This is a genomic window from Stenotrophomonas sp. PA-6-5C (assembly GCF_021605635.1).
GTDB classification, from domain to species: Bacteria; Pseudomonadota; Gammaproteobacteria; order Xanthomonadales; family Xanthomonadaceae; genus Stenotrophomonas; species Stenotrophomonas lactitubi.
This window is the reverse complement of the sequence record NZ_WKEE01000044.1, coordinates 1-46863: the sequence shown is the minus strand read 5'-3', so window position 1 is coordinate 46863 and position 46863 is coordinate 1. Positions and strand designations below refer to the sequence as shown.

At 65.5% G+C, this 46863-nt stretch carries 43 protein-coding genes; 14 read left to right on the top strand and 29 right to left on the bottom strand.

Going from position 1 to position 46863, the window contains the following annotated elements:
• Positions 1-44 precede the first annotated feature (44 nt).
• From flgL to GIW57_RS17450, 12 genes are all read right to left on the bottom strand, one after another.
• Positions 45-1247 carry a flagellar hook-associated protein FlgL gene (gene flgL, locus GIW57_RS17505; protein ID WP_236512145.1) on the bottom strand — a complete coding sequence of 401 codons (1203 nt, stop codon included), beginning with the start codon at positions 1245-1247 and terminating at the stop codon, positions 45-47.
• A complete protein-coding gene (gene flgK, locus GIW57_RS17500; protein WP_236512144.1) occupies positions 1244-3124 on the bottom strand; it encodes a flagellar hook-associated protein FlgK in 1881 nt (626 codons plus the stop codon). The genes flgL and flgK overlap by 4 nt, the downstream gene beginning before the upstream one ends.
• An 8-nt stretch (positions 3125-3132) precedes the next feature.
• Positions 3133-4326 (bottom strand): flagellar assembly peptidoglycan hydrolase FlgJ, encoded by a 1194-nt coding sequence (gene flgJ / locus GIW57_RS17495; RefSeq protein WP_236512142.1) that lies wholly within the window; start codon positions 4324-4326, stop codon positions 3133-3135.
• Between the two features lies 1 nt (position 4327).
• Positions 4328-5470, bottom strand: coding sequence for a flagellar basal body P-ring protein FlgI (locus GIW57_RS17490; protein ID WP_329605774.1), 1143 nt, complete (start codon positions 5468-5470; stop codon positions 4328-4330).
• A 2-nt stretch (positions 5471-5472) separates the two neighbouring features.
• A complete protein-coding gene (gene flgH / locus GIW57_RS17485; RefSeq protein WP_025879104.1) occupies positions 5473-6165 on the bottom strand; it encodes a flagellar basal body L-ring protein FlgH in 693 nt (230 codons plus the stop codon).
• Positions 6166-6187: 22 nt separating this feature from the next.
• Positions 6188-6973 carry a flagellar basal-body rod protein FlgG gene (gene flgG / locus GIW57_RS17480; RefSeq protein WP_025879105.1) on the bottom strand — a complete coding sequence of 262 codons (786 nt, stop codon included), beginning with the start codon at positions 6971-6973 and terminating at the stop codon, positions 6188-6190.
• 103 nt (positions 6974-7076) lie between these two features.
• Positions 7077-7826: a flagellar basal body rod protein FlgF gene (locus tag GIW57_RS17475; protein WP_099818408.1), complete on the bottom strand. Its 750-nt coding sequence runs from the start codon at positions 7824-7826 to the stop codon at positions 7077-7079.
• Positions 7827-7858: 32 nt separating this feature from the next.
• Positions 7859-9082 (bottom strand): flagellar hook protein FlgE, encoded by a 1224-nt coding sequence (gene flgE / locus GIW57_RS17470; RefSeq protein WP_100465309.1) that lies wholly within the window; start codon positions 9080-9082, stop codon positions 7859-7861.
• Positions 9083-9114: 32 nt separating this feature from the next.
• Positions 9115-9798, bottom strand: a complete 684-nt coding sequence (locus tag GIW57_RS17465; protein ID WP_100552488.1) for a flagellar hook capping FlgD N-terminal domain-containing protein — start codon at positions 9796-9798, stop codon at positions 9115-9117.
• A 23-nt stretch (positions 9799-9821) separates the two neighbouring features.
• A complete protein-coding gene (gene flgC / locus GIW57_RS17460) occupies positions 9822-10229 on the bottom strand; it encodes a flagellar basal body rod protein FlgC (RefSeq protein WP_025879109.1) in 408 nt (135 codons plus the stop codon).
• 3 nt (positions 10230-10232) lie between these two features.
• Entirely contained in the window at positions 10233-10628 is a 396-nt protein-coding gene (flgB, locus tag GIW57_RS17455) for a flagellar basal body rod protein FlgB (protein WP_089241053.1), read from the bottom strand.
• 141 nt (positions 10629-10769) lie between these two features.
• Positions 10770-11714: a chemotaxis protein gene (locus tag GIW57_RS17450; RefSeq protein WP_089241055.1), complete on the bottom strand. Its 945-nt coding sequence runs from the start codon at positions 11712-11714 to the stop codon at positions 10770-10772.
• A gap of 134 nt (positions 11715-11848) precedes the next feature.
• On the opposite strand from GIW57_RS17450, the gene flgA reads away from it, so the two are divergent.
• The 4 genes from flgA to GIW57_RS17430 all read left to right on the top strand — a co-directional run bounded on the left by flgA (position 11849) and on the right by GIW57_RS17430 (position 14530).
• Positions 11849-12505 (top strand): flagellar basal body P-ring formation chaperone FlgA, encoded by a 657-nt coding sequence (gene flgA, locus GIW57_RS17445; protein ID WP_236512138.1) that lies wholly within the window; start codon positions 11849-11851, stop codon positions 12503-12505.
• Positions 12506-12580: 75 nt separating this feature from the next.
• Positions 12581-12886, top strand: coding sequence for a flagellar biosynthesis anti-sigma factor FlgM (flgM, locus tag GIW57_RS17440; protein WP_025879113.1), 306 nt, complete (start codon positions 12581-12583; stop codon positions 12884-12886).
• Positions 12883-13221, top strand: a complete 339-nt coding sequence (locus tag GIW57_RS17435; protein ID WP_208081380.1) for a flagellar protein FlgN — start codon at positions 12883-12885, stop codon at positions 13219-13221. The genes flgM and GIW57_RS17435 overlap by 4 nt, the downstream gene beginning before the upstream one ends.
• A gap of 91 nt (positions 13222-13312) precedes the next feature.
• Complete coding sequence (locus GIW57_RS17430) at positions 13313-14530, top strand: ATP-binding protein (RefSeq protein ID WP_236512136.1); 1218 nt, start codon at positions 13313-13315, stop codon at positions 14528-14530.
• Between the two features lie 95 nt (positions 14531-14625).
• Here the strand turns inward: GIW57_RS17430 and GIW57_RS17425 are convergent, their stop codons facing one another.
• The gene (locus GIW57_RS17425; RefSeq protein WP_236512134.1) at positions 14626-16401 is read right to left on the bottom strand and encodes an EAL domain-containing protein; all 1776 of its coding nucleotides are present in this window, start codon (positions 16399-16401) and stop codon (positions 14626-14628) included.
• A gap of 4 nt (positions 16402-16405) precedes the next feature.
• Positions 16406-18508, bottom strand: a complete 2103-nt coding sequence (locus GIW57_RS17420) for a PAS domain-containing sensor histidine kinase (RefSeq protein WP_100465313.1) — start codon at positions 18506-18508, stop codon at positions 16406-16408.
• Positions 18509-18651: 143 nt separating this feature from the next.
• Between GIW57_RS17420 and GIW57_RS17415 the strand changes: the two genes are divergently transcribed.
• On the top strand, positions 18652-21411 hold the full coding sequence (locus GIW57_RS17415; protein WP_236512132.1) for an EAL domain-containing protein: 2760 nt from the start codon (positions 18652-18654) through the stop codon (positions 21409-21411).
• A gap of 163 nt (positions 21412-21574) precedes the next feature.
• On the opposite strand, the gene GIW57_RS17410 is transcribed toward GIW57_RS17415, so the two are convergent.
• The 8 genes from GIW57_RS17410 to GIW57_RS17375 all read right to left on the bottom strand — a co-directional run bounded on the left by GIW57_RS17410 (position 21575) and on the right by GIW57_RS17375 (position 26990).
• Positions 21575-22099, bottom strand: coding sequence for a hypothetical protein (locus GIW57_RS17410; protein WP_100465315.1), 525 nt, complete (start codon positions 22097-22099; stop codon positions 21575-21577).
• Positions 22100-22171: 72 nt separating this feature from the next.
• Entirely contained in the window at positions 22172-22519 is a 348-nt protein-coding gene (locus GIW57_RS17405) for a hypothetical protein (RefSeq protein ID WP_100465316.1), read from the bottom strand.
• 97 nt (positions 22520-22616) lie between these two features.
• The gene (locus tag GIW57_RS17400) at positions 22617-22832 is read right to left on the bottom strand and encodes a hypothetical protein (protein WP_236512131.1); all 216 of its coding nucleotides are present in this window, start codon (positions 22830-22832) and stop codon (positions 22617-22619) included.
• Positions 22833-22930: 98 nt separating this feature from the next.
• Positions 22931-24121, bottom strand: coding sequence for a methyl-accepting chemotaxis protein (locus GIW57_RS17395; RefSeq protein WP_108267587.1), 1191 nt, complete (start codon positions 24119-24121; stop codon positions 22931-22933).
• 158 nt (positions 24122-24279) lie between these two features.
• Positions 24280-24894 (bottom strand): high frequency lysogenization protein HflD, encoded by a 615-nt coding sequence (gene hflD / locus GIW57_RS17390; protein ID WP_089241076.1) that lies wholly within the window; start codon positions 24892-24894, stop codon positions 24280-24282.
• Entirely contained in the window at positions 24891-26033 is a 1143-nt protein-coding gene (gene mnmA, locus GIW57_RS17385; RefSeq protein WP_089241078.1) for a tRNA 2-thiouridine(34) synthase MnmA, read from the bottom strand. The genes hflD and mnmA overlap by 4 nt, the downstream gene beginning before the upstream one ends.
• Positions 26030-26491 (bottom strand): NUDIX hydrolase, encoded by a 462-nt coding sequence (locus tag GIW57_RS17380; protein WP_236512129.1) that lies wholly within the window; start codon positions 26489-26491, stop codon positions 26030-26032. The genes mnmA and GIW57_RS17380 overlap by 4 nt, the downstream gene beginning before the upstream one ends.
• Before the next feature lies 1 nt (position 26492).
• On the bottom strand, positions 26493-26990 hold the full coding sequence (locus GIW57_RS17375) for a hypothetical protein (protein WP_100465320.1): 498 nt from the start codon (positions 26988-26990) through the stop codon (positions 26493-26495).
• A 113-nt stretch (positions 26991-27103) separates the two neighbouring features.
• Here GIW57_RS17375 and clpS point away from each other — a divergent pair, with 113 nt between their 5' ends.
• Complete coding sequence (gene clpS / locus GIW57_RS17370) at positions 27104-27430, top strand: ATP-dependent Clp protease adapter ClpS (protein WP_025879127.1); 327 nt, start codon at positions 27104-27106, stop codon at positions 27428-27430.
• Between the two features lie 113 nt (positions 27431-27543).
• On the opposite strand, the gene GIW57_RS17365 is transcribed toward clpS, so the two are convergent.
• Positions 27544-28356: an APH(6) family putative aminoglycoside O-phosphotransferase gene (locus GIW57_RS17365; RefSeq protein WP_236512127.1), complete on the bottom strand. Its 813-nt coding sequence runs from the start codon at positions 28354-28356 to the stop codon at positions 27544-27546.
• A gap of 138 nt (positions 28357-28494) precedes the next feature.
• On the opposite strand from GIW57_RS17365, the gene clpA reads away from it, so the two are divergent.
• Positions 28495-30777 (top strand): ATP-dependent Clp protease ATP-binding subunit ClpA, encoded by a 2283-nt coding sequence (gene clpA, locus GIW57_RS17360; protein ID WP_049467362.1) that lies wholly within the window; start codon positions 28495-28497, stop codon positions 30775-30777.
• Positions 30778-30849: 72 nt separating this feature from the next.
• On the opposite strand, the gene GIW57_RS17355 is transcribed toward clpA, so the two are convergent.
• The 3 genes from GIW57_RS17355 to aat form a co-directional block, all read right to left on the bottom strand.
• The gene (locus GIW57_RS17355; RefSeq protein ID WP_236512125.1) at positions 30850-31239 is read right to left on the bottom strand and encodes a hypothetical protein; all 390 of its coding nucleotides are present in this window, start codon (positions 31237-31239) and stop codon (positions 30850-30852) included.
• A gap of 209 nt (positions 31240-31448) precedes the next feature.
• Entirely contained in the window at positions 31449-31667 is a 219-nt protein-coding gene (gene infA, locus GIW57_RS17350; RefSeq protein ID WP_005409596.1) for a translation initiation factor IF-1, read from the bottom strand.
• 86 nt (positions 31668-31753) lie between these two features.
• The gene (aat, locus tag GIW57_RS17345) at positions 31754-32494 is read right to left on the bottom strand and encodes a leucyl/phenylalanyl-tRNA--protein transferase (protein ID WP_236512124.1); all 741 of its coding nucleotides are present in this window, start codon (positions 32492-32494) and stop codon (positions 31754-31756) included.
• 319 nt (positions 32495-32813) lie between these two features.
• Here aat and GIW57_RS17340 point away from each other — a divergent pair, with 319 nt between their 5' ends.
• From GIW57_RS17340 to GIW57_RS17330, 3 genes are all read left to right on the top strand, one after another.
• Positions 32814-33557, top strand: a complete 744-nt coding sequence (locus tag GIW57_RS17340) for a hypothetical protein (protein ID WP_157804890.1) — start codon at positions 32814-32816, stop codon at positions 33555-33557.
• Positions 33554-34822 (top strand): hypothetical protein, encoded by a 1269-nt coding sequence (locus GIW57_RS17335; RefSeq protein WP_236512122.1) that lies wholly within the window; start codon positions 33554-33556, stop codon positions 34820-34822. Before GIW57_RS17340 ends, GIW57_RS17335 begins: the two co-directional genes overlap by 4 nt.
• A 102-nt stretch (positions 34823-34924) precedes the next feature.
• On the top strand, positions 34925-36163 hold the full coding sequence (locus tag GIW57_RS17330) for a hypothetical protein (RefSeq protein WP_236512120.1): 1239 nt from the start codon (positions 34925-34927) through the stop codon (positions 36161-36163).
• A gap of 61 nt (positions 36164-36224) precedes the next feature.
• Here the strand turns inward: GIW57_RS17330 and GIW57_RS17325 are convergent, their stop codons facing one another.
• Complete coding sequence (locus tag GIW57_RS17325) at positions 36225-37349, bottom strand: GNAT family N-acetyltransferase (RefSeq protein ID WP_236512118.1); 1125 nt, start codon at positions 37347-37349, stop codon at positions 36225-36227.
• Between the two features lie 397 nt (positions 37350-37746).
• Here GIW57_RS17325 and GIW57_RS17320 point away from each other — a divergent pair, with 397 nt between their 5' ends.
• A complete protein-coding gene (locus GIW57_RS17320; protein ID WP_236512116.1) occupies positions 37747-39285 on the top strand; it encodes an N-acetylmuramoyl-L-alanine amidase in 1539 nt (512 codons plus the stop codon).
• A gap of 69 nt (positions 39286-39354) precedes the next feature.
• On the opposite strand, the gene trxB is transcribed toward GIW57_RS17320, so the two are convergent.
• Positions 39355-40326: a thioredoxin-disulfide reductase gene (gene trxB, locus GIW57_RS17315; RefSeq protein WP_025877237.1), complete on the bottom strand. Its 972-nt coding sequence runs from the start codon at positions 40324-40326 to the stop codon at positions 39355-39357.
• 232 nt (positions 40327-40558) lie between these two features.
• On the opposite strand from trxB, the gene GIW57_RS17310 reads away from it, so the two are divergent.
• From GIW57_RS17310 to lolA, 3 genes are all read left to right on the top strand, one after another.
• The gene (locus GIW57_RS17310) at positions 40559-42922 is read left to right on the top strand and encodes a DNA translocase FtsK (protein ID WP_100465328.1); all 2364 of its coding nucleotides are present in this window, start codon (positions 40559-40561) and stop codon (positions 42920-42922) included.
• 36 nt (positions 42923-42958) lie between these two features.
• Positions 42959-44899 (top strand): DUF3857 domain-containing protein, encoded by a 1941-nt coding sequence (locus GIW57_RS17305; RefSeq protein ID WP_236512114.1) that lies wholly within the window; start codon positions 42959-42961, stop codon positions 44897-44899.
• A gap of 110 nt (positions 44900-45009) precedes the next feature.
• The gene (gene lolA / locus GIW57_RS17300; protein ID WP_089241098.1) at positions 45010-45648 is read left to right on the top strand and encodes an outer membrane lipoprotein chaperone LolA; all 639 of its coding nucleotides are present in this window, start codon (positions 45010-45012) and stop codon (positions 45646-45648) included.
• A 207-nt stretch (positions 45649-45855) separates the two neighbouring features.
• Here the strand turns inward: lolA and GIW57_RS17295 are convergent.
• A partial coding sequence (locus GIW57_RS17295; protein ID WP_229979724.1) for a hypothetical protein occupies positions 45856-46863 on the bottom strand: 1008 nt, incomplete at its 5' end.

Here is a 46863-nt window from a genome sequence, read left to right as displayed (position 1 = left end):
ATGCAGGGCATCGCGGCCTTGGGCTCCAACGCTGGCGCGTGGAATCAGCGGATCTTGTTGAACAGCGACATCGACTGCATCTGCGAGAACAGTGTCTGTGCCGCCTGCAGCGCAGTGCTTTCCAATTGGTACTGGCTCAATGCATCGGCGTAGTCCAGGTCGCGCATCTGCGACAGCGTGGTCTTCAGCGTCACGCCATTGGCCTCACGCATCTCCGCCGCATTGTCCAGTGCTTTCAACTGCGAACCGCCGGCGGCACGCGAATCGATCATCCGTTCCGCAGCGCGGCCGACATCACGCAATGCGCTCTGCAGTTCATTCTGCTGCGCAGCCAACTTGGCCGGCGTACCGGTATCGGCGTCAAGGGCGGCGATCAGCTTGTCCATGGTGCCGAAGATGTCGCGGCTGCTGGCGGCCTGCACGTTGAAGCTGTCACCTGCCGCTGGCGCGCCCGCGATCTGCAGGCGAACGCCGTTGATCTCCAGTTCGCTGCCAGCCTTGTAGGTGCCGGTGCTGGTCACGTTGCCGGCACCGTCGAGCACTTCGTACTGGTTGGCCGCCGTGAAGCGCACACTGAATGATTGCCCGTTCCAGCTGTCGCTGCCGTCGCGGGTGATGTTGGTCAGCACGCCGTTGCCGGTGTTGCCTGCCGCTGCGCTGCCATCGACGAAGCCATCGCCGGTGGGAATGCGCAGGAAGATCTCGCTGCCGGGCAGGGCATCACGCACGTAGGTATCCGGGCCGACTTCCACCTGGCGCTGGGTCTGGTCGCCGCGATAGACCACCTTGCCGTCGATCTTGGCGAACGGCGGATCGCTGTCGTTGGTGCCACCGAACACGTAGCGACCGGTGCCGTCGCTGCTGTTGGCCAGCGACAGCAGGCCGTCGCGGATCTGGTTCAACTCGGTGATCAGGGTCTTCTTGTCAGGCGCACTCAATGCGGGATTGCTGGCCTGGATGGTCAGATCGTTGACGCGCGCCATCAGGTCGTTGACCTGGGCGAGGGTGTTTTCCTGCACGCCCAGGCGGTTCTGTACGTTGTTGCCGTTGAGCTTCATGCGTTCCAGTGCGGCCAGGCTGCGGTCCAGGCCAACCGCAGCACCTGCGGCGACCGGATCGTCCTTGGCACTGACGATCTTGCTGCCGGTGGCGATCTGCTGTTCCAGGTGGCTGAGCTTGGCCTGCTTGGCCATCATCAGCGCCACCGACTGGCTGTACATCATTCCGGTGGAGATGCGGTTGCTCATCGGCGCACGGCTCCCAGGATGGTCTGGAACATCGAGTCGGCGGTGGAGATCAGCTGCGAGGCGGCCTGGTAGGCCTGCTGCAGGCGCAGCATGTCAGCCGCTTCCTCATCGAGGTTGACGCCCGAGACTTCGTCACGCGCTGCCTGCGCCTGGTCGGCGATCACCTGCTGCGCCCCCAGCGAATATTCCGCCGAACGCGCTGCGGCACCGACCTGGGTGGTCAGCCCGCCCAATGCGCCGCCCAGTGTCACCGTGCCGGCGTTGAACGCCTTGGCCGATTCCACCTTGGACAGCTTGGTGGCGTTGCTGTTGTCCGACGAGCCGGCCGGGGTCGGGGTGATGTTGAAGGTGTCGCCATTCTTCGGCACGCCATCGAGCACGAAGCTCCAACCGTTGGCGCTGATGGTCTGGCCGGGCGTGTAGGTCTGCGGTGGGCCACCATCGATGGTGTAGGTGGTGGCCGAGGTGAACACGATCGCAGCAGGATTGCGCAGGTTGGCGTTGGCCGAGTCGGTCACGGTCACGCCGCTCAGCTTGCCGGTACCGGTGTTGGCCAGTGCCGCCGCACCCTTGATCGCGGCCGCCGCGGCAATGCGCGAGGGATCGGTGATCGCCATCTCCAGGCTGCCGGCCACGCCGGCTGTCGGCTGCAGCAGGAAGCGGTCGTTGGCTGCCGGGGTACCGCCGACCACCAGCTTCACGCCGTTGATGACCAACGGGTCAGCGGCAGTACCGGTGCCGGTCAGCGGCACGCTGGCGCCGGTGTCGGCGCGGCTGGCAGCCCAGTTGCTGCCATCGAACTTCAGCACGATGTTCTGCGCTTCCAGTTTGCCGAGGTCGCCATAGCTGGCGCTGATCGAACCGGTGCCGGTGTTGCTGGCATTGCCGGTGACACGCGGCGTGCCGATATTGAAGAAGTCGCCGCCCATCTTGCCGTACAGGTCGACGCCCTGGCGATGGGTGCTGTTGAAGGTCTCGGCCAGACCGACCGCCAGCTTGCCCAGTTCGGCCTGGGCCGGGGTCAGCACGGTGTCGCGGAACTCGAGCAGGCCACCGATCTGGCCGCCCACCGCCTTCGGGTCCAGGGTGATGGTGCCGCCCTGGGTCTGCAGCGCCAGCTGCAGGCGCTCGGGCTGGTACGGGTCGGCCACCGTGGTGACCTTCGATGCGGTGGTGCCCACCACCAGCGCCTGGCCGCCGGCGGTGTAGACGTTCATGATGCCGCCGTCCTGGATCACCGCCGTGCCGCCGGTGTAGCCAACCAGCTGCGAGATCAGCTGATCGCGGCGGTCCAGCAGGTCGGGCGCGGCGTTGGCGATGTTGGTGCCGATGGCACCATTGATCTGCGCGATCTCCGACGCCAGCCGGTTGACCTCGGTGGCACCGGCCATCAACCCGTTGTTGACCTCGCCATTGAGGTTGTTCAGGTGGGTGTTGAGCTGGCTGAAGCGGTTGGCCAGCGCCTTGCCACCATCGAGCATGTTCTGCCGGTCGGCAGTGCCGGCCGCGTTGGAGGACAGGCCGCTGACGGTGTCGAAGAAGTTCGACCAGACCCCGGCCACGTTGGTGGCCGCGTCGGAGAACAGCGCATTGACCCGGTCGGCCATGCCCGAAAGCTGCTTCAGGCGCGCCAGCTCACCGCTGCTGTCGAGCAGGCGCGAGATCGCCAGCTGGTCGGCGGCGCGACGGATGTCGACGATGCGGGTGCCGTTGCCAACGTCGCCGTAGCCGTAGTTCTGCGGGGTGGCGGTGGCGAAGTCGACCTTCTGCCGGCTGTAGCCGGGCGTGTTGAGGTTGGCCACGTTGTGGCTGGTGGTGGCCAACGCACGCTGGAAGGCGAGCAGGGCACTGGTACCGGTGGAAAGTACGCTGGACATGGGGTTCCTCAACGACGAGTGATACCCAGCGCCGCGGTTGCGGTGCTGGCGAAGGTCTGACCGATGCGTGAGCCGGCGTCGGCCACGGCGGCCACGGCGCGCTCGATGGTCGGGCCGCCGGCGATCGCGGCGATCTTGGCCGCGTAACGCGGGTCGGTGGCATAGCCGGCGCGTTGCAGGCCGCGCGCGAAGCCCTGCACATCGGTGCCGGCCTGCAGTGCCTGCTGGTAGCGCGGGCTGGTCTTCAGCAGGCGCACGTAGTCTGCAAAGCTCTCCGCGGGCGAGGTGTAGGCGCGGAAGCTGGCGGTCTCGTTGCGGCGCACGCCATCGACGTACTCATGGGTGCCGGCGGTGGCGCTCTGGCCCTTCCAGCCGGTGGCCTTGATGCCGAACAGGTTGTGCGAGGTGCTGCCGTCGGCATGCTTGATCTGGCGCTTGCCCCAGCCGGTTTCCAGCGCGGCCTGCGCAACCAGGGCGCGGGCGTCCACGCCCAGTTCCTTGGCCGCGCTCTGCGCGTGCTGCCAGATGCTGGCAACGAAGCCTTCCGGGGTGTGTGCGCCCAACTGGGCGACGGCGGTGCGGGTAGCCAGCGCATCGGCCGGGGTGCCGCTGCTGCCGCGGTTGCTGGCGGTCGGTGCCCACTGGTCGCTGGCAGCGGCCCAATCGGCACCACCGATGGTGCCGGCATAGGGGTCGTCGGTGCCCAGCGAACGGTGCATGCCGCTGCTTTCCCGGCCCGCAATCAGATCCAGCGCCTGCTCCATAGGTGCGACCGAGGATTGCGCGCCCTCCTGCACACCGGCCGCCATCTGCTGCAGCATGCGCACAGCCTGGCCAGCATCCTGCAGCGGCAGCGACGGCGCCGCCGGCGCATTGAGCTGGTAGGCGCGGCTGGCCTTGGCCGGGTCCACCCGGGTATCCAGTGCCGGGCCATCGGCCTGCGCGCCGGACAACTGGCGGGTGATCATGCTCGACAGGCCCAGACCCTTGCCGCGGGTCATCGCCTCGGCGATCTTCTGGTCGTACATCTCCCGGAACATCTTGTTTTCGCCCGGGAACAGCGAATCGCCGAAGCTGGCATCACGCATGCTCTTGACCAGCATCTGCGCGAACTGGCCTTCAAGCTGGCGCGCGACCTTGTCGATCTTGGCCGGGTCGTTCTGCTGTGCGGGGCTCAGTTCGAATGCGGGAGTGATGCGCATGTCAGATCACCTCGAGCTCGGCGCTCAGGGCACCGGCCTGCTTCAGTGCTTCCAGGATCGCGATCAGGTCACCCGGTGCCGCGCCAACCGCATTCACCGCATGCACGATCTCGTCCAGGGTGGTACCGCCGTTGAACTTGAACATGCGGCTGCCATCGTTGGTGGCGGTGATGGTCGACTGCGGCGTGGCCACGGTCTGGCCACCGGCAAAGGCGTTGGGCTGGCTGACGTTGGTGTTCTCCTGGATGGTCACCGTCAGCGAACCATGCGAGATCGCGGCCGGGCCGACCCGCACCTGCTGGCCGATGACCACGGTGCCGGTACGCGAGTTGACCACCACCTTGGCCGGTGCAGCGCCCGGGGTCAGTTCCAGGTTTTCGATACGGGCCAGCAGGCCGATGCGTGCACCGGCATCGGTCGGTGCACGCACGGCAACCGTGCCACCGTCCACGGCGCGGGCCGAGCCCTCGCCAAAGGCATTGTTGAGTGCACCCACCATCCGCGAGATGGTGGTGAAGTCGCTGTTGTGCAGGTTCAGGGTGATCTCGCCGCTGGCACCGAACACATCGGGCAGGGCGCGTTCAACGGTCGCACCGTTGGGAATGCGGCCGACGCTGGGCACGTTCACCGAGACGCGCGAACCATCCTTGCCCTGCGCACCGAAGCCACCAACGATCAGGTTGCCCTGGGCAATCGCATAGATCTGTCCATCGGCACCGCGCAACGGCGCCATCAGCAGCGAGCCACCGCGCAGCGACACGGCGTTGCCGATCGAGGACACGGTGATGTCGATCGGCTGGCCGGGCTTGGCGAACGGCGGCAGCTCGGCATGGATCGCCACGGCCGCAACGTTCTTCAGCTGCGGGTTGACGTTGGCCGGCACGTTGACGCCCAGCTCGCCCAGCAGGTTCTTCAGGCTCTGCACGGTAAAAGGCGCCTGGCTGGTGCGGTCACCGCTGCCATCCAGGCCGACCACCAGGCCATAACCCACCAACGCATTGCCACGCACGCCACCCACCTGGGCGAGGTCCTTGATGCGCTCGGCGCTGGCCGGGGCCGCCACGGCCAGCAGGAGGAAGAATGATCCGTAGAGCGACGCCATGCGTCGCTGCCACGTAGAAGAGAAGGGAGCTTTCATGGCCATACTCAGAACGGCGTCAGGCCGGAGTTGAAGAAACGGCTCAGCCAACCCATCGCGTTGGACTGCGCAACAGGGCCGCGGCCGCCATAGACGATGCGCGCTTCAGCCACGCGGCTGGAGGGCACGGTGTTGTCCGCGCTGATGTCGCCGGGGCGCACGATGCCCTGTACCTGCACCAGTTCGTCGCCCTGGTTCAGGCGCAGGTTCTTCTGCCCCTGCACCACCAGGTTGCCGTTGGGCAGGCGCTGCACCACCGTCACGGTCACGTTGCCCTGTAGGCGGTTGCTCTGCGCGCTGTTGCCCTTGCCGGTGAAATCGCGCGCGCCCTTGGCGGTTGCACTCAGGATGTCCTTGCCGCCCAGGGTGACCGGTGCACCGAGAATCGACGGCGTGCCGAGGCTCAGGTTCGATTCCTTGTTGGTGGCGGTGTTGGCGCTGGTCTGCGCGGTGGTGTTTTCCAGCAGGGTGATGGTCAACAGATCGCCGACATCGCGCGCACGGCGATCCGAATACAGCTGCAGGGTCGGGCCTGCGGCGTAGATCGCGCCCGCGGTTGGCTCGGCCTGCGGCGGCATGATCGGCTGCAACGGCGCCATCGTCGGATAGGGGCGCACGTCGCCAGCGATCACGCAGCCACCGAGCAGGGCAGCCACGGCGCAGGCGAGGGCAGTACGGGCGAAGGAAGAGAGGGGCGACATGGCAGTTTCCCGGTGAGGGCGGTCAGAGCTTGTTGCTGAGGTAGCCCAGCATCGAGTCGGTGGTCGAGATCGCCTTGGCGTTCATTTCGTAGGCGCGCTGGGTTTCGATCATCGACACCAGCTCTTCCACCACATTGACGTTGCTGCCTTCCAGCGCACCCTGCACCACGGTGCCAAGTCCATTAAGGCCGGGGTTGCCGTTCTGTGCCGGGCCGGAGGCCGTGGTTTCCAGGAACAGGTTTTCACCGCGTGCCTGCAGGCCCGCCGGATTGACGAAGTCGGTCAGGGTCAGCGCACCCACTTCCACCGATGCCGCACCGTCGGCCATCTTCACGCTGATGGTGCCGTCGGTACCGATGGTCACCGACTGCGCGCCTTCGGGAATCTGGATGCCCGGCTGCACCGGGTAGCCGCTGTTGGTGACCAGCTCGCTGTCCTGGTTGATCTTGAACGAGCCGTCGCGCGTGTAGGCCGAGCTGCCGTCGGGCATCTGCACTTCGAAGAAGCCGCGGCCGTTGACCATCACGTCAAGCGCGCGACCGGTCTGCTGCTGGCTGCCCTGCTCGAAATTCTTGGCGGTGGCTACCACGCGCACGCCGGTGCCGATCTGCAGGCCGGTAGGCAGCTGGGTCTGTGCCGAAGACGAACCACCGGGCTGGCGCACCTGCTGGTACAACAGGTCCTCGAAGCTGGCGCGGTCCTGCTTGAAGCCGGTGGTGTTGGTGTTGGCGAGGTTGTTGGAAACCACCGACATGCGCATCTGCTGCGCATCCAGTCCGGTTTTAGCGATCCACAATGCCTGGTTCATCTTCGGAGTCCTGTCTGGGTGAAGCCGGCCGCGCGATGCGGCCCATGGGGTAGGGAGTGCAAGCGGCGTGCCAGCACCGGCGCAGGCCGGTGCCGGAATTCCGTCAGCTGCCCAGGCGCAACAGGCTGTTGGCGCTGCGCGCGTTGTCATCGCCGTGCTTGATCACCTGCACCTGCATTTCGTACTGGCGCTGCAGCTGGATCATCTGCACCAGCGCACCGGCGGCATCGACGTTGCTGCCTTCCAGCTGGCCGCTGTGCACCGCCGTGCCCTGTGCCTGGGCGAACGGCTGCAGCGGATCGGTATTGCGGAACAGGCCATCCAGGCCGCGTTCGAGGCGTTCATCCGGCGCCTGCACCACCTTGATCCGGCCGATCATCGCCATCGTCTGCGGGCCTTCGCCCTGCGGGATGATCGAGATCGTGCCGTCGTTGCCGATCTCCATCGCCTGGTAGGGCGGGATCGCGATCGGGTTGTTGTTGTCGTCCAGTACCGGACGGCCGCTGGAGGTCACCAGCTGGCCGTTTGGAGTCACCGACAGCGCGGCGCCACGGGTGTATGCCTCGCTGCCATCGGTGGACTGCACGGCCAGCCAGGTGCCGGTCTGCAATGACAGGTCCAGCGGCTTGCCGGTGATGTGCTGCGCGCCGGCGGTGCGGTTGAAGCCCGCATCGACGTGCAGTGCATCCACCCGCGAGGCAAAGCCCGGGCCACGGATCGGGAAGGCTTCGGTATTGGCCAGCGCTTCCTTGAAGCCGGGGGTGTCCGAGTTGGCGAGGTTGTGGCTGAGCGTTCCCTGCGCCTGCAGGGAGGCGCGGGCACCGGTCATCGCCACGTAAAGGGCTTTATCCATGCGGGGAGTTCCGTGACAGGGTCAGCAGGTCATCAACGGATGTTGATGACGGTCTGGGTGATCTGGTCCTGGGTCGTGATCATCTGCGCGTTGGCCTGGAAGTTGCGCTGCGCGGTGATCATGTTGACCAGCTGTTCGGTCAGGTCGACGGTGGAGGACTCCAGCGAACCGGCCTGGATCTTGCCGAGGTTGGAGGTGTCGGCGGGGCCGGTGCGCGGCGTGCCCGAATCGAAGGTCTCCACCCACAGGTTGTTGCCCTTCTGTTCCAGACCCTGCGGATTGTTGAAGCTGGTCAGCGCAACCTGGCCCAAAGGCTTGTCGTCGCCGTTGGAATAGCGCGCGTACACCACGCCGGTTTCCGAAACAGTGATCTCGTTGAGTTTGCCGGCCGCGTAACCATCCTGCTGGGTGTTGCGCAGGGCGAACTTCTCGCCGTACTGGGTCGAGCCGCCCACATCCAGCGTCATGTTCAGCACGCCAGCACCGGTGGTCGGGGTGAAGGTGCCCAGGCTGATCTTGCCGTTGGCCGGCGCGGTCAGCTTGCCAGCGTTGTCGAAGGTCAGCGGAGTCGGCGTACCGGCCGGCTGGCCATCGACGTAGTTGTGCACCGTCCACGCGTTGGTGGCCGCTTCCTTGACGAAGTAGGACACCTGGGTATGGCTGACGCCCAGCGAGTCATACACGGTGATGCCGCCGCTGGAGTGGCTGTAGCTGTTGGAGTTGGTGGGGTCGAAGGTGGCCACCGTCGGCTGCTTGGCATTGCCCGGCAGGGTGAAGCCGACCTTGACTTCACTGGTCTGCTTGGGTGGGCTGTCGGTGGTCAGCAGCTGCAGATCGACCAGGCGGCCGGCGTCGAAGTTGGTACCGTCGGCGTTCGGTGCCAACACCTGCAGGCGTGCGCCCTGCGGGTTGACCACGTAGCCGTCGGCGTCGGTCTGGAAGTTGCCGGCGCGCGAGTAAACGCGTGCACCGTTCATGTTCATGGTGAAGAATCCCTCACCGGAAATGGCCATGTCCAGGCTGCGGCCGGTCTGCTCGTTGTTGCCCTGGATGAACTGCTGGGCCACGTTGGAGACGCGCACGCCCGAACCGATCGCGTTCCTGGACAGGCCGTAGCTGGTGGCGGCGAACAGGTCGGCGAATTCCGCACGCGACTGCTTGAAGCCGGTGGTGTTGACGTTGGCCACGTTGTTGGCGGTGACGCTCAGGTCCGAGTTGGCAGCGTTGATGCCGGACAGGGAAATGTTGAAGCCCATGGGATGCTCCTGTTGGATGCGGTGGGTGCGGCTCAGCTGACGCGGAGCACGTAGTCGAGAGGGGCCGTGCCCAGGCCCTTGAGATTCAGGTAGAGGCCGTCGGAACCGACGGTCACGCTTTCCACCGGTGCCTGCACGAAGGTTGAAAGCTTGGTGCTCTTGCCGGTGGTGTCGACGTGGTTGGCGACGATGTTGTACTTGCCCGGCTCCATGCGCTTGCCGTTGGCGTCCTTGCCGTCCCAGGTGAACGCGGTCTCGCCGGCAGCCTTGGCTTCCACGCTGATCGAGGTGACCTTGGCGCCGTTGGCGTCGGTGACGTCCACGGTGACGATGCCGGCGGCCGGTGCGGCAACCGTGCCTTCCACCGAACCTTCCTTCTCCAGCACCAGCTTTTCCGACGGCACCAGCACCTGGTGGCCGACCAGCGCCGCGCCACGCAGCACCTGGTCGCTGGCCATCGACTCCTGGAAGCCCTTGACCGACTTGTTCAGATCAGTGATGCCCTGCACGGTCGACATCTGCGCCATCTGCGAGACCATCTGCGTGTTGTCCATCGGCTTCAGCGGATCCTGGTGCTGCAGCTGTTCGGTCATCAGGCGCAGGAAATCGGCCTGGTCCAGCGTGTTCTTCTTCTTGGTGGCGTTGCTGTTGGGGGCGTTCAGGCCCAGGGCGGTGTAGACGTCCTGGTTGCTCTGGTTGTTGACGGCAGTGGTCATGGCGGCGTCCGGTGCAGCGGGCCTCAGCGGCCCATGGTCAGGGTGGCCAGGGCCAGTTCCTTGGCGGTGGTCAACATCTCAACGCCGGCCTGGTAATTGCGCGAGGTGGAGATCAGATTGACCATCTGCGCAACCGGATCGACGTCGGGCTGGTAGATGTAGCCATCGCCATCGGCCAGCGGATGGCCCGGCTCGTAGCGCTTGATCGGCGCCGCGTTGCTCTGGGTGATCTCCTTGACCTGCACCGAGGTGATGTTCGGATCGGTCTTGCTGGTGACCGCCTGGAAGATCGGTTCCAGCGGCTTGTACACCGCGTCGGCAGAGCCGGCGATGCTGTCAGCGTTGGACAGGTTGGAGGCGATGGTGCTCATGCGCACCGACTGCGCCTGCAGCGCGGAGCCGGCGATATCGAAGATCGGCAGGTTGCTCATGGCTTATTGCCCCGTGATCGCGGTGAGCATGGAACGCACCTTGCTTTCGACGAAGCTCAGCGAAGCGCGGTATTCCAGGGCGGCGCGGCCATAGGCGGCGCGTTCGGCATCGGGGTCGACGGTGTTGCCGTCGATGCTGGGCTGCACGCCCTCGCGGGCCACCTGGAACGGGTTGAGGCCACTACTGATTTCGTAGTGCTGCTCGTTGGTGGTGGTCATCAGGCCGTTGGCATCCAGGCCCTGGGCATGGCGCAGGGCCGAGTCGAAGTCCAGGTCCTGGGCCTTGTAGCCGGGGGTGTCGGCATTGCCGAGGTTGCTGGCGATCAGCTTCATGCGCTGTTCGCGCAACGGCATTGCCTGGGCATGGACGCCCAGGTAGTCGGTAATCAGGTTGCGCACGGTGCACTCCCACGGGAACATTGCCCGGGAAGCTGCAAGGGGTGTGCCAAACCGTGGTGGTAGTGCCGGCCGCTGGCCGGCTCCCCGTTGTGTCAGCGGTTGCCGGCCAGCGGCCGGCGCTACCGTATCGGGGCGGCGACCTTACGCCGCCATCGCCACCTTGCGCAGGCGGTCCAGCACGAAGTCGGCCAGCTCGTGCGGCGAATACTTGGCGACGAAGGCGTTGGCCCCCACGCGCTCGACCATCGCATTGTTGAATACGCCCGACAGGGAGGTATGCAGCAGCACGTACAGCCCGGACAGGCCGGCATGGCGCCGGATTTCCGTCGTCAGCGTGTAGCCGTCCATCGCCGGCATCTCGATGTCCGAGATCACCATGGCGTAGCGATCGGCGGGGTTTTCGCCCGAAGCGTGGATCTGCAGCAGGTGGTCCAGCGCCTGCTTGCCGTCCGAGAGTAGAGTGGCGCCCACGCCCAGCTGGTCCAGCACGCTGCGGATCTGCTGGCGGGCCACCCGTGAATCATCCACCACCAGCACCTGCAGCTGCGGGGCATCGGCAGGCATCGCCATGGCCGGGTCGAGCACCGCTTCACCGCGGACCTGGGCGATGTCGGCCAGCACGCTTTCCACGTCGATCACCTGGATCAGCTCGCCCTGGAAGCGGGTCACCGCTGTCAGGTAGCTGGATTCAGCACCCAGTTCCGGTGGCGGGTGGATGTCTTCCACCGCGATGTTGACGATGCGCTCCACGCCGCTGACCAGGAAGCCCTGGATCGAGCGGTTGAACTCGGTCACCACCAGGTAACCCGGCGCAGTGTCCGCATCCGGCTCACGCTCGGGGTGGCCGATGGCCAAGCCCAGGTCCAGCACCGGCACCGAGCGGCCGCGCACATCGGCCACGCCGGCAAACTGGCCGGGCAGGCCGGGCACCTGGAACAGTTCCGGGCGGCGCAGCACTTCCTGCACCTTGAAGACGTTGACGCCAAAAAGCTGACGTCCGCCGAGGCGGAACAGCAGCAGCGCCAGGCGATTGTGGCCGGCCAGTCGGGTTCGCTGGTCGATCCGGTTGAGCAGGTCATGGGACATGGCTGCTGTATCGGCGCGGGCAGGGCGGAACTTGAGGGCCTGTGTACAGGGCCCGGCCCGGGAAGATTTCCGCCCCCTCCCTGTGGCACGCGCCTTGCACGCGTCTGGGCCAGGTCTTACCGACAGGAGGCGCCATGCGCCGCATTGCTTCTTTCCTTGCCATTGCACTGGCCGTGGCCGCGCCGTGGGCGACTGCGGCCGACTGGCAGCCGGTGGCCAGCATCCGCGCTGCAGCGTTGTCGACCCTTGCGACCGGCACCGAAGGTGAGGCCGTCGTCGCCGATGCGCTGCGTCTTCCAAAATGTGGTGGAGCATTGCAGGTGCAGCCCACGGCCAATACCACCGTGGAGGTGAGTTGCCCGGATGCCGGTGGCTGGCGCCTGTTCGTGCCGGTGAAGGTGCGCCGCAACCAGACCGTGCTGGTACTGACCCGTGGCATTGGCACTGGAGAATCCATCGCCGCCGCCGATATCACTACTGCCCAGCGTGACGCGGCACGGATTGCCGGCGCAGTGCTGGCCGATCCTTCTGCAGCGATCGGCCGCATCGCCCGTCGGCCGTTGCCGGCGGGAACCCTGTTGTCGAGCAACGATCTGGTCGCGCAGCGTCTCATCAAGCGAGGAGACAGTGTGGCACTGGTATCGCGGCGTGGTTCGGTCGAGGTCCGCATCGCCGGGCGCGCACTGGGCGATGCCGGCCAGAACGAGCGCGTCTCAGTGGAAAACCTGTCCTCGCGCCGTATCGTGCAGGGCACGGTGGACGCGGCCGGTGACGTAATCGTGGCGCGTTGAAATAATGCAGAATTCCCCTAAAGATCACGGCCCTGCGGTCGTTATCCCTTGTGTACGGCAACTCCAGGACACCCCATGAGCCAGAAAATCGACGGCAACCTGCAGGTCCCCCAGGCACTGCGCAGCGTGACCACCCCGGCCGCCAAGCCCGGCGTGAGCACCGATTCGGCGGCACGTCCGGTCGAGGCGGCCGACAGCCTGCGCCTGACCGGCGAAGCCACCAACCTGCAGGCCATCGAGCGTGAGCTGAGCACCGCCCCGGCGATCGACGCCCAGCGTGTTGCAGCAGTGCGCGAATCGCTGCAGAACGGCACCTACAAGATCAATCCGGACGCGATTGCTTCGCGCATGCTTGAACTGGACCAGCAGCTGCAAGGATGACCGCGGCGATGAGCGAGCCGCTGCAGCGCCTTGCCCAGGCCCTGGACGTTGAACGCCAGGCCTTGGTCGAGCACGACGTGCATGCCCTGATCCGTGCCACCGGTGCGAAGCTGGAAGCGCTGCGTGCGTTGGAAGGCACGCCGCCGGTGGGCGAGGGCGAGCAGCTGCAGGAACTGGCCGAGCGCAACCGCGCCAACGGCGTGCTGCTGTCGCGGCGCCGGCGCGAGGTCAACTGGGCACTGCGCCAGATGGGCCGCACCGAAGAGTCCTCGGCATACGATGCCAAGGGCCAGTCGCACACCGTCACCGCGCGGCGGCCACTCGCCGTCGCCTGACAGGCCGGCGGTCGGCTGAGCGTCCGATGGCGGCTGTCGGCCGCCGCATGAACGCGTATATTGGGCGCCTGTTTGATCGCCCCGAGCCGCCGTGTCTGCTGCCAACGTTCTGGTTACCGCCCCCCTTCCGCCGCAACCGGTGCTGCAGGCCCTGCTTGAGCGCCTGCGCGAAGGTCTGTTGCTGTTCACCGAAGATGGACAGGTGGCCCTGGCCAACCCGGCCGCACAGAGCCTGCTGGGCAGCGACGAAAGCGCCTTGCCGCCGCCGCAGCGCCTGCGCGAGCTGCTGCCGCCGGATGCCCTCGAACATGCGCGCCAGCACGGTCATTGGAATGGCAGCCTGCCGCTGGGCGAGGGCGTGGTCATCGCCCATCTGTACTTCCATGGCGAGCCCGGTTCGGGGCACTACCTGGCGTTGTTCCGCCATATCGAAGGCCAGGAAGACTACGAGCGCGAACTGCAGCAGCGCCATGCCGAACTGCGCCAGGCGTACCTGCGCTTGAACGGTACCCAGGAAAAGCTGCTGCAGTCGGAGAAGATGGCCTCCATCGGCCAGCTTGCTGCCGGCGTGGCGCATGAGATCAACAACCCGATCGGCTACGTGCATTCCAACCTGGGCAGCCTGCAGGAATATCTGCGTAGCCTGTTCACGGTGATCGAAGCCTACGAACGTGCTCTGCGCGCGCCGGACCCGAAGGCGTTGATTCCGGAAATCGACGATATCCGTGACCGCCTGGACATCGATTTCATCAGCCGCGACCTGCCGCAGCTGATGGCCGAATCACGCGAAGGCATCGAGCGGGTCACCCGCATCGTGCGCGACCTGAAGGACTTCTCCTATTCCGGCCGCGATGAGTCGTGGAAGCTGGTCGACCTGCATTCCGGCCTTGAATCGACCATCAACATCATCTGGAACGAGCTCAAGTACAAGGTGCACCTGGTACGCGAGTTCGGCCAGCTGCCGCTGGTGGAATGCCTGCCGTCGGAGTTGAACCAGGTCTACATGAACCTGCTGCTCAACGCCGGCCATGCCATTGCCGAGCGCGGCACGATCACCGTGCGTACCGGCGTGGACGGCGACACGGTGTGGGTGGAATTTGAAGACACCGGCGGTGGCATCTCGCCGGAACTGCGCCAGCGCATCTTCGATCCGTTCTTCACCACCAAGCCGGTGGGCAGCGGTACCGGCCTGGGTCTGTCGATCTCCTACAGCATCATCAACAAGCACCACGGCCGCATCGACCTGGACAGCACGCCAGGCGTCGGCTCGCGCTTCCGCCTGGTGCTGCCGATCAAGCAGCCACGGTAAAGGCCTCTGGTAGTGCCGGCCGCTGGCCGGCAACCCGATGAAACCGGCTACCCCGCAGCTGCCGGCCAGCGGCCGGCACTACCCCGTGTGCAGGTTCAGCGCAGCGGTGACCGATCCTCGCCACCATCAGCCGGCTCGGCGGCAACCTGCCCGCCATTGCTGCGCCGCTGTTCCTCGTACGTACGGAATGCCTGGTGGATGTGCTTGCGCAGCTCGTCGTCATTCCACGGCTTGGTCAGGAACCGGTAGATCGCACCGCGGTTGATCGCGTCGGTCACCGTGTTCAGATCGGTATAGCCGGACAACACCAGGCGGATCGTGTCCGGGTACAGCATCTTCACCCGGCCCAGGAACTCGGTGCCGCTCATGTCACTCATGCGCTGGTCGGACAGGATCACCTGCACGTCGTTGATCGCCAGCAGATCGAACGCGTCGCGCACGTTGCCTGCCGCCAGGATGCGGTAGCCGTCGCGGCGGAACAGGCGCACCAGCGAGCGCAGCACGTTCTCCTCGTCGTCCAGCAGCAGCAGGGTGCGGTCCGGCCGGGTTTCGGCGAACGCTTCCGGGCGCAGGTAGCGGCGACGCAGGGTCATGCCCGCGGCATCGGCCGACATCGGCTCGCCGAACAGATAGCCCTGGAACACGTCGCAGTCGTTGCGGCGCAGGAAGCCCAGCTGCGCCTGCGACTCCACGCCGTTGGCGATCACCGTCATGCCCAGCTGGTGGCCCATCGCGATGATCGCGCGGGCGATCGCCGCTTCACGATTGCCGGCCGGCGCGCTCTTGATGAAGCTGCGGTCGATCTTCAGCTTGTCCACCGGGTAGCGCACCAGCGCACTCAGGCTCGAATCACCGGTGCCGAAGTTGTCCAGGCTCAGGCTGATGCCTTCGTTGCGCAGGTTGGCCAGCGTTTCGTGGACGAAGTTGACGTTGTTGGTCAGCGCGCTTTCGTTGATCTCCAGCGTCAGCATCTGCGCCGGCACGCCAGAGGCCTGGATCACGCCCATCACTTCGGCAAAGAAGTTCGGTCGCAGCAGCTGCAGGGTGGATACGTTCACCGCGATGGTGAAGTCATCGAAGCCTTGGTCGCGCCACAGCCGGGCCTGCTTCAACGCGCCTTCCAGCACCCACGTGCCGATCTGCACGATGATGCCCAGGCGCTCGGCGGTGCGCATGAACCGCTCCGGCACCAGCATGCCCAGGGTCGGCGACTGCCAGCGCAGCAGCGCCTCCATGCCCACCACGTGGCCATCGCGGGCGCTGACCAGCGGCTGGTAGCGCAGCTTCAGTTCGCCGTTGGGAATGGCATCGACGATCTGTCGCGCGATGATGCTCTCGCTATGTGCGCTCGGCGGCGTGTCCACCGCATGGATGCGCACCGCATTGCCACCTTCGCGGGCGGCCTGGTACAGCGCGTCCTCTGCATGGTCGAGCAGGCGCGAGGCATTGCTGGCGTGCTCCGGGCACAGGCTCACGCCCAGCTTGCCGGTCATGAACAGCGTATAGGGCAGTACCGAAAGGGGCAGCTCCATCTGCTGGCGGATCTCTTCGGCGAAATCCTCGGCCAGCGGCAGATCGGCGGTGCGCGGCACGGCGATCAGGAACTCGTCGCTGCCATGCCGCCACAACTTGCCGCGTCCGCGCAGGTAGGACTGCAGGCGCTGGGCGACCAGCACCAGCGCCTGGTCACCGACCTCCGCGCTCATGTTTTCATTGACCGAGGCGAAGTGATCGATGTCCACATGCATCAGCATCAGCGCGGTGCCTCCGGAAGCGGCTTCGGCGACCATCGCCTGCAGCTCGGGGTTGCCGGCGCCAAGGCGATCAGGCGCATCATCGATGCTGACCGGGGGCAGGTTGGGGTTCCACATGGGCTCAGTATTCCGCTGACTCGACGGCCGCGGTAACAGCGGCCTGGTAAGGAAGGTGGACATCGACGAGGGTACCGGCGCCATGCGCCGACTCGATCCGGACATGGCCACCCACGCTCTGCGCACGCTCGCGCATCACGATCAGGCCCAGGCCGCGCGGGCCATCCGGATCGAACCCTTCGCCATCGTCACGGATCATCAGGTGCAGCCCGCGCTGGTCGACGTCGCGCAGCTGCAGCACCACCTGGCTGGCGCGCGCGTGGCGCAGCGCGTTGGTCAGGCTTTCCTGGGCGATGCGGAAGCAGGCCTGTTCGATGCTGTTGTCCGGGCGCGTGGGCAGCGATTCGATTTCGGCCTGCAGCTCGACGCTGGACGAGCGGAACAGCACGCGTGCCTGCCAGCTCAACGCCGCTTCCAGGCCCAGCGCATCCAGCTGCGGCGGCCGCAGCAGGGTGGAGATGTCGCGCAGCTTGGCGACGGTGGTATCGGCCAGGCTGACGATCTGCGCCAGGTCCTCGCCGCGCCGTTGCGCATCGTCCTCGTCCTGCGCCGCATAGGCCGAAAGTTTGATCGCGGTGATCGCCTGGCCGATGTCATCGTGCAGGTCGCGCGAGATTGCCCGGCGCTCGTCTTCCTGCAGCGAGAACAGACGACCGGCCATCGCCTGCAGCTCGCGGTTGCTGGTCTCCAGCGCGCTGCGGATCTGCTCCGATTCGCTCAGGTCGCGCACGATCAGCAGCTTGCAGTCGCGCCCGCCATAGCGCACGTCACCCACCGCTAGACCTGCCTGGAAGCTGCGGCCATCGGCACGCTGCATCGCCACCACACTGCTGTGGCCCGGGCTGTGCTGGGGCTGCCCAGCGCGCATCTGCGCGCGCGTCCGGGCCAGATCGGCGCCTGCCACCAAGGCCGACAGTGGTTCGCCCAGCAGCGTGTGGCTGCCGTAGCCGAACAGGCTGGCCGCCCAGGCGTTGGCATACAGCACATGTTCGTCGGACAGAATCACCACGCCATCGGGCAACACCCGCACCAGCTCGCGGAACTGCTCCTCGCGTTCGCGCAGCAGGCGCCGTGACTGCTCACGTTCGGTCACGTCCTGCAGGGTGCCCAGGATCCGGTCACGGCCGGCCTCATCCACACCGCTGGCAGCGCGCAGGTGCACCATCAGCGCGCGGCCATCCATTGCCAGTACCGGCAGCAGCACATCCACCTGCACCTGCTCACCGGAGCACAGCCCGGCCAGCACCTGCTCGGTCTGTGCGGCGGTGGCCGGGTCGGCCGCCACCAGCAGTTCATCGAAACGATGCCAGCGTCGCGCTTCGGGCGGGCGTCGGCCCAGCAGGCGATAGACCTGGTTGGAGTAACGGCCCTGGCCGGTGGACGGGTCCAGTTCCCATGCGCCGATCCGCGCAAGTTCGTGGGCTTCTTCCACCCGGGCCAATGCCTGGTCGCGTCGCAGCTGGGCCAGGTCTTCGGCGGTGCGGTCGATGGCGATCAGCAGGCGCGCCGTGTGCCCGTCGTAGTCGATCGCGTTCGAGCGCAGTTCCATCTGCCGCAGGCTGCCATCGCGCAGCTGCAACTGCGCGCGCAGGATGCACAGCTGCTCGGGTGCCTCGCGGATCTCTTCCAGCTTGGTCTGCAACGCCTGGTCCTGGCCCGGTGGCCAGAGCACGTCGATGGTCTGTGCCAGAAGCGCGTCGCGGTCCCAGCCGAAGGTGCTGCAGGCGGCCGGATTGGCGTCGAGGATGGCCAGCGTGTCCAGGTCATAGACTAGGATCGGGCCGGGGTTGCCTTCGAACATCTGCCGCAGGCGCAGCTCGGAAGCCTGCAGGCGGGCATGGGTGTGCAGCACGTGCTCGGCCAGCGGCCGCAGCAGCAGGTACAGCAGGCCCGCGCTGGCCAGGGCGAAGAACGCTCCCTTCATGCTCTGCCACAGTGCCGCCTGCTGCGGGTCGGGCACCAGCGCTGTCACCGCGCCGTCTGTGGCGATCATCCAGGCCAGCGCCATCGCCAGGTAGCTCAGCACCACGCGCCGACGGTCGCGCCCCAGCGCCTGCGCCATCCGCGGGTCGGGAACAGGGGCAGTGCCGGTCGGTTCTACGGGCATGGACAGGGCAGGGAGGAGGGCAGGGAAGAGGGGTGCCGGTCATCTTACCGCGCGGGTGTGCCCTGGCCACTCAATTATCCGCCGCAGGCGCCGTTAACCACTGCGTGCCCCGCTGTCGGGCGTTTCATCCGGAGCAAGATCGCGTGGACCAAGGGATCATCGCCAGCCTGCTGCAGCATCCGCTCGCCTCGGCGCTGGTCATCGTCGACCGCAGCGGGCGCCCGCTCGCGGCCAATCCGGCTGCGCGCGAGCATGGCCTGCCGGCCACGGTGGCCGCCTACGCGCCGATGCTGGAAGACCTGCGCCTGCTGGCTGCCGACGGTGGCATCGTCGCCTGCACGCTGCCGGGCGGCCCACGTGGCCACTACGATGGCCACCTGCGCGCCGTGCATGACAGCAGCGGCAACCTGCTCGCCTTCACCCTCAGCGTGCCCGAGCCGGTGCCGGTTGATGGTGGCGGTCGCTGGGAACTTGCATTGGACAGCGCCGGCCACAGCCTGTGGGACTGGGACATCCCCAGCGACAGGGTGGCCCGCACGCCCGCGCTGGGTGAGGAAACTGCCACACAGATACTGGCGCGCGTGCACGCCGACGACATCACCCAGGTGCGCGCCGCGCTGGATGAACACCTGCACGGTGACAGTGAGCAGTACAGCGCCCAGTTCCGCTTCCGCCAGGCCGATGGCCAGTGGCGATGGGTGCTGGACCGTGGCCGGGTGGTGGCCCGTACCGCCGATGGCCAGCCGCTGCGCATGGTCGGCACCCATACCGACATCGAACAGCAGAAGCAGCTGGAAGCCATGCTGCAGGAGCAACAGCTGCATCTGCGCGAAGCCCAGCGCATCGCCAGCATGGGTAGCTGGTCGTTCGATCCGCACAGCCGCCATTTCTGGTGGTCGCCGGAGCTGCGCTCGCTGCTGGCGCTGCAGCAGGGCAGCATCCCCGGGCAGCGACGCTGGCTGAAGCAGCTGCACCCCCGCTCACGCGGCGCACTGCGTGCAGCCTGGCGGCGCTTGTGGCGTGATGGCCGGGCCGCCAACATCGAACTGGAACTGACCCGCGGCAACGAGCCCTCCCAGCACCTGCGGTTGTGGATGCAACCGCTGCTGGACATGGACGGCCAACCCAGGCGCTTGCTGGGGCAGGTGCAGAACATCACCGAACAGCACCAGACCGACGCCCTCATCCGCTGGCGCACCGAACTGCTCAACCGCGTATCCGCGCTCGGACGCATTGGCGGCTGCGAGATTGAAGTTGCCACGCGCAACATGCAATGGACCGAGGAGTGCTATCGCATCCACGGCCTGCGCAAGGAGCCGATCACCCTCGACCAGGCCCTCGCACTGTATGCCGAGGATTCGCGTGCGGCGTTTGAAGCGGCGCTGGGGCGGATCGCCGGCGGTGGACTGCCCGAGCAGCTGGATCTGTGCTTCTACCGCCAATCCGGCCTGCGCGTGTGGGTACAGGTGCTGATCGAACTGGATCGTCGCGATGGCCTGCCGCCACGCTTCGTGGTCCTGTTCCGTGACATCACCCGCGAGCGTGAAGCCAACGAACGCATCGAGCTGCTGGCGCACTACGATCTGCTGACCGGATTGCCCAACCGCGTTCTACTGGGTGAACAGACATCGGAGGCCATCGAGGAAGCGCGCGATCGCGGCACCTCGCTGGCCATGCTGTTCATCGACCTGGACGGCTTCAAGAACATCAACGACAGCTTCGGCCATGCCACCGGCGATGCGCTGCTGAAGGCTGCTGCGACCCGGCTGCACCAGAACCTGCGCAACAACGACTTGTTTGGCCGCTTCAGTGGCGACGAGTTCATCGTGGTGCTGCGCGACCTGGCCGAGCCGGAAGATGCTGGCCATGTAGCGCGCAAGTTGATCAATTCGCTGGCCGAGCCGCTGCGTCGGGGCGATACGACCCTGAAGGTGGGCGCCAGCGTGGGCATCGCCATGCTGGGCGAGAGCCAGACCGACTTCGATTCACTGCTGCGCGCTGCCGACGCGGCGATGTACGCGGCCAAGGAAGCCGGTCGCAACACCTACCAGTATTACAGCCAGGACGCGCTGGCACGGATCCAGCGCCGGCTGGAGATCGAGCACGGCCTGCATGGCGCCATCGAGCGCGATGAGTTCAGCCTGGCCTACCAGCCGCTGCTGCACGCGCATCACGGCGAGCCGCCAGCCATCGAGGCGCTGCTGCGCTGGCATCGTCCGGGGATCGGCTACTGCAGCCCTGCGGAGTTCATTCCGATTGCCGAAAAATGCGGCGAGATCGTCCGCATCGGCGACTGGGTGCTGTCCGAAGCCTGTCGCCAGGCGGCAGCATGGGACCGTGCCGGCCTGCATTTCGAGCGCATTGCCGTCAACGTGTCGGCGGTGCAGTTGCGTGACCGTGGCTTTGCCGAACGCGTGATCGAGATCTGCCACGCGCACGGCTGGCCGCCGCAGCGGCTGGAGCTGGAACTGACCGAGTCTGCCCTGATCCGCGACACCGACATCCTGCGCCATTGCTTTGATGTGCTTGAACGGCATGGCGTGCCGCTGGCGGTCGATGACTTCGGTACCGGCTTCTCCAACCTCAACTACCTCAATCGCTTCCCGGTTGGTCGCCTGAAGATCGATCGCAGCTTCGTGCAGGGCATGCTGCATGATTCCGGTACCGCCGAGGTCACCCAGGCCATCGTTCATCTTGGCCACGCGCTGGGCATGAAAGTGGTGGCCGAGGGCGTGGAAACGCACCAGGAAGAGGACATGCTGCGCCGCCAGGGCTGCGACGAGATCCAGGGCTACCTGTACTCGCGCCCGCTCAGCCCGCGCGACTTGGCCCAGTGGCTGCGCCAGCAGCACCTCGCGCCAGGCCGCACCGACGCCGCCAGCGAAGTGCTGCTGGCGCGCTGAGGCGCCGCGGCCTTGCTTTGGTGGGTGCCGACCGTTGGTCGGCACTGATGCCTGCACGCGGGATCATCCACGCATGGCGTGGATCTACACTGCTCTGGTAGATGCCGACCTTGGTCGGCACTGATGCCTGCACGCGCGATCATCCACGCATGGCGTGGATCTACTATCGCGCGGCAACCAGGCGCTGTGGGAATTCGGACCGCAGCCGTGCGCGTACCGCTTCGACCACGCCTGCATAGCGCCGTCGCTGGATGTAGTAGCCCATATAGAACAGCAACAGGGCCACCAGCATCGGCGACGCCGCCGGGCGGACCAGGATCATCGGTACCAGCATCAGCGTCAGGCCCAGCGCGAACCAGCTGCACAGCCCGACCACCCGCACCTCCCGGCGCCGCGCGTCGATCATCACCCGACCGCGCATCAGCGGAAAGTAGCGACCGCCGAAGCTGGGCGCGAAGCTCTCGCGGAAGGCGATGCTGCCGTCAGGCAGCGCATGGAACACCAGACGCAACCAGGTGTCGGTGGGCAGGTCATGCTCCAGGCCGGCCAACGAAAGCTGGGCCAGCTCGGCCGGCGTAGCGGCGACGCGTTGGTTGAACAGGACGATGCCGGCGCGGAAGAAGAACGGTGCCCACATCACCAGCAGCAGGACTTCGATCAGCAGCAATGCGATCAGGGCGATGGCCATCGGTCTTCCATGAGCGGGACCGGCGCATCATGCCATGCCATGCGGTGAGGCGGATCGACGCGCGGCGTGGATTCAACGGTCCATCAGCGCGATGCTTGCGATGGAATAGCTGGCGGACATGAGCCCCAGTGAGTACTCCACGACCACGATTGCCCAATAGGCAATCGGCTCGATGTCCCGCATCGCGTCCAGGGTCCCGTACCGGTGATGGCTTAGATGAACCTGCCCGGTGTCTATGGCAGTGGCGGCCATCCACGCAGCTGCAAAGGCGAGCACGATGAAAAACAGGCCGCCAAACAGGAAGGCGACTGGCCTATGCCGGGGCGGTCGCAACGTGGCGTACGCGGGGCGCCACGTAAATGACAGCGCGATGATCACCATCGCAGCAAATCCCAACCAGGTCATGAACGTCATGCTCATGCGACGACACTCCGTGTCCAGCCGTAGGTGGCATGGACGGATCATGCCATGAGTTCGGAACGGGTAGTGGTGAAAGCTATCCACGCATGGCGTGGATCTACTTCAACGCACTGCCATCCAAGCCCAGGTCCCACGCCAACCCCAGCAGGTCGTCACCAGCCACAACCGGGGAGGGGCGCGCATCGGCCAGCTGCTGCAGCTCCTGTATTTCTTCGCGGGCCACATTTTCCAGCTGCCGCAGCTGCTCACGTACGCTCGCATTGCGCGGGCGTTCGTTCTCGTTGATCGGGGGCAGGGCGCGGATCAGGGTCATGGTGCGCTTGCAGGATGCATCCAAAGGCGGGTCACACGCAAAGGCCCCGGCAGAACCGGGGCCTCGCACGCTGCCGGAAGAGGCAGCGGACATCAGGATCAGAACAGCTCGACCGTACCGGCGCCCATGCTCTGCTGGGCAACCGGCTTGTGCGGCGGGCGTTCCCATTCGCTGCGCAGTTCGCGCAGGCGGCTGCCGGTGCGCTGCAGGGCGGTGGCGATCTCTTCGTCGAACACGCCGCCGTTGCGGTGCAGCAGTTCCTGCAGGGCCACCGCTTCGCGGTTGATCGCGGTCAGGCGGTCCAGGTGGGTATGTACGCCACCCAGCGCCTGGGTGGCGATGTCCTCGAACTGCAGGGCGCGCACGGCTTCGGCCACGCTGCCATCAATCGAGCGCGCGCAGTCGGACACTTCGCGCATGCCGTCACCCAGCGACGCATTGATCTGCGCCACGTTGTCCAGCATCGCCGCAGCTTCCTGGCGCGCTTCACGGGAACGGTCCATATCGCGCGAGGCCATGTGCGAAACCGTCTCGCGGACCTTGGCGATGGCATCCTTGGAGCTGTGCGCCAGCTTGCGGATCTGTTCGTTGAACGTGGTCGAACGCTCGGACAGGTTGCGGACCTCGTCGGCGACCACGGCGAAGCCACGACCGGCTTCACCGGCACGTGCAGCTTCGATGGCGGCGTTCAGGGCCAGCAGGTTGGTCTGGTCGGCAATCGACTTGACGTCTTCCAGCAGCGCGAAGATGCCATCCAAGTGCTGCGCCATCTGGTCGATGTGCTGCACGGTGGTGCTGCTCTGGCCGCTCACCTGTTCCAGCGCTTCCACCAGCTGTTCCATGCGGTGGCTGGCGTGCTGGGCGAAGCGGGCAACGTCGAGGCCGGCGCCGCCTTCGTCACCCGCACGGTCGACGATGCGCGACAGTGCCTGGCTCTGCTGGCGCGACTTGCGGTTCATCGCATCGAAGCTGCCGCCGAGGCTGGAGACGGCCTGGCGGATCAGGTCACGGGCGCGTTCCACTTCGCCACGCGAACCGTCGATCTCGTTGCCGACGAAGTTGCGCAGTTCGGTCAGCAGCTGGTCCTGCTCGCGCAGGACGCGGGCATGTTCCGGGGAACGGTGCGCCTGGGCGCGGGCGGTCCACCACGCAAAGCCGAGCCAGCTCAGCGTCATCGTGGTCAGGATCGCCCAGCGCAGGGCGACCGGCCATTCGAAACCGATGGCGAAGGGGAGCAGCAGGGTCAGAGCCAGGGGGGCGGCCAGACGGATGAAAATGCGTGAGTACATGGACGTTCTCGGGAGGTGCACGGAGGATGTATCGGCCGTACCCCCCTTCTCTTTAACGTCGATGTGCTTCGAAATGCATTCTGAATGCGCCGGTTTTCCGGCGCTTGGTGTGCTGTCGCGCGGCGCGCTCGCCGGGCCATGCCCGGCGGCTGTGAATGTCAGGCCAGCTGCCGGTCCACGGCCTCGACCATCGCCTTGCGGCTGAGCAGGAAGTCCCAGTAGCTGCCACCCAGCTGCCGCCACAGCACCGCGGCGCGCACGGCGGCCAGCAGCAGTGCACGTATCTCGGCGACCACGCCGGCCTGGCCCAGGTAGTGCGGGTTGCCCTGCACCATCACCCGCGGCTTGAGGTGGCTGATGGTGTCCGCATACAGGCCGCCCAGGGCGGCCAGTACATCGGGATGGCCGCTGTCACCCAGCTCGGCGGCCTGCTGCTGGGCGCGCTCGATGCCCGAGGCGACCTTGTTCACGGTGGCGCCGTCCTGCACGAACCGGCGCTCCAGCTGCAGCACCGACAGCGCCAGCTTGGGCAGGATCGGGTCCTGGCCCTGGTTGCGGAAATGGTTGTGCAGCAGGCGCAGGCCCGACTTCAGCGCGTGCCGATCGCCAAACACCGCCTGCGGCGAGGACGCATCGATGCGGAACACGCTGTCCACGGCGGTGCGCACGGCAGCGGCGTCGGAATGGCCGGTATCGGCGATACGGCGTACCTGCTGCAGGGCCTGGGCAATGCCGGCCAAAGCCAGAACGCGGTCGTCGACAGTGAAACTCATGCAGCGAGTACCTCAAAAGGAGAAGGGGTGGTGCGCAGGCGCTGTTCCAGCGGCGCGTCGGTGGCGGCGATCACCGCGCCACCCAGGCAGACCTCACCGTCATACAGCACCAGGGATTGCCCGGGGGTGACTGCACGCTGCGGCCGGGCGAAGGAGACCTGCACGCTGCCGTCGTCCAGCACGTCCACCGTGCACGGCTCATCCGGCTGGCGGTAGCGGGTCTGTGCGGTGCATTCAAAACGCCGTGCCGGCGGCGCACCGGCAATCCAGTGCGCGGTCTCCGAGCGCAGCCGGTTGGACAGCATCCACGGGCTGTCACGGTCCTGGTCCACGTACAGCACGTTGCTGGCCACGTCCTTGCCGACCACGTACCAGGGAGCGGCAGGGCGGCCGCGCACGCCGCCGATGTTCAGGCCTTCGCGCTGGCCCAGGGTGAAATAGAAAACGCCAGGATGTTCAGCGATCACGCTGCCATCGCTGGGGTCGAGGATCTGCCCGGTCTTGGCCGGCAGGTAGCGTCCGAGAAACTCGCGGAAATCGCGCTCGCCGATGAAGCAGATGCCGGTGGAGTCCTTCTTGGCGTGGGTCGGCAGGCTCACGTCGCGGGCAATCCGGCGCAGGTCGCTCTTTTCCAGATCACCAATCGGGAACAGCGTGGCTGCCAGCTGTTCCTGCCCCAGCTGGTGCAGGAAGTAGCTCTGGTCCTTGGAACGGTCGGCACCGCGCAGCAGCAGCCATTGATGGCCGCGCTGGGCAATGCGCGCGTAGTGGCCGGTGGCGATCCGCTCGGCGCCCAGCTCGCGGGCCGCATCGAGGAAGTGCTTGAACTTCACTTCGCGGTTGCACAGCACGTCCGGGTTCGGCGTGCGGCCGGCGGCGTACTCGGCAAGGAAGTGTTCGAACACCCCCTGCCAGTACTCGTTGGAAAAATCGCGGAAATGGAACGGGATGCCCAGCAGCCCGCAGACAGCCACCGCATCGCGGCGGTCGTCCTCGGCGCGGCAGTCGCCGCTGCCATCGTCGGCCCAGTTCTGCATGAACAGACCGGCCACGGCCTCGCCCTGCTGTACCAGGCGCCAGGCGGCGACGGAAGAGTCCACGCCGCCAGACACGCCAACCATCACCCGTGGGCTGCTCATGCGACCTCCCTGACCAGTGCAAGCGGGTAGCGCTGGCCGGCCAGGTAGTCGGCCAGCACCTGCCAGACCAGCGGGCTGCGCTGGCGTCCGGCGGCGGCCTGCAGTTCGGCCGGGGTCATCCACAGCGCCCGATCAATGCCGGCATCCAGCGGCCGCGCCGGGTCGTGCGAGACCGGGCGCGCGGCGTAACAGAAGCGCAGGAACGGGGTGCCGTCAGCGGCAGTCCACTGGTAGCAGCCGATGAAGGCGGTCAGCTCCACCGTCCAGCCGGTTTCCTCGACGGTCTCGCGCAGGGCGGCTGCAGCCAGGCTTTCGCCCGGCTCCAGGTGCCCGGCCGGCTGGTTCAGCACCTGCCGGCCTTCGATGGTCTCTTCGACCAGCAGCACCCGGCCGCCTTCGACCACCACGGTGGCGACGGTTGCATGCGGTGCCCAGCGCGGGTCCGGCGAGGTGTTCAACTCAGAGGTCGTCCTTCTTGGTCAGCTCCAGCTCCATCGCATCGGCGGTGCGGATGGCCGCATCGATGGCGTCACTGAGCTGGTCGGAGGTGGCGTCGGCATCGATCTTCACCACGAACATCGCGGTCGACTCCTGCTTCACCCAGCCGCCCATCTTGGCATCCTGCGAGTCTTCCAGCAGGCGGTTGGCCACGGCCACCGGGAACTGCTTGGTCTGCGAGGTGTAACCCGGCGACCAGATCTCACGGATGTTGTGGGTGCCGAAGTCTTCCACCGACGAGCGCACATAGACGATCTGGGTGCGGTCGCCTTCGACGTCGAACACCATCTGGTAATCGCCGTCTTCATCCACCTCGTAGGTGTAGCCCAGCTTTTCCAGATGACGGGCAATGGCCTTGTCGGCCTTCGCGCTGTCAGTGGTGGTCGCAGCGCCAGCGGTGCCAGCGGTGCCAGCGGCAGCCAGGGCGATCAGCAGGGCGGAGAGAAGGGTCCTTTTCATGAAGATCCTGTGAAACCAAGAGTGTGGGAAGGTGCAATTGTGACGGCGGGCGTCCGTGCCGTCCATTCCGCGCAGGGCCTGCGCAAGGCCGACTCACCCCTTATAATCGGCAGATGCCTCGCGAGTCCGCCCCCGATTCCCACCACGAGCACGGCGTTGCCGTGGAGCCCGCGCGCCCGGAAGTGGCGCCGCCGCCGTTCTATCAGGTCATGCTGCTCAATGACGACTACTCCCCGATGGATTTCGTGGTGGACGTCCTGCAGCAGTTCTTCAACATGGACCTGGACAAGGCCACCCAGGTGATGCTGCACGTCCACACCCGTGGCCGTGGCGTCTGCGGTGTGTTCACCCGCGAAGTGGCCGAAACCAAGGTGGCCCAGGTCAACGAGTACGCGCGGATGAACCAGCACCCGCTGCTGTGCACGATGGAAAAGGCCTGACCGCCCACGATCTGTAGAGCCGAGCCCATGCTCGGCTGCTTTCTGCCCGGGCGTATCGACCCCGGATGGAGCGTGCCCACCAAGGTGGGCACCTATCAAGGCAGGCAGAGGATTCACGCCTCCGCCAGCGCCTGCAGGGCCATCCCGGCCACCGTCTCATCGATGTCGGCCGGGTCGCCATCATCCCGGAACCACACCGCTGACAGCCCGGCACTGGCCGCGATCCAGCGCAGCAGCCGCGTGCGCTCGATATCAGCCAGCTCGCAGACCTGTTCCAGCCGGGCATGGAAGCGCTCGGGCCGCGTTGCTACGTGGATGCCCGGCCCGCACAGGTCCGGGTTGCTGAACATCGTGGTGTAGTCGAAGGCGCGGTCACCCAGCAGCCGCTTCGGGTCGATCGCCAGCCAGCCCCGCGCGCCGAAATCCAGCACGTTGTCGTGGTGCAGGTCGCCATGCAGCGGCCGCATTTCCTGCTCGTCTTCCAGCAGTGCCATCGCCAGCGATCTGCACTGTTCCAGCAATGGCGGCAGCGGCGCCCTTGCCTGCAGCAGATCGGCGAACCATCTACGCAGGCAGACCAGGTCTTCTGGCGGCGCGCTCCGTGGCCGGTGCAGCTGCTGCAGGACCTGGCACAGGATCATGGTGCAGGCGTCGTCCTCGCCCTTGATCGAACGTTGCCGCAGCGAGTCGCCGTGCGCCCGTTCGATCAGGATCGCCGGCCCCTCGTGGGCCAGCAGGCGTGCGGCACCGTCGCCGTTCCACCAGCGCAGCAGGCGATGGCCGTTCTGTTCCTCTGTCTCCGTGCTCACCTTCAACATGGCCGCCTCGCCAGAGACGGTCAGCACCGGCCAGAGCCGGGCATGGGGGGTACGGATCAAAGGACCATCACGTCGCCATCGCCAGCGGCTCAGGTAGGGTTCGCTCATGGTGAGGGTGCTGTCCTGGAGTGAACGATGATCAAGCGGTTCGCACTGCTAACGCCATCTGAACGTCGCAATCCGCTAGGGTGATGGAAATCGCGTAGTCAGGCCGCATATTGTCCCCAACTGCCGCCGGAGTAATCCATGTTCAGCAAAGACCTCGAACACACCATCGGCCAGTGCTACAAGCGCGCCCGTGAGGCCCGACATGAGTTCATGACGGTCGAACACCTGCTGTTGGCACTGCTCGACAACCCGTCCGCCCAGGCCGTACTGAAGGCCTGTGGTGCCGACGCCGACCGCCTGCGCCAGGAGCTGGAGCAGGCCATCGAGGCCTCCGTGTCCCGCCTGGCCGAAGATGACGGCCGCGATACCCAGCCGACCCTGGGTTTCCAGCGCGTGCTGCAGCGGGCCGTGTACCACGTGCAGTCCTCCGGCAAGAAGGAGGTCACCGGCGCCAACGTGCTGGTCGCCATCTTCGGCGAAAAGGACTCCCACGCCGTCTATTACCTCAACCAGCAGGACGTCACCCGGCTGGATGTGGTCAATTATCTGTCCCACGGCATCGCCAAGCTGGGTGAGGAAGGCGAGCAACCGTCCTCGTCCGAGGGCGAGGGCCGCATGGAAGGGGGCGAGGGCGAGCCCAAGGGCGATGCCCTGACCGAGTTCGCCAGCAACCTCAACGAACAGGCCCGCGCCGGTCGCATCGACCCGCTGGTCGGCCGTGCCGACGAAATCGAACGCACCATCCAGGTCCTGTGCCGCCGCCGCAAGAACAACCCGCTGTACGTGGGCGAGGCCGGCGTCGGCAAGACCGCGATTGCCGAAGGCCTGGCCCGACGCATCGTGGAAGGCTCGGTGCCGGACGTGCTGGCCGATGCGGTCATCTATTCGCTCGACCTGGGCGCGCTGGTGGCTGGCACCAAATACCGTGGCGACTTCGAAAAGCGTCTGAAGGGTGTGCTGACCGCGTTGAAGAAGGTGCCCAATGCGGTGCTGTTCATCGACGAGATCCACACCATCATCGGCGCGGGTTCGGCGTCGGGCGGCACCATGGATGCCTCCAACCTGATCAAGCCGGCACTGGCGTCGGGCGAGCTGCGCTGCATCGGCTCGACTACCTTCCAGGAATACCGCGGCATCTTCGAGAAGGACCGGGCGCTGGCTCGTCGCTTCCAGAAGATCGACATCGTCGAGCCGACCGTGGGCGAGACCTACGAAATCCTGCAGGGCCTGAAGTCCAAGTACGAAGCCCACCACGGCGTCACCTACGCCGACGAAGCGCTGCAGGCTGCCGTCGACCTGTCGGTCAAGCACATCGCCGACCGCCTGCTGCCGGACAAGGCCATCGACGTGATCGACGAGGCTGGTGCCCGCCAGCGCCTGTTGCCGGAAGGCCAGCGCAAGGAGCTGATCGACGTCGAAGAGGTCGAGGCCATCGTCGCCAAGATGGCGCGCATCCCGGCCAAGCAGGTCAGCGCCACCGACAAGGATGTGCTGCAGCACCTGGAGCGCAACCTGAAGATGGTGATCTTCGGCCAGGATCCGGCCATCGGCACCCTGGCCTCGGCCATCAAGCTGGCGCGCTCGGGCCTGGGCAATCCGGAAAAGCCGATCGGCAACTTCCTGTTCGCCGGTCCCACCGGTGTCGGCAAGACCGAGGTGACCAAGCAGCTGGCGCTGCAGCTGGGCATCGAACTGGTCCGTTTCGACATGTCCGAGTACATGGAACCGCATTCGATCAGCCGCCTGATCGGTGCGCCTCCGGGCTACGTCGGCTTCGACCAGGGCGGCCTGCTGACCGAGAAGATCGTCAAGACGCCGCACTGCGTGCTGCTGCTGGATGAAATCGAGAAGGCGCACCCGGACATCTTCAACATCCTGTTGCAGGTGATGGACCGCGGCGTGCTGACCGACACCAACGGTCGCGAAGCCAACTTCAAGAACGTGGTGCTGGTGATGACCACCAACGCCGGCGCGGCGCAGGCCTCGCGGCGCTCGATCGGTTTCACCAAGCAGGACCATGCCACCGACGCGATGGAGACCATCCGTCGTGCGTTCACTCCGGAATTCCGCAACCGCCTCGATGCGGTGGTGCAGTTCCAGCCGCTGGGCTTCGAGCACATCCTGCGCGTGGTGGACAAGTTCCTGATCGAGCTGGAGATGCTGCTGCAGGAGAAGCACGTCAGCCTGTCGGCCACCCCGACCGCGCGCGACTGGCTGGCCCACCACGGCTTCGACCCGCTGATGGGTGCCCGCCCGATGGCGCGGGTGCTGCAGGACAAGGTCAAGCGCCCGCTGGCCGACGAGCTGTTGTTCGGCAAGCTGGTCAACGGCGGCAAGGTCAGCATCGACGTGCGCAACGACGAGCTGGTGGTCGAGGCGCAGGCCGAGCCGGAGCGGCTGTTGCCGGCCACGGTGGAATAAGCGTCTGCCGGGCATTGCCCGGCGACGGAGGCAACGACAGGGCGGCTCAGGCCGCCCTTGTCGTGTCGGCCTTCAGCGGCTGCGCTGGCGGGCCATGCGCTGGAAGGCGGCCGCTTCCAGGGGCTCGATGCGCTCGATCGTGCAGCTGGCGCGATCGGTTTTCAGCACGCTGCGCGAGCCGCCGCACAGCTGGTTGCTCTGGCCTTGGGTTTCAATGGCCAATCGCCGGGAGGTCACGGCGCTGTTGCAGGAGGCGGTGAAGACCACGCGATAGTGTTGGTCGCCACTGCGCAGCAGCACATCGCGATCGGCACCGGCGCGGACGATCTGCTGATCCTCACTCAACGCAATGCAGCTGTCACCGGTGGTGGCTGACGGCGTGTCGGCAGCCTGGGCGGCGGGTGCGATCAGGGCGGCGGTGATAAGTGCGAGCGCAGCGAAGCCAGCGGGCAGGGAAGACATGTTCATGACGGGGGCAGGGGGTGGCGATCCGGACTGGATCGGGTGCCACGATGACGCCGCTGGCGCGAATGCGAATCTGCCGCAAGCATGGCTGACCGATGTCACGGTGCATTCGGTCAGGGTGCCGTCCGGCAGGGCCGGATTTCAGGCATGACAAAAGGCCAGCGTCCAGGGCTGGCCTTGTCGGGGTGGCGCAACGCGCCAGCCGCTTACTTCATTCGGTAGGTGATACGACCCTTGGTCAGGTCGTACGGGGTCATTTCAACCTTGACCCGGTCACCGGTGAGGATGCGGATGTAGTTCTTGCGCATGCGGCCGGAGATGTGGGCGATGATTTCGTGCCCATTTTCCAGACGAACGCGGAAAGTGGTGTTCGGCAGCGTCTCGCTGACGGTGCCCTCGAACTCGATGGAATCGTCTTTCGACATGTAGTCCTGTGCGGTTCAGAAAACGGCCACGTTGGGCCTAAGGCGCAGCATTTTACGCGTCAAACGCCCAGCTTGCAAAGATTGTGTTATTCCCCGGCAAAATCCGCTGCCGGCACGCGCCCGACCCGCTGGGTCCAGGCGCCTTCCCGGCCCGGCGCCTGCACCGCGCTGCGGACCTGTTGCAGAAACGGCGCGCGCGGCAGGTGCTCGGCGCCCATGCGCAGCAGGTGCGGGTTCTCCACCTGCGCATCGATCAGTGGCCAACCCCAGCCATGCAGCGTGCGCGCCAGTGCCGCCAGCGCCACCTTGGAGCCGCCGCTGGCGCCACTGAACATGCTTTCGCCGAAGAACATCGCGCCAATGGCCACGCCATAGATGCCACCGACCAGCGTCTGCCGGTCCCACACTTCGAAGGAATGCGCGAATCCCAAGTCGTGCAGCTGGCTGTAGGCATCGACCATCGCCGGGCTGATCCAGGTGCCGTCCTGGCCGGGACGGGGGGCGCTGGCGCAGGCGCGCATCACCTGGCTGAAGGCGGTATCGGCGGTCACTTCCCAGGTGCTGCCGCGCAGCTGCCGGCGGAACCTGCTGCTCAGGTGCACGCCGTCAGTGCGGAACACCATGCGCGGGTCCGGCGACCACCACAGAATCGGCTCGCCCTCACTGAACCACGGAAAGATGCCGCCGGCATAGGCGTTGAGCAGGCGCAGCGGGTGCAGGTCGCCGCCCACGGCCAGCAGGCCATCGGGTTGGCGCAGCGCGGTCTCGGCCGGCGGGAAGGGGGCATCCGGCGCATCGGCCAGGCGCCAGGGAAGCTGACGGGTCATGACGGCATTGTATCTAGACGGTGAAAGGCATAAGTCTCACGCCTATTAATGGCGCAGCCTTCCGGAGGTGGAGTGGACTAGTTGGGTGGGCGCATCAGGCAGGCGGCTCCCACTCGGAACTCACTCTGCCTCAAAATGCGGAGAGGTGAGCGTCAGGCATCGAGATGCATTGGCGCCGGAGGGGGTGCTGATTTGTGCGAGCCCAATGTCTGAAATTATCAATCTGAGATCTACAGGGGGAGTAATGTCGGGAAAGTGGACTGCTATTGCCGGGTTGGCGCTAGCGATGCTAGGCGTCCTTGTTCCATTGGTTCTTTGGATGGCAGATTCCGATTCAAGGGAGATCGAAGTTAGGATTCTGTCCAAAGCGAACCTGAACCCCTCACTGCCAACCGGAGTGGACGGTGAGATGGAGTTCGCAATCGGTGGTAAGCGAGTCGTCAAGCCATACTATGTGGTGGTACAGGTGACGAACGCAGGAAATCGTTCTATCGCCGCTGCGGATGTTGAAAGGCCTTTAACTCTTGCGATGGGCAATGTGGCAATTGCGCAGGCGCAGGTCCTCACATCTCAGCCTGCGGCACTAAAGCCAGAGCTTGAAAGGCAAGAGCGACAGCTCGTTGTAAAGCCATTGCTCCTCAATCCGGGGGATAGCTTTCAGATCGGATTTCTCACGAGCGGCGCGGAACCAAGTGTGACTGCGCAGGCGAGAATTGCGGGGATCAGCGACGTCCGAGTAGTTAGCTCGCTTAGCGACGACACCGTTGTGGGAAAGTCGTTCAGGCTTGTGGTTGCATCAGCCCTCATGTGCATATATGGCTCCCTGCTGCTCGTGGGATTCGGTCAGTGGAGAGATGGTGGGCGCAGACTCGTACTTAGAAGATGGGCGACAATTCCAATGGCCTTCCTGTGCGGGCTTGGGGGCAGTGCGCTGTTTACCTCCGAGCTTGGCGTGTTACCACTAAAGGATTGGCGAACCATCGTATTCATCATCGGATCGGTGGTCTTCGCTGTTGTGCTGGCTCGAGTTCCCTTGAAGTGGGTCTATCATCAACCCGCATGAGCGACCCCATCACCGCCATTCTCGATGTGCACGATGCGCCGCGCACACGCAATGACAGCCTGGGCATGCTGTTGACCCTGGCCAGCGAAGACCGCCCCCAGCTTGGCGCGCTGCTGCTGCAGGCGCTGGAGCGCCGCTCGCCCAGCTCCGCCTTCCTCGATACGGCGCTGGATCTGCTGCCGGATGAGGTTGTCGCGCCGGTCTGTGCCGATGCCTGGCGGCGCTATCGTGACGGTGAGCGTGGCGAGCTGCTGACCAGCGTGCTGGAGTTCGCCAGCTACCAGGCGCCGCACACGCTGCAAGGCGACTGGGAGGCGCTGCTGGAGGTCGCCATCGAGGATGACATCCAACTGGCCTCGCAGGTCTGGCAGGCACTGCCGCCGCCGCTCGCGGCGGACTGGGCGCATCGGTTGACCGAGGCCGATGACGATCGCGAACTGGAGCGCGCCAAGGCACTGCTGTTGGCTGCCCAGCCGGAAACCCATGCCGCCGCCCGAGGCTACCTGGCCGACTGGAGCGATCTGGATGCGCAGGTCTGGGCGCACTGGGCGGGCCTGGCCGATGGCCCACGGCTGCGCCGCCTGCATGACCAGCAACCGCTGCACCTGCGCTTTGGAATCAGGCAGCACCGTGCACAGGTGGCCGAAGAGCCGGGCTGGCGCAAACGGATCTGGCGGCTGCATCCCACCTGGAATGGCGGTCAGGTGCAGCATGCGGGGCACATGGGCGGCTTGCTCGACGCTGTGTGTGGCAGTTGTCATGCACCGCTGCAGCGTCTGTTGCAGACCGACACTGCGGCGCTGGAGGAGGGAGCGGCCGGCTCGATCACCCTGGGCCTGTGCCTGGACTGCTGCGGCTGGGAAGATCCGCCCGTGCGTTTCTATCGCCACGATGCGGACGGTGTGCCGAGCTGCCACCCCAGCCAGTACCGTGAGGTGTTGATCAATCCCACCGACAGCGGCGACCTGATGCTGGCCGAGGTCGGTCTTGCCGCGATGGACAGCCACCGCTGGCAGCAGCAGGACTGGGGCCAGTCCAATCATCGGCAGAATCTGTCGCGGGTGGGTGGCGCGCCGAGCTGGGTGCAGAGCGCGCATTACCCGGCATGCATCGATTGCGGCGAGCAGATGCCTTTCGTGATGCAACTCGACTCAACGTTGCCGACCACCAATGAGGGCATGTTGCTGTGGGGGAGCGGCGGCATGCTGTACAGCTTCTGGTGCGCGAAGTGCCGGGTTAGCGGGCATTTCTGGCAGTGCACCTGAGCGCCTCGGTCGCCTGAAGGCTTCCATTTTTGAGATTTGTTGCATTCCCTTGTGAGGCACCTCCAGTCACCCTTTTGGTTTACATGCCCTGGGCCGACTGCCATGACCTGTATTGCCGCCATGCAAGAGCTGCTTGAGATGGCTCAAATGCCCGGGGGCTCAGATAGAGCCTTGGTTGCGATGCTCGATCTCTCTGAGCGTGATACCGCCGCCCTCTCGACACTGCTCATTCTGGCGATGAAGGTTCGGGCGAAGAGAAGCGGGATGCTAAGGGCTGCGGCTGAGTTGCTGCCGGATGACCGTGCCACAGAGGTTTGCAGGTTTGCTTGGATCGAGTTCAAGAGCGGTAATAACCACTGGCTGGCAGCCGAGATCGCGGCGCAGGCAGCCTATCGTTCCCCCGGATTGCTCCATGATGACTGGGATGCCGTCCTACGCCTGTCGGCCCATGAGCCTATAGAAGGCCCGTTCTGGCGGGAGCTGCCGATTGAGGTCGGCCGGCGGTGGATTCAGGAGGCAAGAGGGGCATCCTCATCTGCTGCTGGCTTGCCCGGAATGCCGCTTGAAATGAGCGGGGTAGTGGAGTTCCAGGATGCCGTGCGTGATCTACACGGTTCACGGAATGACCCTTGGGCAACAATTGGACGAGAGGGATTGTCTGGTCTCGAGGCGGGCTCCGGACGCGCGCTGCATGGAGGGTATGGTCTGCACCTGCGTTTCAATGCGCAGCTCCAGCGCTTGCAACTGGCGGAATCCACGGGCGTGGAGCGCCGCCTCCAGCGTTTGCATCCAACTTGGAAGGGCGGGAGTGCAAAGGCAACGGCGCATATGGGCGGTCGCCTGCAAGGGCGGTGTGGAATATGCGACTCACCATTGCAGCGTTTGCTGGAACTGGAGCTGGCGTTGATCGGCCCGTGCACCCTCTCGATGGTGACACTCGGCATATGCCTGGACTGCCCAGACAATGGAGAGTCCGGTTGGTGCCACGGAGATCCCGTGTACTTCCGCCACGATGCGCAGGGTCTTCCCTTCGCCCATGAATCGCAGGTTCTCGACCCGCGTGCATGTTCCGAAACGTCGCCTTCGCTATTGGTGGCGGGCGTCGATCTGGTCGAGCTTCCGGGTCGCTTCTGGCAACCGCCTAGCTATGTGGGCGGTCGGCAGAATTACAGCCGGGTGGGCGGACTGCCATCCTGGATCCAGAGCGGGTTCTATCTGTCCTGTCCCGATTGTTGCCGCACGATGTTCTTTGTCATGCAGCTTGACTCCCACATTCCTTTGGATGATGGCATCTCTGATGCAGTGGATGAATGGAGGAATGCTCTATACGTTCTGGTGTGACCATTGCCGGATCAGTGGGCACTACAGCCAGTACTCTTAGCTCATCCGAGCCAGCCCGACGCTACGGTTCCGTACGAAACGGGCTATGCCCCTGCAGCTCCTGCTGGTAGCGCCGCACATCCCGTCGTTCCTGCCGGCACCAGTCGCGCAGCGCCTCGGCAAACTCTGCATCGGCCACCCAGTGCCGGCTGCGCACGATGGTCGGCAGGAAGCCGCGCGCCAGCTTGTGCTCGCCCTGCGCACCCGGCTCGAAGCGGGCCACGCCCTCGCGCAGGCAGTATTCGATGCCCTGGTAGTAGCAGGCCTCGAAGTGCAGGCCGGGCAGGGTGGCGCCGCCCCAGTAGCGGCCGTACAGCGTGTCGCCACCACGCAGGCACAACGCACCGGCAATGGGTTCGCCGTCCTGTTCGGCCAGGAACAGCACCAGGCCGCGACCCAGTGAGATCGCCAGATGGCGCAGGAATGCCTCGGTCAGCGCTGGCGCGTTGCCGTATTCCAGGAAGGTCTGCAGGTAGAAGCGGTACATCGCCTGCAGATCGGCGCGGCTGGCTTCGTCGCCATGCACCACCCGGAAGGTGATGCCCTGTCGGGTGACCTTGGCCCGCTCCTGGCGGATGTTCTTGCGGTGCTTGTGGTTCATGGCGTCGAGGAACTGCTCGAACGTGCTCCAGTCGCCCGGGTTCTGCCACTGGAACTGGATGTCCTCGCGCAGCAGCCAGTCGTCGCCGAAGGCGGTCTCGTCAGCTGCCGTGTGGAAATTGATGTGTGCCGACGACACGTCGAGTGCGGGCATCTGTCCGCGCAGTGCCGTCAACAGCATGGTGCGCTGCGAATCGTCACCGGCTAGCAGCCGCGGGCCGGTCACCGGCGAGTACGGCACCGCGCCGAGCCACTTCGGGTAGTAGTCGCGTCCGTGGCGTGCATAGGCGTTGGCCCAGGCGTGGTCGAATACGAACTCGCCATGCGAGTTGGTCTTCAGGTAGCCGGGAATGGCGCCGACCAGGGTGTCGCCGTCCCACAGGGTAAAGTGCTGCGGCTGCCAGCCCCAGTCCTCGCGCAGGCAGCCATGGGTTTCCAGGCCGGCAAGGAAGGCGTGGCTGACGAACGGGTTGCGGCCGTCGTGCAGGGCATCCCAGTCGGTGGCGGGAATTGACTGCAGCGTGTCGAGAAAGCGGGCGGAGGGCATGGGGAGAGGATAGGGCAGGTGAGGTCCGGGATGGTGTCGCGGCGCCGCCGATTGAGTTTAACCAGGCTGGCGTGTGGGTCTGATCGCCCGTTACGATGGGAGCGACGGGGTGCCGATTGGCGTAGGCCTTGGATCACTCGGTACCGCTGACTGCAGGGGCACGGTCGATGCCGTTCAGTGTTCGCCAATGGACTGCTTGCCTTTCTCAAAATTCTCGGGGAGCTGTTCGAGGCTGGCGAGGATTGGCTTGTTGCGGCGTTGGTCGACGCGAAGGGCCTGAGGGAAATTGTGAATTCGCGGATCTGAAACGCCTGGCATTACATCCCTTCTGAGGGTTTGACAGTGTTGATCCGTGCGACACGCGTGGCGCACTTCCCAGCCCTTCAAAGGAACTGATGTGAACTTCGTGCGCGCGTTCCGCCGGATTGGATTGGCGTCGATCATTGCCTGCACCTTACCCTGTCCGCAGGCGCTCACTCAGCCTTGGCCGCCCGCCGCTGAGACGGATGTGGCGTTGGATCTTCTATTGACGCGGCAGGCGCAGAAGATCCTGGATGACCACCAGTTGCGCAAGTCCAGATCCACGGGCATATCAGTGGGTGCCTCGGTTGACATCCAGCAACGGAAGCTCGTCATCAGCTTCGGGGCTGGAATCCTGCCGTCGGAGGACGATCATTCGCTCGAGGAACTGGAGCAGTACATCAGGAACACCTTGGAGGCCTACACCATGAAGGCCGGCGTAGGCGAAGTTGAAACGGTCATTCTTTACGAGGGAAAGCCCTACTGGGAACACTTTCCTCGCGACATCAGTGCGCAACAGCAAGGCTCTGCCAGGCAGGCAGGGGGCCAGGTTCTTGTCTCGGCCAGTCACGGGCTGCTGAGAGTGCACCCTGGCATGGAGTGGGAATTCCAGCGGCCTGTACGCAATGGTGTGCAGGAGGATCTGATTACGCCCGGATATGCGGACGAGTTGCAACGGCTGCTGGAAGATCGCGGGAGTGTGGCCGTGCATCGTGCGCGTCGCGGCGGGGCCGGTGCGCACCCGGATTCAATGCGTCCGTGGTACGAGATGTCAGCTCGTTACCATCTCAAGGATCTTCTTCCTGATCGGACAGATATCTGGAACCACTTTGCGAACAGTAGTGCGAGCGACAGGGAGGTGTCAGATGACATCCGCGCTCGACCGTACTACGCGAATCATCTCGGCGTTGCAGGGATGCTCAGCATTCACACCAATGCGGATGTGCCAGGCGTTGCCCGTGGGTCAAGGGTTTTCTACCATTCAAGCAAGCCAGCGGATCGACAGCTCGCCGATCTGACGTTGTGCTGCATGCGGGAGCTCATCACCGCACAGGAGGGTTACGCTGACTTTCCTGTTCCCCGAGGTGGCGTTGCCGCAGGGCATGGTGAAAACAACTTCGCAACCATGCCGTCCATAGTGGTCGAGGTGGCTTTTCACACAAATGCCACGGACGCCGCCGCCCTCCAGGACCCGGTGTTCCGTACCGCTTCCATGAAGGGAGTCGAGAAGGGCTACCGGCTCTTCCGCGAAGGCAAGGGCTGCGTTCCGTTGAAAGCCGAGCCCATCCAGGGAATACGGTTGCCTCAGGGAAGCTCACAGCAGGTGGATGTCGCCTTCGAGGGCTATCCGCAGTACCCCATCGAACTGGTCACCACGAACATGGGTTGCCCGCCGGGCTGGACCTGCAGCGACGGAAAGGTTCACATCGCTAGCCCCGACGACAAGCCCAGCCAGATTACCCTGCGGTGCGAGAACGCCGGGAGTGCGCCAATTCTGTGGGATACGCGGGTCGTGGACGCCGATGGCGTGAAATCGCCGCCTGTGCGCCACGTCGTGCAGTGCATCCGAACGTCGCGCGGATTGAGTGGGGCTCCGATCAGCCCTGCCGGTGTGGAGCCCGCGACGGCGGGTTGAGTGCTTTGAAGCGGGCGCTTTCGCGCCCGCTTCGAGTCAACCATGCCTCTGGCGCTGCAGAAGCCAGCCTCAGCTGGCCTTGCCCTGCGCATCCAGGTAACGCTCGGCATCCAGTGCGGCCATGCAGCCGAAGCCGGCCGAGGTGATCGCCTGGCGGTAGTGCTGGTCGGCCACGTCGCCGGCGGCGAACACGCCTTCCACCGAGGTCTGGGTGGCGTTGCCGCCCAGGCCCGAACGGATTTCCAGGTAGCCGTTGTTCATGGTCAGCTGGCCGTCGAACAGCTGGGTGTTCGGGTGGTGGCCGATGGCCACGAAGAAGCCGTGCGCGTCGATGTCGCGGGTGCTGCCGTCCAGGGTCGACTTCACGCGCACGCCGGTCACGCCGGCCTCGTTGCCCAGCACTTCCTCCACCTGGTGGTGCCAGACGGTTTCGATCTTGCCGGCTTCAACCTTGGCGAACAGCTTGTCCTGCATGATCTTCTCCGCCTTCAGGGTGTCGCGGCGGTGGACCAGGTAGACCTTGCGGGCGATGTTGGACAGGTACAGCGCTTCTTCCACGGCGGTGTTGCCGCCGCCGACCACGACCACGTCCTGGTCACGGTAGAAGAAGCCGTCGCAGGTGGCGCAGGCGGAGACGCCGCGGCCCTTGAACTCGTCTTCGGTCGGGATGCCCAGGTACTTGGCGGTCGCGCCGGTGGAGATGATCAGCGCGTCACAGGTGTACTCGTGGCTGTCGCCGATCAGCTTGAACGGGCGCTGCGACAGGTCTGCGGTGTGGATGTGGTCGAAGATGACCTCGGTCTCGAAGCGCTCGGCGTGGGCCTGCATGCGCGCCATCAGGTCCGGGCCCATCAGGCCATGGGCGTCACCCGGCCAGTTGTCCACTTCGGTGGTGGTCATCAGCTGGCCACCCTGCTGCAGGCCGGTGATGACGACCGGCTTCAGGTTGGCGCGGGCAGCGTAGACGGCAGCGGTCCAACCGGCCGGGCCGGAACCGAGGATGACAAGACGCTGGTGGCGGGAGGGCAGGCTGGTGCTCATGTAGACTCGCGAAAAGGTAGATGGGACAAGGCGCGGCGATGTTTGCACAGCATCCTTGGCTGGTCATAGAGTGGCGGCTGGGGCAGGGCGATTCAAGCCGATGAACAGAACAGCGCCATCCACGGGCGGTTTCGGGCCCTGTCCCCGCTTGCGCGGCAACGGATAACTGAAAACTGACGCCGTCTCGTTTATTATCAAACACTAACAGCGCATTCCAAAGGTATGGTCTAAGGTGGCGAAGCAGGTCCCCGAACGCTCCAAGTCCGACGACAAAAAGGCGTCGCGTCGCTCGGCGGCAGCGGCCACGACCGACAATCCACGCCGTCAGCGCCTGTGGCGTGACCTGGGTCTGATCGCCATCGCGCCGGCGCTGCTGTATCTGGCTGCCAGCCTTTTCACCTATTCAGCGACGGACCCGGGCTGGTCGCACACCGGCAGCGTGGTCGCGCCGGTACACAACATGGGCGGCCGTGCGGGCGCGTGGATCGCCGACGTGCTGCTGCAGTTGTTCGGCTACATCGCCTTCCTGCTGCCGGTGGTGCTGGGCGCGCTGGCCTGGATTGCGATGTTCGGCCTGAAGCGCGAGAGCAAGGGCGAGAACGATCTGGACCCCGCATTGCGGCTGGTCGGGCTGGTCGGCTTCCTGATTGCCGGCACCGGCTTCCTGCACGTGCGCCTGTTCAGTGGCGATGTCTCCAGTGCCGGCGGCATCCTTGGCAAGCTGGTCGGAAATTCGCTCAGCGTGGGCTTTGGCGCGCTGGGCGCCAACCTGTTCGTGCTGGTGCTGCTGCTGGCCTCGATCACCCTGGCTACAGGCCTGTCCTGGTTCGTGGTGATGGAGAAGATCGGTCGCGGCGTGATGTCGCTGGCACCGTTGCTGGAGCGCAAGAAGGAGCAGGCCACCGAGTGGCAGCAGACCCGCGTGATGCGCGAGGAGCGCCAGGAAGTGCGCAAGGCCGATGCCGAAGTGCGCGCCAAGCGCGAACCGGTGAAGATCGAGCCGCGCCCTGAGCCGGTGATCGAAAAGAGCGATCGGGCCAAGCGCGACAACCAGATCCCGATGTTCCGCGGCGTCAATGGCGACGGCTCGGACCTGCCGCCGCTGGCCCTGCTGGATGATCCCAAGCCGCAGCCCGTCGGCTATGACAAGGACACCCTCGACGCGCTGTCGCGGCAGATCGAATTCAAGCTCAAGGATTTCCGCATCGATGCACAGGTGGTCGGCGCCAACCCCGGCCCGGTCATCACCCGCTTCGAGATCGAGCCGGCGCCGGGCATCAAGGTCAGCCAGATCAGTTCGCTGGACAAGGACATCGCCCGCGGCCTGTCGGTCAAGTCGGTGCGCGTGGTCGATGTGATTCCCGGCAAGTCGGTGATCGGCCTGGAAATCCCCAACGTCACCCGCGAGATGATCTACCTGTCCGAGCTGCTGCGCTCGAAGGAGTACGACAAGTCGGCCAGCTCGCTGACCCTCGCGCTGGGCAAGGACATCGCCGGTCGCTCGACCGTGGCCGACCTGGCGCGCATGCCGCACCTGCTGGTGGCCGGTACCACCGGCTCGGGCAAGTCGGTGGCGGTCAACGCGATGGTGCTGAGCCTGCTGTTCAAGGCGTCGCCGAAAGACCTGCGGATGCTGATGATCGACCCGAAGATGCTCGAACTGAGCGTCTACCAGGGCATCCCGCATCTGCTGGCGCCGGTGGTCACCGACATGAAGGAGGCTGCCAACGGTCTGCGCTGGTGCGTGGCCGAGATGGAGCGCCGCTACAAGCTGATGAGCGCGGTGGGCGTGCGCAACCTGGCCGGCTTCAACAAGAAGGTGAAGGACGCGCAGGACGCCGGCCAGCCGATGATGGACCCGCTGTTCAAGCCGAACCCGGAGCTGGGTGAGGCACCGCGACCGTTGGAGACGCTGCCGTTCATCGTCATCTTCATCGACGAATTCGCCGACATGATGATGATCGTCGGCAAGAAGGTCGAAGAGCTGATCGCGCGCCTCGCGCAGAAGGCGCGTGCGGCTGGCATCCACCTGATCCTGGCCACCCAGCGCCCGTCTGTGGACGTCATCACCGGCCTGATCAAGGCCAACATTCCCACCCGCATCGCCTTCCAGGTCAGCTCGAAGATCGATTCGCGCACCATCCTCGACCAGTCCGGCGCGGAGACGCTGCTCGGTCACGGCGACATGCTGTATCTGCCGCCAGGCACGGCGATGCCCGAGCGTGTGCACGGCGCCTTCGTGTCCGATGAAGAAGTGCATCGCGTGGTCGAGCACCTCAAGGCAATGGGCCCGGCCGACTACGTTGACGGCGTGCTGGACGAAGTACAGACGATGGGTGATGGCGTGGTGGTCGGTGCGACCGGCCTGCCGGAGACCAGTTCCGGCGGCGGCGATGAGTCCGACCCGCTGTACGACGAAGCGCTGCGCGTGGTCACCGAGACCCGTCGTGCCTCGATTTCCGGGGTGCAGCGTCGCCTGAAGATCGGCTACAACCGCGCGGCGCGACTGATCGAGGCCATGGAAGCGGCCGGTGTGGTCAGTTCGCCCGAACACAACGGCGACCGCACGGTGCTGGCGCCGCCGCCGCCGAAGTAAGCCCTGCCGCATTCCCGACGTCCTAGGAACCGATGCATGCTTCAACCCGTTTCCTGCGCGCTGGCGCTGGCCTGCCTGCTGGCAGCCGGCCCGGCGCTGGCCGATGCCGCCGCGACGGCTGCACCTGCGGTCGCGCCGCCGTCCACCGGCAGCGATGCCGAGGCCAGCAACAACTTCAGCTTCGTCCGCTATCGCGCCGACTACCAGGTGCGCGCCGATGCCGGCAACGTACAGACCGAAACCTACGAAATCCTGCTCAAGACCAAGGCAGCGGTGGAGCAGTTCAGCCAGGTGCGGTTGAGCTACAGCGAGAAGATGGAAACGCTGGACGTGGTCAACGCCTACACGCTGACCGCCGACGGCCAGCGCCGCGAGGTGCCGGCCGATCGCATCTACACCCAGGAAAGCTATTCCAGCGCCTCGGCGGCGATGTATGCCGACCGCAAGGTGCGGGTGATCGTGTTCCCCAACCTGGCGCCGGGCACGCGGCTGTTCTACCAGGTGCGGCGCACCCAGCTGACGCCGTACTTCCCGGGATACTTCGGCCTGTGGGAAACCTTCAATGTGTTCACCCAGTACGACGATGCCGAGGTGACCCTGAGCGCGCCGGCCAATCTGCCCATGTTCGTGGACAGCCGCGGCGTGCAGGGCAGTGATCGCCCGGTGGTGAAGAACGGCCTGGCGACGTGGCGCTGGCGCTACCAGCGCCGCGAACCGATGCAGGCGCAGAACTGGTCGGCGGCGGTGTGGGAGTTCGGGCCGAACATCATGGCCAGCACCTACCGCGATTGGGCGCAGATGGGCCGCGCCTATCAACTGAAGGCGGGGCCGGCCGCGCAGGTCACGCCGGAGATCCAGGCGCTGGCAGACGAAGTCACCGATGGCGTCAGCGACCGTCGCGCGCAGGCCGATGCGCTGTACCGCTGGGTCGCGCAGAACATCCGCTACGTGGCGGTGTACCTGGGCAATGGCGGCCTGGAGCCGAGCAGCGCGCATAGCATCCTCGACAACCACTACGGCGACTGCAAGGACCACGTAACCATCCTTGAAGCTCTGCTGGCGGCCAAGGGCATCACCAGTTCGCCGGTGCTGATCGGTGCCGGCGGTGGGCCGACGCTGCCGAAGATTCCGCTGCTGGGTCGCTTCAACCACGCCATCACCTATGTGCCCGAGTTCGATCTGTACCTGGACTCGACCAGTGCGTGGGCGCGCTTCGGCCAGTTGCCCGACGGCGACCTCGGCGCGCCGGTGCTGCACACCCGCGATGCCACCCTGGCGCGCACGCCTGCCAACGACCCGCAGCGCAACGCGACGGTGATGGACGTGCGCTTCACCTTCGACGCGCAGGGCAATCTGCGTGGCGAGACGGTGCCGCAGCTGAGCGACAACGCCGAGATAGGCATGCGCGCGCAGTTCGCCCAGCTCAATGCACAGAACCGCGCGCGCGCTGAAGAATCGATCATGGCCGCGTCCGGTTTCGATGGCCGCGGCCAGCTGCAGCTGCAGGGTGTGCCGGTCGACCTGACCCGGCCGTTCGGTTATCGCATGGCGTTCCAGGCCGAGGATTACGTGGACTTCGACGTGGCCGGCGGCATGGCCGTACCCGATCCGCCGGGTGGCGAATCGGTGCGCGGGCTGTACGCGAGCGCCTCGGCACCGGACAACGAGACGCCGTTCTACTGCAATGCCAGCCTGCGCGAAGAAACCTATCGCCTGCAGTTCCCGGCCAATGCCCCGATCATCGCGATTCCGGGCAGCCAGCGGTTTGCCAATGCGGCCGGCGAGTACCGGGTCGACTGGAGCCGGCAGGGCCAGGAAGTGACCGTGCATCACCGCCTGCAGCAGAATGCGGTGCGCGGCGCCGAGGCGCTCTGCCAGCCGCAGGACTATGCCGCGTTCCGCGCGCTGTTCCGCGAGGTGCGCCGCGGCTTCCGTGGCCAGGTGCTGTACGGCAAGCTGCCCGGCGCTGGCGGCTGAATCGCCGATCAGCGATCAGGGCGTCATAATGACGTCCTGATCGCCCATTCATCTTTTGCCGGGCACACTGGCACCTAACTTTCCTGGCCGCGCGCCCACAGGATTTTCGCATGAACCTTCGCCTCCGTCGTTTCCTTGCCACCACCACCCTGGCCGTGGCCTGCGCCGCCGCCGGCAGCGCCTGGGCCGGCGCCCGTGATGACCTGAAGACCTTCACCACCGGCCTGAAGGGCCTGGATGGGCAGTTCAGCCAGCAGGTGTTCGACAGCCGCGGCAAGGTCAAGGAATCCACCAGCGGCCGCGTTGCCTTGTCGGCGCCGCGCCTGTTCCGCTGGGAATACGTGCGCCCGCATGAACAGCTGATCGTGGCCGACGGCAAGAAGGTCTGGATGTTCGAGCCGGACCTGGAACAGGCGACCGTGCGCGAGCAGGGCAAGGAAGAGCAGAACAGCCCGCTGACCGCACTGATCAATCCGGCGCTGCTGGAGCAGCAGTACGACGTCAGCGAAGAGGCTGCCACCCGTGATGGCCTGCAGTGGCTGTCGCTGTCGCCGAAGCGCGATACCGAAGCCAGCTTCCAGTACGCCGCGCTGGGCTTCAATGCGCAGGGCCTGGCGAAGATGGAGATCACCGATGCGGTGGGCCAGCGTACCGTGATCAGCTTCAGCGGCTGGAAGCGCAACCCCAGCTTCGCCGCCAACACCTTCCGCTTCACCCCGCCGGCGGGTACCGACGTCATCGGCAACTGATGCGTGACGCCGGGCCCGGCCCGGCGCTACCTGCTCCGGGGCGCTACCTGCTCCGGTGGGTGTCAACCTTGGTTGACACGTTTCTGATCTGCCGGCCAGCGGCCGGCACTACCGATCCTGATCCGCTGGGTATGTCCAGGCGCTACCGCGATCCGACCTGACCCGCTCTGGTAGGTGCCAACCTTGGTTGGCACGCTTTCGGCTGGCTCATCCGTTGTCCGGGTGAACAATGACCTGCCACGCAGCGCCATCAAATCGCATCAGGTCCCAGGGCGTCAGCACCCACAGCACGCTGCCGGCGGAACTGACGTCAACGATCGTCGCATTTCTCAGTTCTTCGGGGATGCCTTCCAGTAAGGGTTCAACTACCCCGGTTTCGAGGCTGTAGACGTACAGGCCTGCATATTCAGTGCCGATGTAGATCTGTTGCCCATGTTGACAGGCCGAGTTGAAGTTGATGTCCTCGCTTACGTCATGGCGTAGGCACTCAAATCCAGTAGAGATGTTGCCGGTAACGATGGCGCCTTCCATGCCGACGAAGAAGAGGCGACCCTGGTCAGTTCTACATGCATGAAACAGCTCCGCAGTGGTGACTTGCTCGGGCAGTGTCCAGTTCAAGCCATCCCAATGCGCAATCAGGCCATCAGACCCGATTGCGTAGAGGTCTGTTAAGCCGGTTCCGCAGAGGTCGTTCACGCTGGCCACGTCAAAACTGGCGAGCAACTCCCTGTACGCAGGGTCCTTGCGGCCCTCAGCAATCTGGTTGCGCGTTTCGTCGAACTTCCGGCGCAGCTCGGCCTCACGCTTCGCCGGATCAGTGGGTAGTGCGGCAGCACCGTCAAGTTCGAATATGTGGCCGCAATACAAGAGCCAAGTTTCGAAGTCCATCGAATCAAGATCGTCCTCGAGACTCCTGCGCTCGGGTGCGGGGAAGTGAGTGGGAAGTTGCTTCCACCCAGCCTCGTTGCGGTGATAGATCATTCCGTGCACACCGCAGCAGAACAGATCTTCACCCAGCTGCCGAATGCGGGTCAGGCCGCCTGTATCCGCCTTAATGCGCTCAATCGTGGCGCCAGCGCGGGTGTAGTCTTCCAGCTGTCCCCAGTAGTCCAGCGCAAGCACCCGCCGCGGGCCACTGTTGTCTTCTGCTGGGATGAATAGCGTGGACATGACCTGGAAGTCCGGCAGGTCGTGATGGAACCATCCTTCCTGAGG

Bases quoted from the DNA above. Each gene is read 5' to 3' on its own strand.
- aat (WP_236512124.1), bottom strand. From the start codon at position 32,494: ATGACCCGTCAGCTTCCCTGGCGCCTGGCCGATGCGCCGGATGCCCCC.
- lolA (WP_089241098.1), top strand. From the start codon at position 45,010: ATGAACCTTCGCCTCCGTCGTTTCCTTGCCACCACCACCCTGGCCGTG.
- GIW57_RS17420 (WP_100465313.1), bottom strand. From the start codon at position 18,508: ATGCCCGTAGAACCGACCGGCACTGCCCCTGTTCCCGACCCGCGGATG.
- GIW57_RS17340 (WP_157804890.1), top strand. From the start codon at position 32,814: ATGGCAGATTCCGATTCAAGGGAGATCGAAGTTAGGATTCTGTCCAAA.
- flgM (WP_025879113.1), top strand. From the start codon at position 12,581: ATGAGCCAGAAAATCGACGGCAACCTGCAGGTCCCCCAGGCACTGCGC.
- mnmA (WP_089241078.1), bottom strand. From the start codon at position 26,033: ATGAGCAGCCCACGGGTGATGGTTGGCGTGTCTGGCGGCGTGGACTCT.
- GIW57_RS17450 (WP_089241055.1), bottom strand. From the start codon at position 11,714: ATGTCCCATGACCTGCTCAACCGGATCGACCAGCGAACCCGACTGGCC.
- GIW57_RS17410 (WP_100465315.1), bottom strand. From the start codon at position 22,099: ATGGCCATCGCCCTGATCGCATTGCTGCTGATCGAAGTCCTGCTGCTG.
- GIW57_RS17375 (WP_100465320.1), bottom strand. From the start codon at position 26,990: ATGAAAAGGACCCTTCTCTCCGCCCTGCTGATCGCCCTGGCTGCCGCT.
- flgA (WP_236512138.1), top strand. From the start codon at position 11,849: ATGCGCCGCATTGCTTCTTTCCTTGCCATTGCACTGGCCGTGGCCGCG.
- flgJ (WP_236512142.1), bottom strand. From the start codon at position 4,326: ATGCGCATCACTCCCGCATTCGAACTGAGCCCCGCACAGCAGAACGAC.
- GIW57_RS17395 (WP_108267587.1), bottom strand. From the start codon at position 24,121: ATGTACTCACGCATTTTCATCCGTCTGGCCGCCCCCCTGGCTCTGACC.
- hflD (WP_089241076.1), bottom strand. From the start codon at position 24,894: ATGAGTTTCACTGTCGACGACCGCGTTCTGGCTTTGGCCGGCATTGCC.
- infA (WP_005409596.1), bottom strand. From the start codon at position 31,667: ATGTCGAAAGACGATTCCATCGAGTTCGAGGGCACCGTCAGCGAGACG.
- clpS (WP_025879127.1), top strand. From the start codon at position 27,104: ATGCCTCGCGAGTCCGCCCCCGATTCCCACCACGAGCACGGCGTTGCC.
- clpA (WP_049467362.1), top strand. From the start codon at position 28,495: ATGTTCAGCAAAGACCTCGAACACACCATCGGCCAGTGCTACAAGCGC.
- flgK (WP_236512144.1), bottom strand. From the start codon at position 3,124: ATGTCCAGCGTACTTTCCACCGGTACCAGTGCCCTGCTCGCCTTCCAG.
- flgE (WP_100465309.1), bottom strand. From the start codon at position 9,082: ATGGGCTTCAACATTTCCCTGTCCGGCATCAACGCTGCCAACTCGGAC.
- GIW57_RS17435 (WP_208081380.1), top strand. From the start codon at position 12,883: ATGACCGCGGCGATGAGCGAGCCGCTGCAGCGCCTTGCCCAGGCCCTG.
- trxB (WP_025877237.1), bottom strand. From the start codon at position 40,326: ATGAGCACCAGCCTGCCCTCCCGCCACCAGCGTCTTGTCATCCTCGGT.
- flgL (WP_236512145.1), bottom strand. From the start codon at position 1,247: ATGAGCAACCGCATCTCCACCGGAATGATGTACAGCCAGTCGGTGGCG.
- GIW57_RS17355 (WP_236512125.1), bottom strand. From the start codon at position 31,239: ATGTCTTCCCTGCCCGCTGGCTTCGCTGCGCTCGCACTTATCACCGCC.
- flgH (WP_025879104.1), bottom strand. From the start codon at position 6,165: ATGTCGCCCCTCTCTTCCTTCGCCCGTACTGCCCTCGCCTGCGCCGTG.
- GIW57_RS17465 (WP_100552488.1), bottom strand. From the start codon at position 9,798: ATGACCACTGCCGTCAACAACCAGAGCAACCAGGACGTCTACACCGCC.
- GIW57_RS17490 (WP_329605774.1), bottom strand. From the start codon at position 5,470: ATGGCCATGAAAGCTCCCTTCTCTTCTACGTGGCAGCGACGCATGGCG.
- GIW57_RS17330 (WP_236512120.1), top strand. From the start codon at position 34,925: ATGACCTGTATTGCCGCCATGCAAGAGCTGCTTGAGATGGCTCAAATG.
- GIW57_RS17475 (WP_099818408.1), bottom strand. From the start codon at position 7,826: ATGGATAAAGCCCTTTACGTGGCGATGACCGGTGCCCGCGCCTCCCTG.
- GIW57_RS17400 (WP_236512131.1), bottom strand. From the start codon at position 22,832: ATGACCCTGATCCGCGCCCTGCCCCCGATCAACGAGAACGAACGCCCG.
- GIW57_RS17305 (WP_236512114.1), top strand. From the start codon at position 42,959: ATGCTTCAACCCGTTTCCTGCGCGCTGGCGCTGGCCTGCCTGCTGGCA.
- flgG (WP_025879105.1), bottom strand. From the start codon at position 6,973: ATGAACCAGGCATTGTGGATCGCTAAAACCGGACTGGATGCGCAGCAG.
- GIW57_RS17325 (WP_236512118.1), bottom strand. From the start codon at position 37,349: ATGCCCTCCGCCCGCTTTCTCGACACGCTGCAGTCAATTCCCGCCACC.
- flgC (WP_025879109.1), bottom strand. From the start codon at position 10,229: ATGAGCAACCTGCCGATCTTCGATATCGCCGGCTCCGCGCTGCAGGCG.
- GIW57_RS17425 (WP_236512134.1), bottom strand. From the start codon at position 16,401: ATGTGGAACCCCAACCTGCCCCCGGTCAGCATCGATGATGCGCCTGAT.
- GIW57_RS17405 (WP_100465316.1), bottom strand. From the start codon at position 22,519: ATGAGCATGACGTTCATGACCTGGTTGGGATTTGCTGCGATGGTGATC.
- GIW57_RS17365 (WP_236512127.1), bottom strand. From the start codon at position 28,356: ATGAGCGAACCCTACCTGAGCCGCTGGCGATGGCGACGTGATGGTCCT.
- GIW57_RS17335 (WP_236512122.1), top strand. From the start codon at position 33,554: ATGAGCGACCCCATCACCGCCATTCTCGATGTGCACGATGCGCCGCGC.